A 54,046-nucleotide genomic window follows, 5' to 3' on the forward strand; every position below is an offset into this window, starting at 1 on the left:
ACCGTTATCTACCCGACCTATGTCGTCGGCTGCTTCTTTTGTTTATAAGACACCGCCGCCCCCACCCGGGGGGGCCCCCGGCTTTCACAGCCGGGGCCACCGCTAGTGGGCCGATCGGGCGGTTCAGACCACCGCGCCCGCCGGGAGCTCGACCTTCGCGCCCAGCTCCACGAGCTTCTCCATGAAGTTCTCGTAGCCTCGGTTGATCAGGCCGATCCCGTGCACCCGCGAGGTGCCCTGCGCTGCCAGCGCCGCGATCAGATACGAGAACCCGCCCCGCAGGTCCGGGATGACCAGATCCGCGCCCTGGAGCTTCGTGGGGCCGGACACCACCGCCGAGTGCAGGAAGTTGCGCTGGCCGAAGCGGCAGTCGGAGCCGCCCAGGCACTCCCGGTACAGCTGGATGTGCGCGCCCATCTGGTTCAACGCCGAGGTGAAGCCCAGCCGCGACTCGTACACCGTCTCGTGCACGATCGACAGGCCCGCCGCCTGCGTCAGCGCCACGACCAGCGGCTGCTGCCAGTCCGTCTGGAAGCCGGGGTGCACGTCCGTCTCCAGGGCGATCGCGTTGAGCGAGCCCCCGGGATGCCAGAAGCGGATGCCCTCGTCGTCGATCTCGAAGGCGCCACCCACCCTCCGGTAGGTGTTCAGGAAGGTCATCATCGAGCGCTGCTGCGCTCCGCGCACATAGATGTTGCCCTCGGTCGCCAGGGCCGCCGAGGCCCAGGACGCGGCCTCCAGGCGGTCCGGGAGCGCCCGGTGGGTGTAGCCGCCGAGCCGCTCGACGCCGGTGATCCGGATCGTACGGTCGGTGTCCACCGAGATCATCGCCCCCATCTTCTGCAGCACGCAGATGAGGTCCTCGATCTCCGGCTCCACGGCCGCGTTGGACAGCTCCGTGACACCCTCGGCGAGCACGGCGGTCAGCAGTACCTGCTCGGTCGAGCCGACCGACGGGTACGGCAGCCGGATCTTGCAGCCGCGCAGCCGCTGCGGAGCCTCCAGGTACTGCCCGTCCGCACGCTTCTCGATCTTCGCGCCGAACTGGCGCAGCACGTCGAAGTGGAAGTCGATCGGCCGACCGCCGATGTCACAGCCGCCGAGACCGGGGATGAAGGCATGGCCCAGGCGGTGCAGCAGCGGCCCGCAGAAGAGGATCGGGATCCGGGAGGAACCCGCGTGGGCGTCGATGTCGGCGACGTTCGCGCTCTCCACGTATGTCGGGTCGAGCACCAGCTCACCGGGCTCGTCACCCGGGCGCACCGTCACACCGTGCAGCTGGAGCAGTCCGCGCACCACCCGCACATCACGGATATCGGGCACATTGCGCAGCCGGCTCGGCTCGCTGCCGAGCAGCGCGGCGACCATGGCCTTCGGCACCAGGTTCTTGGCGCCGCGGACGCGGATCTCGCCCACCAGCGGGGTTCCGCCGTGGACAAGCAGTACATCGTCTGTGCCGGTCATGAAACTCGCGTTCCGGAGGGTCCCCCTCCATGGTGCGAGGGGGAGGTCGGGCAGGGGCCAGGGAAAAGGTTAAGGCCCTCCTACCCGTGTTCAGTAAGGCCAAGGGCACTACGTATGCGTAATGAATTCGGCACAATACGCTCTGTTCGGGCGCGCCTGCGGAGGGTTACCGTCCGTTTCGCCGTGGCCCCGGGGTGCGCGCGCCCCGGCAGCGTTTCGGCGCTGCCGCCGGCAGTGCGCCCTGAGCTGCGCCGGTTCACCCTCGGTGCATGCGCCGCCGCTCCGGTTCGCACTCCGACGTCCGCTCCCCACGGAGGGCGAAGATGCGAGATCATGTCTCGCATGACCGAGGTGTCCTCCCTCACAGGGCGGCTGCTCGTCGCCACACCGGCCCTCGCGGATCCGAACTTCGACCGCGCGGTGGTCCTCCTGCTGGACCACGACGACGAGGGCTCGCTCGGCGTGGTCCTGAACCGGCCCACCCCCGTCGTCGTCGGCGACATCCTGGAACCCTGGGCGACCCTGGCCGGCGACCCGGGAGTGGTGTTCCAGGGCGGCCCGGTCTCGCTGGACTCGGCCCTCGGTGTCGCCGTCATCCCGGGCGACGAGGGCCCGCTGGGCTGGCGCCGGGTGCACGGGGCGATCGGCCTGGTCGACCTGGAGGCTCCGCCCGAGCTGCTCGCGTCGGCCCTCGGCTCGCTGCGGATCTTCGCGGGCTACGCGGGCTGGGGTCCGGGCCAGCTGGAGGACGAGCTCACCGAGGGTGCCTGGTACGTCGTCGAGTCGGAGCCGGGCGACGTGTCGTCCCCGCGCCCGGAGAGCCTGTGGCGGGCGGTCCTGCGCCGCCAGCGCAACGAGCTGGCGATGGTCGCCACGTACCCGGACGACCCCTCACTCAACTGACGTTGCCGAGGTGCCCGCCGCCCTCACGCCGCGAAGCGGCCGTCCTTCAGTACCCTTGGCACCTATGAGCACTCTCGAGCCCGAGCGCGGGGCAGGTACGGGCACCCTCGTAGAGCCGGCACCGCAGGTGTCGCACGGCGACGGCGACCACGAGCGCTTCGCCCACTACGTCCAGAAGGACAAGATCATGGCGAGCGCCCTCGACGGCACTCCCGTGGTGGCACTGTGCGGAAAGGTCTGGGTGCCGGGGCGTGACCCCAAGAAGTACCCGGTCTGTCCCATGTGCAAGGAGATCTACGAGTCCATGGGCTCGGGTGGCGACAAGGGCAAGGACGGCGGCAAGGACAAGTAGGCGGTCCTTCCGTACCGGACGGCCTCCAGGGGTGCGCTGCGGGCGCTCCCCCGGAGGCCGTTCTGCGTCAGCTCGCGGTGGGGCTGGTGGCGGTGTTTCCCGGGCAGGCCCGGCGCCAGAGGGTGCTCGGACGCGCGATCGAGGGGGCGCCCCCAAACGTGTGAGCCCGGCAACAAGGGGGGTGCTCAACGGGCCGGTTCCTGAGACCGTGGGCGGCTACGGGAAAAGTCGTACAAGGGACGCGGAAGAGCGAGAACCCGCACGTGGCACCACCGTCGCGGCAAACCGGGCAGTCACCCATCCTTGGGATGTCCGGTGCGGAGGTGCCGCTCATCCGAGTCGCTGACCCTCGCGCCGGACTGCTCGGAAGATGTGCCAGAGTTGCCACCTCCGGGCGGTGAGCACGTACGGTACGGCAACACAGTCGGACAGCACGGACAGCCGGGGACACCGGGAAGGGGCAGCTGGGTTGACCACGCACGCATCGCAGGCGACGCAGCCCGTGACGCTGCCGGCTTCGCTCGACGAGGCCGTGGCGGCGCTCAGCGCCATGCCCGCTGCCGTGCCGGTCGCGGGCGGCACGGATCTGATGGCCGCCGTCAACAAGGGCCGACTGCGGCCCGCGGGTCTGGTCGGTCTCGGCCGTATCAACGAGATCCGAGGCTGGCAGTACCAGGACGGACACGCGCTGCTCGGCGCGGGACTCACCCACGCCCGGATGGGCAGGCCCGACTTCGCCGCGCTGATCCCGGCACTGGCCGCGTCCGCGCGCGCCGCGGGACCGCCGCAGATCCGCAACGCGGGCACCCTTGGCGGCAACATCGCCAGTGCGGCCCCCACCGGCGACACCCTGCCCGTGCTGGCGGCCCTGGAGGCTGAGCTGATCGTCGCGGGCCCCGGTGGTACGCGCCGTGAGCTCCCGGTCTCCCATCTGCTGGCCGGCCGGGACATGCTGCGCCCGGCCGAGCTGATCGGCTTCGTACGTGTGCCGCTGCTGCACGCCCCCCAGGTGTTCTTCAAGGTCACGGGGCGCACCGGCCCCGGCCGGGCGTCGGCGTCCGTCGCCGTCGTGCTCGACCCGGCCAGGCGCGGGGTTCGGTGCGCGGTCGGCGCGATCGCCCCTATGCCGCTGCGCCCGCTGGAAGCGGAGCAGTGGATCGCGTCACTGATCGACTGGGACGGTGAGCGCGGGCTGGCCCCTGAGGCGCTGACCGCCTTCGGGGAGTACGTGGCGGCCGCCTGCATCCCGGACCCGGAAGGGAGCGAGCAGCTGCCGCCCGCGATCCTGCACCTGCGGCGCACGGTCGCCGCGCTGGCCCGACGAGCACTGGGGAGGGCACTGTCGTGAGTACGGAAGAGAACGGCCCGCAGCGGCCGGAACAGCAGCGCCCTGCGCACGAGGCGCATGAGCGGCAGCACGGGGGCCGCTGGCAGCCCATCCCGCAGGGTGAGTACGACTCCGATATGACGGCCTTCGTCCAGCTGCCCCAGGACGGCAGCCTGGACGCCCCGCTCGCGGCGCCCGGCCACGGTTTCGTTCCGCCGCCCATGATCATGCCGCTGACGTCCACGGCGGACAACGCCCAGACCTGGCCGGAGCCGGAGCCACGCGACCCGCACGACCCGCATGCGACCGCGCAGTGGACGTTCCCCGACGTGGCGCACCCGACGCACGGCGGAGCGCCTGACGGTCCGGTGATGCACGGCGAGACGGCGCACGGCGAGACGCACGCCGAGACGAGCGAGTTGACCGGCCAGTGGACCATCCCGCTGGCCCAGGGGGACCTTCCGGAGGAGTCCGGCGAGTACTCGCCGGCGGCGCTGGAGTCCCAGTGGGCCGGCCACACGCCGCCCGCCACCCTTCCGGGCGGCGCGCCCGCGCCGTGGGCGGAGCCCACCGGAGCCTCGGAAGCGCCTGCCCACGAGTCCGCTCCCGAGCCCGGGGGCCCGGGGTCCTATCCGTCGACCCTGCCCGGTGGCGCCCCAGCACCCTGGGCGGCGGCGGTGGAGGCGGAGCCGGAAAGCACGGAGACGGAGGCGGCCGAGCCGGAAGGCGCCGGCGAACCCGCCGACCAGCCTGAAGCGGAGGTCGCGGAGGTCGCGGATGCCGACGCCCCGGCCTTCGACGACCATGACGCGGCCGCGGCGGCGCCCGCTCTGTCCACCCCGTCCAGCGACGAGCACCCGCACACCTCGTATGTCCTGCGGGTCAACGGCGCCGACCGCCCCGTCGCGGACGCCTGGGTGGGCGAATCCCTGCTCTACGTCCTGCGGGAGCGGCTCGGCCTCGCAGGCGCGAAGGACGGCTGCTCGCAGGGCGAGTGCGGTGCGTGCAACGTCCAGGTCGACGGCCGGCTGGTCGCCTCCTGCCTCGTCCCCGCGGCCACGGCGGCCGGCTCGGAGGTCCGCACGGTCGAGGGTCTGGCCGTGGACGGTGAGCCCTCCGACGTGCAGCGCGCCCTCGCGACCCGTGGCGCCGTCCAGTGCGGCTTCTGCATCCCCGGCATGGCCATGACCGTCCACGATCTGCTGGAGGGCAACCACGCCCCCACCGAGCTGGAGACCCGCCGGGCACTGTGCGGCAACCTCTGCCGCTGCTCCGGCTACCGCGGTGTCCTCGACGCCGTGCGCGAGGTCGTCGGGGAGCGCGAGGCGGCAGCCGCCGAGTCCGCGGGGTCCGCCGGCGAGGCCGTCGCCCGCATCCCGCACCAGGCGCCCCCAGGGGCGGGTAGTGTCCAGCCCCACCCGCATGACGGAGGCATGGCGTGAGCAACGACGCGGCCACCACTGCGGCCACCTCCACGGCCCCGGCGCCCCAGGCGGTCGACGGCTCTCCGCTGGAGGCGCCCGCCCACGGACTCGGTGCCTCGCTGCCGCAGACCGACGCCCGCGCCAAGACCGAGGGCACGTTCCCGTACGCCTCCGACCTGTGGGCGGAAGGTCTGCTGTGGGCCGCGCTCCTGCGCTCCCCGCACCCCCACGCCCGTATCACCGCCATCGACACCGCCGCCGCGGCCGCGATGCCCGGTGTACGAGCCGTCGTCACCCACACCGACGTCCCCGGCGACGCGGCATACGGCCGCAGTGTCGCCGACCGCCCGGTCTTCGCGTCCGACCTGGTACGGCACCACGGTGAGGCGATCGCCGCCGTCGCCGCCGACCATCCCGACACCGCCCGGCTCGCGGCGGCCGCGATCGCGGTCGAGTACGAGATCCTCGAACCGGTCACCGATCCCGAGCAGGCCTTCGCCGCAGAACCGCTGCACCCCGACGGCAACCTGATCCGGCATATCCCGCTCAGCTACGGCGACCCCGGGACGACCGGCGAGACCGTCGTCGAGGGCCTGTACCGGATCGGCCGCCAGGACCCGGCCCCCATCGGGGCCGAGGCGGGCCTCGCCGTGCCGCGCCCCGACGGCGGCGTCGAGATCTACACCGCCTCCACCGACCCGCACACCGACCGCGATCTGGCCGCCGCCTGCTTCGGTCTTCCACCCGAGCAGGTGAAGCTGGTCGTCACCGGGGTGCCCGGTGCGACCGGTGACCGCGAGGACCCCGGCTTCCAGATCCCGCTCGGCCTGCTGGCGCTCAGAACCGGCTGTCCGGTGAAGCTGGCCGCCACCCGCGAGGAGTCCTTCCTCGGCCACGCCCACCGGCACCCCACCCTGCTGCGGTACCGCCACCACGCCGACGCCCAGGGCCGTCTGGTGAAGGTGGAGGCACAGATCCTGCTCGACGCCGGGGCCTACGCCGACGCCTCGTCCGAGTCCCTGGCCGCCGCCGTGGCCTTCGCCTGCGGCCCCTACGTCGTGCCGCACGCCTTCATCGAGGGCTGGGCCGTACGCACCAACAACCCGCCGTCCGGCCACGTGCGGGGCGAGGGCGCGATGCAGGTGTGCGCCGCCTACGAGGCGCAGATGGACAAGCTGGCTGCGAAGCTGGGCCTCGACCCCCTCGAACTCCGGATGCGCAACGTCCTGGCGACCGGTGACCTCCTGCCCACCGGCCAGACGGTCACCTGCCCCGCCCCGGTCGCGGAACTGCTCCAGGCCGTACGCGACTTCCCGCTGCCGCCGCTGCCCCTGGACGCCCCCGAGGACGCCTGGCTCCTCCCCGGCGGCGCCGAGGGCGCGGGCGAACCGGGTGCGGTGCGCCGTGGCGTCGGCTACGCGCTGGGCATGGTCCACATGCTCGGCGCCGAGGGCAAGGACGAGGTCTCGACGGCGACGGTCAAGGTCCAGGACGGCATCGCCACCGTGATCTGCGCGGCCGTGGAGACCGGCCAGGGCTTCTCCACGCTGGCCCGGCAGATCGTCCAGGAGACCCTCGGGATCGACGAGGTCCATGTCGCCCCCGTCGACACCGACCAGCCCCCGGCGGGCCCCGCCACCCATGGCCGTCACACCTGGGTGTCGGGCGGCGCGGTCGAGCGCGCAGCGAAGATGGTCCGCACCCAGCTGCTCCAGCCGCTGGCGCACAAGTTCGGGATGTCCACCGAGCTGCTCCAGATCACCGACGGCAAGATCACCTCGTATGACGGTGTGCTGTCCACGACCGTCACCGAGGCCATGGACGGTAAGGAACTCTGGGCCACCGCCCAGTGCCGCCCCCACCCCACCGAGCCGCTCGACGGCCAGGGCCAGGGCGACGCCTTCGTCGGGCTCGCCTTCTGCGCCATCCGCGCGGTCGTGGACGTCGACATCGAGCTCGGCTCCGTGCGGGTCGTCGAGATGGCGGTCGCCCAGGACGTCGGCCGTGTCCTCAACCCGGCCCAGCTGGCCGCCCGGATCGAGGCCGGAGTCACCCAGGGCGTCGGCGCGGCCCTCACCGAGAATCTCCGCACCGCCCGCGGCCTGGTCCGCCACCCCGACCTCACGGGCTACGCGCTGCCCACGTCCCTGGACGCCCCCGACATCCACATCGTGCAACTCATCGAGGAACGCGACGTGGTGGCCCCCTTCGGCGCCAAGGCCGCCAGCGCGGTCCCGGTCGTCACCTCCCCGGCGGCCATCGCCTCCGCGGTCCGCGCCGCCACGGGCCGCCCGGTCAACCGCCTTCCGATCCGCCCCCAGGCGGCGGTAGCGGCGGCCGGTTCGTAGGGACGGCACGCGCAGCGACACGACACAGGAAGGGCGGCACCCCCAGTGGGTGCCGCCCTTCCTGTGCGCCCTTCGGCGCTTCGGAGACCGTGGCGGGATTCGAACCCGCGTAACTCGCTTTGCAGACGAGCCCCTGAGCCACTCGGGCACACGGTCATGTGTGGCGTAGGCATTCAGCCTTCGCGTGCGTCGACCGTAGGCGCGCCGTGCGGGGTCGCTCAAGCGTCGCGCCGGGGCTGGCATGCGACTGCAACGCGCCGTTCACGGTGCTTCACAGTGAGCCTCTGTTTCCCGTCCGGGGGCGGGGCGGTAGGCCTCCGGGCGTAGGGCCAAAGGACGACGCAGGTCCCGTCTCGCGACAGGGCCGAGTGTCGTACACGCCCCTTACCCTGAGCTCATGACTGCCCTCAGGCCACGTGAAGCCGACAGCGCCGTCGAGCTCGGGCAAGAGCTCGACGGCGGTGTTCTCGGCAGCCGGTACCGGGCCCTCAGTGCCGGGATCGTCTCCGTCGTGCTGCTGATCGCGTTCGAGGCGACCGCGGTCGGTACGGCCATGCCGGTCGCCGCGCGCGAGCTGCACGGGGTCGGGCTGTACGCGTTCGGGTTCTCGGCGCTGTTCACGACGAGCCTGTTCGGGATGGTCGTGGCGGGGCAGTGGGCGGACCGGCGCGGGCCGCTGGGGCCGCTCAGCGCGGGGATCTCGGCTTTCGCGGCCGGGCTGCTGCTGTGCGGCACCGCGGGCACGATGTGGCAGTTCATCGGGGGGCGGGCCGTCCAGGGTCTCGGCGGCGGGCTGGTGATCGTCGCGCTGTACGTCGTGGTCGGGCGGGCCTATCCGCAGCGCCTTCAGCCGGCCATCATGGCGGCCTTCGCCGCGAGCTGGGTGATCCCGTCGGTGATCGGCCCCCTCGTCGCCGGCACGGTCACCGAACAGCTCGGCTGGCGCTGGGTGTTCCTCGGCATACCGCCGCTGGTCCTGGTGCCGCTCGCGCTCGCGCTGCCCGCGACCCGGCGGATGGCCTCGGGGCCGGTCACCGCCGCGGATCGGGAGACGGCGCCTGCCGCCCGTTTCGACAGCCGCCGGATCAAGCTGGCGCTGGGCATCTCGCTCGGCACCGGGCTGCTGCAGTACGCGGCGCAGGACCTGCGGTGGCTGTCGCTCCTTCCGGCCGCGATGGGCGCGGCGCTGCTGGTGCCGGCCGTGCGCGGGCTGCTGCCGCGCGGTACGTACCGCGCGGCCCGCGGACTGCCGTCCGTGGTGCTGTTGCGCGGGGTCGCGGCCGGTGCCTTCATCTCCGCGGAGTCCTTCGTCCCGCTGATGCTGGTCACCCAGCGCGGTCTTTCCCCGACCCTCGCCGGTCTCTCGCTCGCCGTGGGCGGGGCGACCTGGGCGCTGGGGTCGTTCGTGCAGTCCCGGCCGCGCGTCGAGCCCTATCGCGAGCGCCTCGCGGTGGCCGGCATGGTGCTGGTCGCGGCGGCCATAGCCACCGTGCCCTCCGTGCTGATCCCGTCCGTGCCGGTGGCGGTCGTGGCCGTGGCCTGGGGGTGGGGCTGCTTCGGGATGGGGCTGGTGATCAGCTCCACGAGTGTGCTGCTGCTGAAGCTGTCACCGCCCGAGGAGTCCGGGGCGAACTCGGCGGCGCTCCAGATATCCGACGGACTGTCCAACGTGCTGCTGCTCGCCGTCGGAGGCGCCGCGTTCGCGGCCCTCGGCGGCGGTGCGGTGGGGGCTCATACGGCCACGGCCGCGCAGGGTTCGCATCCGCTGGCGTTCGCGGCGGTGTACGTACCGATGGCGGCGGTGGCGCTGGTGGGGGTCTGGGTGGCGACGAGGCTGGGTGGGCCGAAAAGCGGCTGACACCGCATGGTACCGCGCGGTACCGTGTAGGCATGGCTGGTCTCAACGTGAGGTTCACCGAGGAAGAGCTGGACGCCCTGCGCGAGCGCGCCGAGGCGGAGGGGCGGAGCATGCAGTCGTTTGCCCATGACGCTGTCATCCGGGCCATAAACGAACACTCGCGGCTGTTCAACGAAGCCGCGGAGCACGTCCTGAAGGTCAGTGGGGAGCTGAACCGGAGGCTTGCATGATGCAGTACCTCACTCTCCCCGAACTGCTCAACCTGGCCGAGCGGCTCGGCGCCACCGAGGTGCGCGACTACGGGCTGCTCGACTCAGCGCTTGCCCGCCCCCAGTCGAGCGTGTTCGGTCAGGACGCCTACCCGGACGTGTGGCAGAAGGCGGCCGCACTGATGGAGTCGCTCGCCCGTAACCACGCCCTCGTTGATGGCAACAAGCGCCTGTCCTGGTATGCCACCTGGGTTTTCCTGCACATGAACGGGCATCCGCTGGACGTGCAGTTCGATGTGGACGAGGCCGAGCAGTTCGTCCTGGACGTGTGTCAGGGCATGCTCGACGTCCCCAAGATCGCTGCACAGCTGCCGAGGTTCGCGCGCTGACTCATCCGCTGTGACGCTCACCGCACCTGCGGGGGACGCGCCCGCGTTCCGCCGGGTCGGGCACCGGGCCACCGGTAGGGTGGCCCGGTTGTCGTACGACCGCACGTAGAACCGAGCGCCCGAACCGGAGACCGTGACTACCACCGCCTCGCACTCCCACCACCTCTCACCCGCCTTCCCCGGCCGCGCCCCCTGGGGTACCGCCAGCAAGCTGCGTGCCTGGCAGCAGGGCGCCATGGACAAGTACATCCAGGAGCAGCCCCGTGACTTCCTGGCGGTGGCGACCCCCGGCGCCGGTAAGACGACCTTCGCGCTCACCCTCGCGTCCTGGTTGCTGCACCACCATGTGGTGCAGCAGATCACCGTCGTCGCGCCGACCGAGCATCTGAAGAAGCAGTGGGCGGCGGCGGCGGCGCGGATCGGTATCAAGCTGGACCCGGACTACAGCGCGGGCCCGTTGAGCAAGGAGTACGACGGCATCGCCATCACCTACGCAGGTGTCGGCGTCCGCCCGATGCTGCACCGAAACCGCAGCGAGCAGCGCAAGACCCTCGTCATCCTTGACGAGATCCACCACGCCGGTGACTCCAAGTCCTGGGGCGAGGCCTGTCTGGAGGCGTTCGAACCGGCGACCCGGCGGCTCGCGCTCACCGGTACGCCGTTCCGCTCCGACACGAACCCCATCCCGTTCGTCACCTACGAGGAGGGCAACGACGGGATCAGGCGGTCCGCCGCCGACTACACGTACGGCTACGGGAACGCGCTCGCCGACAATGTCGTGCGGCCCGTCATCTTCCTCTCCTACAGCGGCAACATGCGCTGGCGCACCAAGGCGGGCGACGAGATCGCCGCCCGGCTCGGCGAGCCGATGACCAAGGACGCGATCTCGCAGGCCTGGCGTACCGCCCTCGATCCGCGCGGTGAGTGGATGCCGAACGTGCTGCGCGCCGCCGACCAGCGGCTGGGCGAGGTCAGGAAGTCGATCCCGGACGCGGGTGGCCTGGTCATCGCCTCGGACCAGGATTCGGCGCGGGCGTACGCCAAGCTGATCCGGGAGATCACCGGCACGAAGGCGACCGTCGTGCTGTCCGACGACACGGGCGCCTCGAAACGGATCGACGAGTTCAGCGAGAACGACGACCGCTGGATGGTCGCCGTCAGGATGGTGTCGGAAGGCGTCGACGTGCCCCGACTCGCGGTGGGGGTCTATGCCACGACGATCTCCACTCCTCTCTTCTTCGCCCAGGCCGTGGGCCGTTTCGTACGGTCGCGGCGGCGCGGCGAGACCGCGTCCGTGTTCCTGCCGACCATCCCCATGCTCCTCGGCTTCGCCAACGAGATGGAGGTCGAGCGCGACCATGTGCTCGACCGCCCCAAGAAGGACGGCGAGGAGGACCCGTACGCCGAGTCGGAGAAGGAGATGGACGAGGCCAACAAGGAGCAGGACGAGGACACCGGCGAGCAGGACATGCTGCCTTTCGAGGCGCTGGAGTCCGATGCGGTCTTCGACCGGGTGATGTACAACGGCGCCGAGTTCGGCATGCAGGCGCATCCCGGTAGCGAGGAGGAGCAGGACTACCTCGGCATCCCGGGGCTGCTCGAACCGGACCAGGTGCAGATGCTGCTCCAGAAGCGCCAGGCGCGTCAGATCGCGCACAGCCGCAAGAAGCCGGACGCGGAGGCCGACCTCCTGGAGCTGCCCGCGGAGCGGCGGCCGGTGATCTCGCACAAGGAGCTGCTGGAGCTGCGCAAGCAGCTCAACACGATGGTCGGCGCCTATGTGCACCAGAGCGGGAAGCCGCACGGCGTGATCCACACCGAGCTGCGGAGGGTGTGCGGCGGACCGCCGAGCGCGGAGGCGACGGCGGGTCAGATCCGGGAGCGGATCAAGAAGGTGCAGGAGTGGGCGACCCGGATGCGGTGACCCCGTCCGCGTGCGGTCGCGATCGTCCGCGCACGCGGCGCGCGTGAGGGTTCGGGCCACCCTGAAACACCCGTGCGCCCCGTACGGCATCCACGCGCCTGTCCTACCCCCTTCCTCGTCTTGCCTCGGCTTTCCCCGGCCTGCCCGCCTGCCCCGGCGCCCGGATTCTGGACGAGGTCTTCCGCTCAGCGGAGCCTGTCGCTACATTCCCCGCATTGACAACGCCCCGTGGCAGCGCCGCCGCGGAGCGCAGCCGGTGTGCCAACCCGCCGGCGGCCTCTCCGTGCGTGCGGTTGCTCCATAGGGACCGGTCCCGCCGAACGGTCCGCGAGAGCGCTGCCGCCACTCACTCCGAACACCGAAGGAGAGGGCGTCGTGACCGCGGAGACTTCCCAGACGCTCGACCGGGGACTGCGTGTCCTCAAGCTGCTCGCCGACACCGACCACGGTCTGACCGTCACCGAGCTGTCCACCAGGCTCGGCGTCAACAGGACGGTCGTCTACCGGCTGCTCGCCACCCTGGAACAGCACGCCCTCGTCCGCCGCGACCTGGGCGGCCGTGCCCGGGTGGGGCTCGGTGTGCTGCGGCTGGGCCGCCAGGTGCATCCGCTGGTACGGGAGGCGGCGATGCCCGCGCTGCGTTCGCTCGCCGAGGACATCGGGGCCACCGCGCATCTGACCCTGGTCGACGGCGCGGAGGCGCTGGCGGTCGCGGTCGTCGAACCGACCTGGACGGACTACCACGTCGCGTACCGGGCGGGCTTCCGGCACCCGTTGGACCGCGGTGCGGCAGGCAGGGCGATCCTCTCCGCCCGCCAAGGGGGGCTCACCGAGCCCATGTGCACCCTCACCCACGGCGAACTGGAGGCCGGTGCGAGCGGCGCGGCAGCGCCGTTGATAGGGGTGACAGGCATCGAGGGCAGTGTCGGGGTCGTCATGCTCGCCGAGGCCGTACCGGAGCGGGTGGGGCCCCGCGTGGTGGAGGCGGCCCGTGAGGTGGCGGAAGCGCTGCGCTGAGGCGGGCGCCCCGGGGCCGGGCTCGTCGTCCGCTGCTGTGCCGCTAGATTGACACCGTGTTCCTCTCTCGACTCCCGCGCCCCTGGGCTCTCGCCGTCTGCGCCGTCCCCGTCGCCGCGCTGCTCGCGGTGGCCGGGCTCGCACCGTTGCCGTTCGCCTTGGCGCAGCCGGGCCAGACCACCAATGTGCTGGGGTCGGACCAGGGGAAGCCGGTGATCACGATCTCCGGCGCGCCCACCCGGCAGCCGGAGGGCGCACTGCGGATGACGACGATCATGGCCACCGGGCCGTCCGCCGACGTGGACTTCGGCGATGTGGTGGACGCGTGGTTCCGCAGCGACCGCGCGGTGCTGCCCCGTGACGCCGTCTACCCGCCCGGGCAGTCCGACAAGCAGATCCAGAAGCACAACGCCGCCGAGATGGCGCGGTCCCAGAACAGCGCGGTGCAGGCGGCCCTCGGCTATCTCGACGAGGACCCGGCGAAGGTGAAGGTCACCCTGAACCTCGCGGACGTCGGCGGCCCCAGCGCCGGACTGCTCTTCGCGCTCGGCATCGTCGACAAGATCGAGGGCAATGGCGCGGGTGGGGATCTGACCGGTGGCCGCGATATCGCGGGTACGGGCACGATCACCCCGGACGGTGAGGTCGGCGCCGTCGGCGGGGTGGCCCTCAAGACCCAGGCGGCGGCCCGGGACGGCGCGAAGGTGTTCCTCGTCCCCAAGGCCGAGTGCATGGACGCCCATGCCGAGGCGCCCAAGGACATGCGGCTGATCCCGGTGACGACGCTGAAGGACACCGTGGACGCACTGCGGCTCCTGGGCAAGGGCTCGGACAAGGTCCCGACCTGCTGAGTCGCCGCCGCTCAGGGGGAGCCTTCCGGTAGCTCCGCCCGACTCGCCGACTCGCCGACTCGCCGACTCGCCGACTCGCCGCGTCAACGGTCGAGGCGATGGCGGACCCACCCGGACCCTCCCGGGCTCAGCGGCGGGCGTCCGCCGCCGCCTGCTCCACCAGCGGGATGACGCGCAGCGGCACCGGGTTCTCCATGACGATCGCCGTCGACGCCCGCACGATCCCCTCGAATCCCACCACCCGGTCGATCACCCGCTGGAGGTCGGCGTTGGAGCGTGCGACGAGCCGGCAGAGCATGTCGCCGTGGCCCGTCGTCGTGTGCAGTTCCAGCACCTCGGGGACGGTCGCCAGATGGGCCCGTACATCCGTCCCCTCGCCCTGCTTGATCTCCAGGGTCGCGAACGCTGTGACCGGATAGCCGAGGGCTGCCGGGTCCACGTCCGGGCCGAAGCCCCGGATGACCCCGCTGGACTGGAGGCGGTCAAGGCGCGCCTGGACCGTGCCGCGGGCGACCCCCAGACGGCGGGAGGCCTCCAGCACGCCGATGCGGGGCTCACGTGCCAGAAGCACAATCAGTTTGCCGTCAAGCTGATCGATCGTCATCGGAAGCCCTCCGGATGGTCATCATGTACAGATCGCCCGAACATTTCGGACATCGACTGTGCAGGTTGACCAGCCGACAAACAAACTATTGCGCAGCTTGTGGATCGGCGGGAGTCTGCCGCCATGACTGAGATCCAGGAACAGACCCCTCACACCGCCCGGCAGGCCGACCCCTTCCCGGTGAAGGGAATGGACGCGGTCGTCTTCGCCGTGGGCAACGCCAAGCAGGCCGCGCACTACTACTCCACCGCCTTCGGCATGAAGCTCGTCGCCTACTCCGGACCGGAGACCGGCAGTCGCGAGACCGCCTCGTACGTCCTCTCGAACGGCGCCGCCCGCTTCGTCCTCACCTCCGTCATCAAGCCGTCCACCGACTGGGGCCGTTTCCTCGCCGACCATGTCGCCGAGCACGGCGACGGTGTCATCGACCTCGCCATCGAGGTGCCGGACGCCCGTGCGGCGTACGCGTACGCCGTCGAGCACGGCGCGCGCGGCATCGAGGAGCCCTACGAGGTCAAGGACGAGAACGGGACCGTGGTGCTCGCCGCCATCGCCACGTACGGCAAGACGCGCCACACCCTCGTGGACCGCTCCGGTTACGACGGTCCCTACCTGCCCGGCTTCGTCGCCGCCGAGCCGATCGTCGCGCCCCCGGCGAAGCGCACCTTCCAGGCCATCGACCACTGCGTGGGCAATGTCGAGCTCGGCCGGATGAACGAGTGGGTGGCCTTCTACAACAACGTCATGGGCTTCACCAACATGAAGGAGTTCGTCGGCGACGACATCGCGACCGAGTACTCGGCGCTGATGTCGAAGGTCGTCGCGGACGGCACCCTCAAGGTGAAGTTCCCGATCAACGAGCCCGCCATCGCCAAGAAGAAGTCGCAGATCGACGAGTATCTGGAGTTCTACGGCGGCGCGGGTGTGCAGCACATCGCGCTCGCCACGAACGACATCGTGGAGACGGTGCGCACGATGCGCGCGGCCGGAGTGCGGTTCCTGGACACCCCCGACTCGTACTACGACACCCTCGGCGAGTGGGTCGGCGACACCCGGGTCCCGATCGAGACCCTCCGCGAGCTGAAGATCCTCGCCGACCGCGACGAGGACGGCTATTTGCTCCAGATCTTCACCAAGCCGGTCCAGGACCGTCCGACCGTGTTCTTCGAACTCATCGAGCGCCATGGCTCGATGGGCTTCGGCAAGGGCAACTTCAAGGCCCTGTTCGAGGCGATCGAGCGCGAGCAGGACAAGCGCGGCAACCTGTAAAGCCTGTGAGGACAGGGGACGGGCGGGGAGGGATTCCCGCCCGTCCCCTGTCCGCTGTCACCGGTGTGCGAGGGGCCCCGTGACGCTGGGCTCCGGGACCGGCTGGGCGGGCGGGCGTTGGGACGGGCGCGGCTCAGCGGCTGCCCGGGCCGCCGTGGGCGGTGAGGGGGGCACCGGCTGCGACGGTGCCTGTGATGGCGGCAGCGGCTGAGACGGGGCGGGGGCGGGCGCGGATGCCGCGGGGGCCGGCGCCGAGGTCTGCGGGCTCGGGCTCGCCGGGGACGCCGTCTGACGCTCAGGGGTCGGGTTCACTGATGCGCCGGTGCCGGGCCTGGGGGCATCGGTGTCCGCCGGATTCGGGTGCTGTGCGTCGTGGCCCCCGCGCTCCCTGGTGTCACGGTCGTCCCGCTCGTCGTTCTCAGCCCCTTCTGTCTCCTCCTCACCGTCGAACCTCCCCGTGATGTCATCGGGCGGGTTGTCCACCGGTGCCTCGCCCAGCGCCGCAAGGGCTTTCTCCGCCCGACCCGCCAGCAGCGGCGAGAAGTACGGGTTGATCCGAAGGGCTTCGGCCAGATGGCGGCGGGCCGGACCGCCCTCACCCAGCGTGCGCTCGATCTCGCCCTGGTGGTACGAGAAGAGCGCGCTCCGGATCCCGACGGCTCTCGCCCGCTTCGCGTACTCCAGTCCCTCCTGGCCCCGGCCCGCCCGGTGCAGCGCCCACCCCAGAGCGTCCGCGACATACGCGTTGCGCGCCCCGCGGTCCCATTCCGCTTTCAGCCGGCGCACCGCGGACGCCGCCTCGCCGTGGTCGGCCTCGTAGCTCCCGAGCACCAGTTCCTCGTTCACGCCGTACTCCCGCGCCTCGGCCACGCGAGTGCGCAGCAGCGCGTAGTGGCTTTGTGCGTCCCCGTCAAGCCCCAGCGACTCGTACAGCTCACCCGCCTGAAGCGCGTACTCCGGCACCGCCGGTGCCCCCAGCGCCGCTTCGTAGTCCCTGACCGCCTCGTCGGAGCGTCCCAGTGCCGCCAGGGCGCGTGCCCGTCCCGCCAGCGAGGCGTGGCTCTCCGGGTCGGCCCGCAGCGCCGAGTCGTAGTAGCCGACGGCTTCCCCCGGCTCTCCCTCCTCCCAGGCGAGTTCACCGAGCCGGTGCAGGGCGAAGGCGCGTTCGGTCCTGCTGCCCACGCGGGTCATTGCCTCGTACGCCTTCCCCGCCGCGTCCTCGCTGCCCCCGTGGTCGCGGGACGACTGCGCGGACCGGCCCAGCGTCGGCGCGGTGCCCGGCCGCAGCTTCTCCAGCTGCTCCAGTGCCTTCGCGGCCGACTCGTAGTCGCCCAGGCCGCTGTACGCGTCGATCAGCACCGGATAGACCGCCCAGCGCTTGGGCATCCGGGTCCGTACGCCCTCGGCCCAGCGTTTCGCCGACACGTAGTCCCGCCGGGCGTTGGCCAGGGTCGCCATGCCCAGCTCCGCGTCGGCGTTCCCGATCCTGGCGGGCAGCAGCTCCAGCGAACGCTCCAGAGCCCGCTGCGCCTTCGGATAGTCCTCCCATCTGCCGAGCATCGCCGCCCGCTCCACATAGGCGGAGCCGAGCACCGCCCAGGCCGCCTCGTCACCCGGGCGGGAGCGCACCCATCGCTCCCGGTCCGAGATCAGTGCCGACAGATCGCCCAGCGACGCCGGTGCCCCGGCGTCCGCGGCGAGCATGGCCCGCGCGGCCGGTCCCGACGCGGGCGGCGGCGCACCCGTCCCAGGCCCGAAGACCAGGACCCCGGCAACCAGTCCCGCGGCGACCAACGTGCCGATCGCGGCATTCCTGATATTTGGTGCAAATCTTGTCGTCATGCGATCACTTTGAGGGAGCGGCCATCGGATACGAAGAGCACACCCGGTGCAGCGAACGGGATCGCGGACGGGTTCACACCGATGGCCCCCGGTGCAAGTCTGGGATCATGGATGATCTCCTCTCCCGGCTCGTGGCCGGGCTGCGTACGGGACTCCCCGCCGATGCCCTGATCACCGACCCGGACGTGACCGCCACATACGCCAACGACATGGCGAGCTTCTGCGAGGCGGGCATCCCCGCCGTCGTGGTGCTGCCGCGCAGCGTCGAACAGGTGCAGCACGTCATGCGTACCGCGACCGCGCTACGTGTCCCGGTCGTCCCCCAGGGCGCCCGTACGGGACTTTCGGGCGCCGCCAACGCCTCCGACGGCTGCATCGTGCTGTCGCTCGTCAAGATGGACCGGATCCTGGAGATCAACCCCGTCGAGCGGATCGCGGTGGTCGAGCCGGGCGTCGTCAACGCCGTGCTCAGCCGGGCCGCGGCCGAGCACGGGCTCACCTACCCGCCCGACCCGTCGAGCTGGGAGATGTGCACCATCGGCGGCAACATCGGCACCGCGTCCGGCGGGCTGTGCTGCGTCAAGTACGGGGTCACCGCCGAGTACGTGCTCGGGCTCGACGCCGTCCTCGCCGACGGCCGGCTGCTGAGCACCGGCCGTCGCACGGCCAAGGGCGTCGCCGGATACGACCTCACCCGGCTGTTGGTCGGCTCGGAAGGCAGCCTCGGCATCGTCGTCAAGGCGGTGCTCGCGCTCCGGCCCCAGCCGCCCCAGCAGCTCGTGCTCGCCGCCGAGTTCGCCTCGGCCGCCGCCGCCTGCGACGCGGTCTGCGCCATCATGGAACGCGGGCACACCCCCTCGCTCCTCGAGCTCATGGACCGTACGACCATCCACGCCGTCAACCGGATGGCGCAGATGGGCCTCCCCGACAGCACCGAGGCGCTGCTGCTCGCGGCCTTCGACACCCCGAACCCCACCGCCGACCTGGCCGCCGTCGGCGAGCTGTGCGAGGCGGCCGGAGCCACTCAGGTCGTGCCCGCCGAGGACGCCGCCGAGTCCGAGCTGCTCCTTCAGGCGCGCAGGCTCTCGCTCACCGCCCTGGAGGCCGTCAAGTCCGCGACGATGATCGACGACGTCTGCGTACCCCGGTCCCGGCTGGCCGCGATGCTCGACGGCACGGCCGCCATCGCCGAGAAGTACGACCTCACGATCGGTGTCTGCGCCCATGCGGGCGACGGCAACACCCACCCCGTGGTCTGCTTCGACCACACGGACCCCGACGAGTCCCGGCGCGCCCGCGAGTCCTTCGACGAGATCATGGCCCTCGGGCTCGAGCTGGGCGGCACCATCACCGGTGAGCACGGGGTGGGCGTGCTGAAGAAGGAGTGGCTGGCCCGGGAACTCGGGCCGGTCGGGATCGAGTTGCAGCGCGGCATCAAGCAGGTGTTCGATCCGCTGGGCATCCTCAACCCCGGGAAGGTGTTCTGAGGCCCGCGCCTGAAACGCGGCTGACGGCTGCGGCCGAACGCCTACACCTCGCCGTCCTGCGCGTCCTCCCGCTGAGGCGCCGCCGCCAGCAGCTCGGCGAGCACGTCGTCAATCCCGAACCGCTCCGCCTCCGTCCCAGGCGGCACCGCCCGCAGGGTCCGCTCCAGCCAGGCGGCGACCTGCGCGGCGGGGGCCTCCAGCAGGGCGTCCCCGTCCGGCGAGGTCAGCGCTATCAGGATGACGCTGCGTTCGTCCACCTTGGTGGGCCAGATCCGCACATCACCGTGCCCGCTCGGCCTGAACACCCCCTCGACCAGCAGCTCCCGGGCGAACGCCCAGTCCACCGGGTGCTCGGAGCCGATGTGGAAGGTGATGTGCACGGCGTACGGATCGGCCGTGCGATAGGTCAGTCTGGCCGGTACGGGCACGCTCTGCTCCGGCGACAGCACCAGTTTGAGCTCCAGCTCGCGTTCCACCACGGTGTGCATGAGAGTGCACTTCCTTTCCTGGCACGAGGCCCCGGAGCGGGCCACGCAGGGAGAGAGCGCCTTCCCCGCCGACTATTACGTGACTTCGGCCAACAACTTCTCAGTGACTTCGGACACGGCCACCAGACTGGCGCACAGCGTTACCGGAAAGTGGGCCTTATGGCTGGACAGGCCCAGTGCGGGTCGGCGGTCTGATAGATGTGGACCCTGAATCAATGCCTCCAGGCCCTCCAGGAGATACGGGACCACGGTGATGAGCGCCCCAACCCCGGCGACCGGCGACGGCAGCCCCGCAGCCGGCTTCTATCCAGATCCGTCCATCCCCGGCTATGTCCGGTACTGGAACGGTGTGGCGTGGGTGCCTGGCACGAGCCGGCCGGCCCCCAGCGACGGCGCACCCCTGCCCGCGCCTCCGTCCGCCGCGTCGGGGGCGGCAGCGCCGCAGACTCCGCCCGCCCCGTCGCTGGAGGAGACCGGGCCGGTCTTCCTGGACGAGGATCCGGAGCTCATGGCGGGCCGCGGGCCCGAGCCCGCCTCCGTCTGGCAGGCCGACGCCTCCCAGCAGTCGGGCTTCGGCGGCGACCGGGACCGCAGGGTCTCGTGGGGCACGGCGTCGCAGGACCCGCGCATGGGCCCCGCCGGCGGCCCCGGCGCCTCTCCGGAGAGCCCGTCGGCCCCCTCGCCCGCTGAGGCGTGGAGCCCCGCCGCCGCGCGGGAGGCCCGTGTGGCGGCGCCCGGTGCGGCCGCACCGGGGACTGCCGGGCCGTCCGCCGCCCGGTTCGACCGTGCGGCTGATCCGGCGGCCGAAGGGGCCGCGGCCGACCCTGGCCCGGATCCGTCCGGGGGAGCCCTGCCGGGGATGCGCAGCGTGGGCGGTGACACCGGCCGTGGTGAGGGGCGCGCATCCTTCTCCGACGGCAGCGCCGTGCTGCGCGCACAGCAGCCGACCGGCGACACCGCGCCCGCCGAGGGCACGATGACGATCCGTTCGCTGGCGCCCCAGCAGCCCGGGCAGCGTACCCAGCCGGGGGCCGAGCCCCGGCCTCCGCAGTCAGCGGCGCAGGCGACACAGGTGGCACAGGACCCGGGCGCCCCCGACCGTTCCCAGGCTCAGAGCCAGGCCCATCCTCAGGGCCAGGACCAGGCGCACGTCCCGCCGCAGCAGCAAGCGCCGATCAGCGCCGGAGACGGCGGCGGAGCCGCTTCCTGGGCGCAGCAGGTGCACCGGCTGGCCCAGGTCCAGGCTGAGGCCGAACAGCAGTCGGCCGCCCCGTGGAAGCCGCCGGTCAGCGACCCGTTCCTGCAAGCCGCACAGGCCCAGGCGGCGGCCAGGCCTGCCGGTCTCGGCAAGCGGGTCACGGCCCGGCTGATCGACACCGTTGTCCTGGGCGCGGTCGTCGGGGCGGTGGCCTACCCGCTGGTCTCCAGGGCCGTGACGCATATCGACGAGAAGATCGAGGCGGCGAAGCTGTCGGGCGAGACGGTCACCGTCTGGCTGATCGACGCGACCACGCTCCTGATGTTCGGGCTCACGCTGATCGCGCTGCTGCTGCTCGGCACGCTGTACGAGGCGCTGCCGACCGCCAAGTGGGGCCGCACGCTCGGCAAGAAGCTGATGGGCCTCGAAGTGCGGCACATCGAGAGCCATGAGTCGCCCGACTTCATGGCCGCACTGGTGCGCTGGCTGGTGCACGGAGTGCTGGGGGTGCTGCTGATCGGCGTCTTCAACGTGCTCTGGTGCGTGTTCGACCGGCCGTGGCGGCAGTGCTGGCACGACAAGATGGCGCACACCTTCGTCGCCGGTTCACCGGACTGACCGCTGCGGGCATCCCCCGTACGGAGTACACGGCGTTGCGGCGCCGCACCGGGCGGGGTGCACTGGCCCCCATGAGCACTGATCAGCCGCCGCCCGGCCAGCAGCCCGACGACGACCCCTTCCGCAAGAAGGACCAGGGGCCTACACCCCCGCCCGGTGGACCTCCGCCGGGAGGCACCCCGCCTCCCGGAGGGGGCGGCCCCTACGGCGCCCCGCCTCCCGGCTCCCCGTACGGCGGAGCCGGCGGTACGCCTCCGCCGCCGCCCCCGTACGACACGGGCGCCTACGGCGGTGACCCGTACGGGCAGCCCGATCCGCTGCACGGGATGCCCCCGCTCGCGGACTCCGCCAGACGCATCGTGGCCCGTCTGATCGACTGGCTGATCGTCGTGATCCCGCTGGCGTTCATCGCCATTCCGTTCGGGACCTATGACACGAGCCGGGTCGATGACTTCGGCGACTGGGTCAACCAGTACAACAGCGGCTCGTCGTGGATCTACCAGATCATCACCATCCTGGCGTTCGTCCTCTATGACGCCCTGATGGTCAAGCAGAGCGGTCAGACGCTCGGCAAGAAGCTGATGAAGATGCGGGTCGCGATGCTGAACGACGGCAGCACGCCCGACTTCGGATCCTCGCTGGTGCGCTCCGCGGTGCTCTGGCTGCCGGCGCTGCTGTGCTGTCCCTGCGTCTGGCTGCTGATCCTGCTGATCATGATCCTGGTCGACAAGCCCTACAAGCAGGGCCTGCACGACAAGGCCGCCAAGACGGTGGTGGTGTCAACGACGCAGTGAGTGCACGGGGGTGACGGGCTCGGCGGCGGCCCCGGTACCTCCGGGAACGGCGGCGCCACGATGCGGACGCATCGTGTGCGCCGCCTTCGCCTTGGCGGGCGAGGGCAGCGGCACCGTCATGGCGACGAGCAGACCCAGCGCGAGTGCGGCGATGCCGATGACGGCGATGCCGATGCCCGTGGTGGTGCGGGAGAGCAGCAGCATGGCGACGGTCGCGATGACGACGGTGGCCGAACCGTAGACGAGCTGTGCGGTGGTAGGACGCGGCATGGCGGTTTCCGCCCCTCGAAGCATCGGATCATGGGATTGTCACGGTGCGGCCTGCCCTGTCCCAGCGGGACGGCGGCCTCTTACGAGGGTGGATGCCCGAGCCGAACGGCTGGTAAGCGTGACCTAACCCACGGTGCCGGTGCACGGGGGGCGCATGGAGTCATCCGTTCCGAGGGCTGGACGGTCCGATGCGCCTTCTGCAGGCGGGGCCTTCCGCCCCATGGGGAGGGGCAATAGGGTTTTCCCTTGTCTTCCGCGCGCCTGGCCGTCCGGATACCGGAAGAGCGCTCCTACATAGTGCAGTTGGCTTGCACAAGTCAAGGGCTGTCTTTTCCCCGGCAACTCCGATCGAATGTCGTCACTTGTGACGCGCAACCGCCCGCGGACCCTCCCCACACTCCAGGTTCCGCGATGACGCGGGCGCAGGGGAGGACACCATCAAGTGACCAGCAGACGACGTGCCATCAGGGCTTCCGCGATATTCGTGGCGCTCGCGGCGACCGGCGCGACGGCTTCGGCCTTCACCACGGCCCAGGCTGACAGCGCCAACTCACCGGCAGGCATCGAGCGCCACGACCCGGCCCCGGGTACGGCCCCGAAGTCCGGCGAGAAGACCCATGTCGACCACGACCTCGAGGGTCCGTTCAGCAAGCAGCAGGAACAGGAGCGCCAGGCGGCGCTGGAGCGCGTCATCTCCGGTGACGCGACCGTGCAGAAGCGCGGCCAGTCGCAGGTCGTGAAGCTCGGCAAGAAGAAGTACGTCGAGCTCGGCCGCGAGAAGACCGACAAGATCTTCACGATCCTGGTGGAGTTCGGCGACAAGGTCGACGACACCACGATGTTCGACCCGGACGGCGACGGCCCGAAGCCGGCGGTCAAGAAGTACGGCGGCACCGTTGGTCCGCTGCACAACAAGATCGCCCAGCCGGACCGCAACGTGGACAACTCCACGGCCTGGCAGAAGGACTACAACCAGGCGCACTTCCAGGACCTGTACTTCGGCAAGGGCAAGGACAAGAAGGGCAACGCCAAGCACTCGCTGAAGACCTACTACGAGCGCACCTCCTCCGGCCGTTACTCGGTCGAGGGCACCGTCTCGGACTGGGTCAAGGTCGAGTACAACGAGGCCCGTTACGGCTCGAACTACTGCGGCCAGTCCAACTGCTCCAACGTCTGGGACGCGGTCAAGGACGGCGTCAACGCCTGGACCGCGGACCAGAAGGCCAAGGGCAAGTCCGACGCCGAGATCAAGAAGATGCTGTCCGACTACGACAAGTGGGACCGCTACGACTTCGACGGCGACGGCGAGTTCAACGAGCCCGACGGCTACATCGACCACTTCCAGATCGTCCACGCGGGCGAGGACGAGTCGGCCGGTGGCGGTGCCGAGGGCGAGAACGCCCTGTGGGCGCACCGCTGGTATGCCTACGGCACCAACGCGGGCAAGACCGGCCCGGACAACAACAGGGCCGGTGGCACCCAGATCGGCTCGTCCGGCGTGTGGGTCGGCGACTACACCATGCAGCCCGAGAACGGCGGCCTCGGTGTCTTCGCCCACGAGTACGGCCACGACCTGGGCCTGCCGGACCTGTACGACACCTCCGGTGGCGACAACTCCACGGGCTTCTGGTCCCTCATGTCGTCGGGCTCCTGGCTGGGCACCGGCAAGGACAGCATCGGCGACATGCCGGGCGACATGGATGCCTGGAGCAAGCTCCAGCTCGGCTGGCTGAACTACACCAAGGCCAAGGCGGGCAAGAACTCCAGCCACAAGCTGGGTGTGGCGGCGTACAACACCAAGAACCCGCAGGCGCTGGTCGTCGAGCTGCCCAAGAAGAAGCAGACCACCACCGTGGTGGCGCCCGCCGAGGGCTCCAAGCAGTGGTGGAGCGACATGGGTGACGACCTCAAGAACACCCTGACCCGCTCGGTCGACCTCACGGGCAAGTCCAAGGCTTCCCTGGAGCTCTCGGGCTGGTGGGACATCGAGGCCGACTACGACTACCTCTACACCGAGGTGTCGACGGACGGCGGCGCCACCTGGACCCCGATCGACGGCACGGCCGACGGCAAGGCGATCACCCGTGACGCCAGCGACGCCCCGGCGCTGACCGGCCAGTCGGGCGCGTACAAGAAGCTCGCCTACTCGCTGGACGCCTACGCCGGCAAGAAGGTCGACGTCCGCTTCCGTTACCAGACGGACGGCGGCGCGGGCGGCAAGGGCTTCGCTGCCGACGCGATCACCGTCAACGCCGATGGCGCCGCGCTGTTCTCGGACGGCGCCGAGGGCGACGACGCCGGCTGGACCGCGAAGGGCTTCTCCCGCATCGGCGAGTCCTTCACCCAGGAGTACGAGCAGTACTACCTGGCCGAGAACCGTCAGTACGTCTCGTACGACGGCACCCTCAAGGTCGGTCCGTACAACTTCGGCTTCAAGTCGCCGAAGGACGGTTGGGTCGAGCACTACCCGTACCAGAACGGTCTGCTGATCTGGAAGTGGGACCTGTCCCAGAAGGACAACAACACCAGCCAGCACCCGGGTGAGGGTCTGATCCTTCCGGTCGACGCCAACGCCACCCCGCTGAAGTGGGCGGACGGCACGCTGATGCGCAACCGCATCCAGGCGTTCGACTCGACCTTCAGCACCTACCGCTCGGACACCGTCACGCTGCACAAGGCCGACGTCGCGCGCCGCATCGGCTCGCACGCGGGCAACCCGGTGTTCGATGACGGCAAGGGCGTCTACTGGTACAAGGAGAACCCGACCGCTGGTGTGAACGTTACTGACACCAACACCCGGATCTCGATCGTCAAGGAGCCGAAGAGTGGCGAGACGATCTCCGTGAAGGTCGGTCCCTCGAAGAAGTAAATAGCAAAACCGCAGGTCAAAGCATGATCGGCCGTCGCCCCCTAGCGGGCGGCGGCCGATCGTGTTTAGGTGCCTCTGACCACTTCTTATTGACAGCGAACTCACGGGGGAGTGATAGGCATGCCCGGCGGAGGATTCAGCAAGCTGCCAGGCGGCAGCGTCGTGGTGGCCATCGGCCTGCCCGATCCGGCCGGCAGCGACCGCACGGTACGGGTCCTGGTGCACGCGGCGAACCGCGCCCGCGCCCTGACCCGGCTGCGGAACCTGGGGCTGCGGGCGGTCTATCTACGGGGGAACACGGAGCCGCCGACCCCGGACGAGATCACAGCCGTGCTGCACCATCCGGACGGGCTGCTCTGGCGCACCCACGCGGGCATCGCCGGACAACAGGAGCTGTGGCACCCGATACGGGCGCTGCTGAGGCCGGCGGGCAGCGCGTAGGACCCGCTCGGCGGGGTGCCTCGGGGCGGGCGGCGCCGCAGGACCCCGGGGAAGTGCGGGACCGGTGGACGAGGCCGGGAAACGGCGCCCTGGCGGGCCCCCGCCAGGGGCAGGGCCCCGGCCTCAGACCACCGGCTTCCCCGACAGCTCCACGCCCGCCTCGCGCATCGCCCGGAGCGCCCGGGCCACGGTCTCCTCCGCGACCCCCGCGGTCAGATCCAGCAGGACGTGCGCGCGGAAGCCCCCGCGCAGCGCGTCCAGGGCCGTCGCCCGCACGCAGTGGTCCGTCGCGATGCCGACCACGTCTATCTCGCTGACCTCGCGCGCCCGCAGCCATTCGGCCAGTGTCACGCCGTTCTCGTCGGAGCCCTCGAAACCGCTGTACGCGGCCTCATAGGCGCCTTTGTCGAACACCGCCTCGATGGAGCCGCTGGCGACGGCGGGGGCGAAGTTCGGGTGGAAGCCCGCGCCCTCCGTCCCCGCGACGCAGTGCGCCGGCCAGGAGTCGACGTAGTCCGGCTGCTCGGCGAAGTGCGCACCGGGTGCGATGTGGTGATCACGGGTGGCCACCACATGGCGGTAGCCCGCCGTGGACTCGCCGATCAGGTCGGTGATGGCGGCGGCGACATCGGCACCCCCCGCGACCGCGAGGCTGCCTCCCTCGCAGAAGTCGTTCTGTACGTCCACGACGACCAATGCGCGGTGCATGGCGGTTTCCTTCGCTGTGGGGGCCGGCGGCGGTGTGCGGCTGCTTTGCGAGCGGTTCGACGGTTCGAGGGTAGAGACTTCGGGCGCGGTACGGGAGACGGCGATCGTCCGATCATCCGCAGTACGTCATCCGGCGTACTCGGTGGGGATCACCGGCTCACCACGGGACAGCTGGACCGCCGAAACGGGCAGGGCCGCCCGGGCCGCGCCGTGCCGCTCGCGTGCCGCGTCCAGCGGCTCCCGGCCGATGACCTCCCCGCCCTTGACCAGCTCGACAAGGAGCTCCCTGCCCTCGAGCTCCTGCGGCAGCGGCCCGGTGCCCAGCACCTCGGCCTCGGCCACCCCCTGCGGGTCGCGTCGACGGGCCGCCCACTTGCGGCCCCCGACGGACTGCTTTCCCACGGTCGACTTCTTCGCGACCGGCACCAGCGGCGCCCCGGCGTCGGCGGAGGTGGCGCGGGCGACCAGCTTGTAGACCATGGAACAGGTCGGATGCCCGCTGCCGGTGACCAGTTGGGTGCCCACGCCGTACGCGTCCACGGGCGCGGCGGCCAGTGAGGCGATCGCGTACTCGTCCAGGTCCGAGGTCACGACGATCCGGGTGTCCCGGGCGCCCAGCTCGTCGAGCTGCTGCCGCACCCGGTGGGCGACCAGCAGCAGGTCTCCGGAGTCCACCCGCACGGCCCCGGGCCCGGTCCCGGTGATCTCCACGGCGGTACGGACGGCCTCGGTGACGTCATACGTGTCCACGAGCAGCGTCGTCCCGCGTCCGAACGAGTCCACCTGGGCGCGGAACGCGTCCCGTTCGGTGTCGTGCAGCAGGGTGAAGGCGTGGGCGCTGGTGCCGACCGTCGGGATCCCGTAGCGGAATCCCGCGGCGAGATCGGAGGTCGAGTCGAAGCCGCCGATGTACGCGGCGCGCGAGGCGGCGACGGCGGCGAGCTCATGGGTGCGCCGGGCACCCATCTCGATCAGGCGCCGCCCGGCGGCGGCGGTGGACATCCGGGAGGCCGCGGCGGCGATCGCGGAGTCGTGGTTGAGGATCGAGAGGATCACCGTCTCCAGCAGCACGCATTCGGCGAAGGAGCCTTCGACCCGCAGGATCGGCGAGCCGGGGAAGTACACCTCGCCTTCCGGGTATCCCCAGATGTCGCCGCTGAAGCGGTAGTCGGCGAGCCAGTGCAGGGTGGGTTCGTCGATGATGCCGTGGTCGCGGAGGAAGCCGAGCACATCGGGGTCGAACCGGAAGTTCTCCACGGCGTCCAGGACGCGCCCGGTTCCCGCGACCACGCCGTAGCGGCGCCCCGCGGGCAGCCGTCGGGTGAAGACCTCGAAGACCGAGCGCCGCTCGGCCGTGCCGGCCTTGAGCGCGGCCTGGAGCATCGTGAACTCGTACTGATCGGTGAAGAGCGCGGTCGACGGTACGTCGACACGCGGCCTCATATCCGCGGTGTCCATGGCACGATGCTAGCGCACATCTCGTCAAACTGACGAGATCTCTGTCCGGTGGTCTCGTCGCCGCTCTGGCCGGCGGTCCGTTCTGATGCAGTCGGCCGGATTGGCGGGGGTCGTTTGTGCGACGGGCATCCGCGGGTGGCAGCATGGGTGGAGTGACTGTGCCCACCGAGATCGAGCGTCCCCAGTCGGCCGAGGAGACCTTCGCCGTACCCGAACCAGACGTTCCCTGGGTGACGATCGTCCACAACGACCCGGTGAATCTGATGAGCTACGTCACTTATGTGTTCCAGGCGTACTTCGGCTACTCCAAGGACAAGGCCCACAAGCTGATGCTGGACGTCCACCACAAGGGCCGCGCCATCGTCTCCAGCGGCAGCCGCGAAGAGATGGAGCGCGATGTGCAGGCGATGCACGGATACGGACTGTGGGCAACGCTCTCCCAGGACCGCGCCTGATGGCCGGCCACTTCGAGGCGCTGCCCGGCGGCGGCGCGGCCGTCGCACTCGACGAGGTCGAGATCTCCATCCTGCGCTCGCTGGCCGTCCAGCTGCTCGAACTGATCGGACCGGGCGAAGAGCCGGCCAAGGGTGAGGACCCGCTGGCCGCGCTGTTCACCGAAGGCCCGAGCGAGCCGCCCGCGGATCCGGCGCTGGCCCGGCTCTTCCCCGACGCCTACGGCGAACCCGGCAGCGAGGACCCGGACGAGGAACTGCGCGAACACTGCGCCGAGTTCAGGCGCTACACGGAGAACGACCTGCGCACCCGCAAGCGTGATGACGCCCTGGCCGTGGTGCGCAGCCTCGACGCCCTCACCGCCGCGGGCGAGGGCGGCGCGGTGCTCAAGCTCACCGCCCAGGACTCCCTGCACTGGCTCGGCGCGCTCAATGATCTGCGGCTGACGATCGGCACCCGGCTCGAGGTCGCCGACGAGGACGAGAGCGGCGAGCTGTACCGGCTGCCGGACGCCGATCCCCGCAAGCCGATGGTGATGGCGTACCTCTGGCTCGGGGCGCTCCAGGAGACGCTCGTCGAGACCCTGATGCCGTGACGCCCGGCGCCGATGCCGTTCGCGGTCACCTGCCCATGCCGTCGCGGTCACGCGCCCCCGCCCTGTTTCCGGTGATCGCGCCGTGACCTGGGCGACTCCATAGCGTTACCGTTCGTTCGCTCAGCGGACGCTCAAATCCGGATAACGATCGCGTCACTCGATCACCCCTGTTTGGGGTTTTGCGTCACCCGTGTCCGGTTCTTCCTGTGGCGTGCGCCACAATTCCCCGGAGTGATCATCGCGCCCTGCGTGATAGATCTTCACGACCGCCCGGGCACGCCACCCATGTACCCGGGGGCGCTTCGACCGGCAGACCGCCGGCGGCACTCCAGTCACATCCGGGGGGATCAGGACCTGATCCGCAGTCACACCGAGCGGTGTCGCGGATCAGAATGGAGAAAGGCGCACCACCATGACCTCGTTGCAGGTCGACAAGCACGCCGGCACGGCCGGGGACGCTCCGCAGGAGGGCTACGAGCGCGGGCTCGGCAGCCGACAGGTCCAGATGATCGCCATCGGCGGTGCCATCGGCGTGGGCCTCTTCATGGGAGCCGGAGCCAACATCGAGAAGGCCGGCCCCAGCATCATCCTGATGTACGCCCTCGCCGGCGCCATCATCTTCTTCATCATGCGGGCGCTCGGCGAGCTGCTCCTGTACCGGCCGGTCTCCGGCTCCTTCGCGGAGTACGCCCGCGAGTTCCTCGGCCCGTTCTTCGGGTACGTCACCGGCTGGACCTACTGGCTGATGTGGGTCGTCACCGGCATGGCCGAGCTCACCGCAGCCGCCATCTATGTGCACTACTGGTTCCCGAGCATCCCCCAATGGGTCAGTGCCCTGGCCTTCCTCGTGGTGCTGTTCGGCGTCAACCTGATCTCGGTGAAGATCTTCGGCGAGGTCGAGTTCTGGTTCTCGATGGTCAAGGTCACCGCGATCATCGGCATGATCGTGATCGGCCTCGGCGTGCTCACCCTGGGCTTCTCCGACGCCGGCGACACCGCCGCCGTCTCCAACCTCTGGTCCCACGACGGCATCTTCCCGAACGGCATCGGCTCCAGCCTGATGACCCTTCAGGGCGTCATGTTCGCCTACCTCGCCGTCGAGCTCGTCGGCGTCACCGCGGGTGAGTCCGAGAACCCGGAGAAGACCCTGCCCAAGGCGATCAACACGCTGCCCTGGCGCATCATCATCTTCTACGTCGGCGCGCTGCTCGTGATCCTCTCCGTCGTGAAGTGGACCGAGTTCCACGCCGGTGAGAGTCCCTTCGTCCATGCCTTCGACAAGATCGGCATCCCGCTGGCCGGCGGCATCGTCAACTTCGTGGTGCTCACCGCCGCGCTGTCGTCCTGCAACTCCGGCATGTACTCCACCGGCCGGATGCTGCGTGACCTGGCGTCCAACGGCGAGGCCCCGAAGTCCTTCGGCAAGCTCAACGCCCGCAGGACCCCGGCCATCGGCATCACCATCTCCGTGGCCCTCATGGGTGTCGGCGTGGTCCTGAACTACCTCGTCCCGGAGAAGGCGTTCGGCTACGTCGTCTCGGTGGCCACCGCGGCCGGTATCTGGACCTGGATGATGATTCTCATCAGCCACATCCGTTACCGTCATGCGGTCAAGAACGGCAGCCTGCCCGCGTCCTCCTTCCCTGCCCCGGGTGGCTCGGTCGGAAGCTGGATCGCCCTGCTCTTCCTGCTCGGCGTCACCGTCATGATCGCGCTCGAAAGGGACGGCCTCATCTCCCTGATCGTGGGCGCCGTCTGGGGCGTCGGGCTGGCCATCGGCTGGGCGGTGCTCAAGGGCCGCAACCCGCAGCTCGGCGAGCCCAGCCGCCCCGAGTACGCGGACTCCGTCAAGTAGCTCGCTCCCCACAGCGAACATCGGGTCATGCCGGGCTCACCCCGCCCGGCATGACCCGATGTGCGTTCCCGCTCCGGCCGTACCGCGGTCAGGTCAGCCGTACGTCCTTGGCGCTGGCGTACAGCACCACCCCGTCGTCGGTGACCGCGACCCGGGTCGGGGCCAGCCCCACGGGCAGCTCCGGCACAGTGCGCTCGCGATCCTTGAACGCCTCGGTGATCCGGGGGCTCGACGGGTCGATCCGGCTGCCCGCGAAGGACGCCGCGACCGGCACCATGCTGATGGTCCGTCCGGACAGCCGCAGCTCGGCGTGGATGGTCAGCTGCAGCCCGAAGATCTGCCGGTCGATACGCAGCCGCCCGTCGTCCGCGGACAGCGAAGTGCCCTCGCCGAGACCGTCGCCCAGCGAGCTCAGCGGCACGGTGAACCGGGCGTCCGCGCTCGCGGCCGTATAGCCGTCGCCCTTCTCGCTGACCTCGTGCAGCTCCAGTGAGGCCTGTACGGGACGCCCTTCCCCTGTGACGGCGTCCGCCCGCACCGCCACCTCGGGGAATGTGCCCTCGGCGCTGCTCAGCAGGAAGGGGAAGGCGTCGATGCTCACCTCAGGGGTGCCGACCACGGATTTCTGCTGTCCGGCGATCTGGTCGGCGAGCCGCTCCTCGGCCGCCGATGCGGCGACCCGGTCGGCGACGGGCAGTGCGGCAAGCACCACGCTCAGCGTGGCCCCGGTCCACAGCAGCTTCCGGCGTTTGAACGGGCGGGGGACGCGCAGCGCGCTCAGCCGCTTCATGAAGTGCTCCCGTTGCTCGTGCTGCTCGCGAGGGCCGCGTCACCGGAGGTCTCGCCGGACGCGGGGGAGGCCTGGCCAGGGGCCCGGTGGCCCTCGTCCTCCTCATGGCCGTCGTCCTCGATGGCCATGTGCGGCAGCAGCCGGTCCAGCCAGCCCGGCAGCCACCAGTTGGCGCGGCCCAGCAGCACCATCGTGGAGGGGACGAGCACCCCGCGTACGACGGAGGCGTCCAGAGCCACGGCCGTGGCCAGACCGATGCCGAACATCTTCACCACAGGATCGTCCGAGAGCAGATAGCTGAGGAAGACACTGACCATGATCAGTGCGGCCGATGTGATGATCCGCCCCGTTCCGGCGAGGCCGGTGATCACGGCCCGCCGGGTGTCCCGTTGCCGGACATACGCCGCGCGCACCGCGCTGAGCAGGAACACCTCGTAGTCCATGGACAGACCGAACAGCACGGCGAACATCAGCAGCGGCACATATCCGGGAATCGGTACGGCACCTTCGAGCCCGATCAGATCCGCGCCCCAGCCCCACTGGAAGAGCGCGGTGAGCACGCCGTAGGAGGCGGCGACCGAGATCACGTTCATCAGCGCGGCCTTCACCGCGATGACCGGGGAGCGGAAGGCGAACAGCAACAGCAGCGCGGCGACGGCCAGGACGAACCCCACGATCAGCGGCATGCGCTTGCCCAGGCGTTCGTTCATGTCGTCCTGGATGGCCGTGGCACCGCCCACGTGGGTGACCTGCCCGGTGCCTTCGGTGGCCTCGGGCAGCGTCTCGTCCCGCAGCCGGTGCACCAGGTCGGCGGTGGCCGGATCACCGGGCGCGGTGGTGGGGGTGACCTGCCAGCGGGCATGCGTGGCGCCCTTGTCGAGCTGCGTCGGGCCGACGGAAGCGACACCTTCGGTGGCCCGCAGGGCGGCGGTCAGGTCCGTGACCCGGCTGTCGTCCGGGCCGGAGGCACGGCTGGGCAGCGTGGTCACGACCTGGAGGGGACCGGTGGCGCCGGGCCCGAAGGCGTCGGTCAGCCGGTCGTACGCGATCCGGCTGGGTGTCCCCGCCTTCTTGTCGCCCGCGTCGAGCTGACCGAACGACAACTGTGCGGCCGGTATGGCCAGCACCCCGGTCAGTACGAGACCGGCGAGCAGACAGCGCCACGGGCGGGCGGCCACGTACACGGCGATACGGCCCCAGCCCCGCGGGCGCTCGGCGTCCTGGAGCGGCTCCGCGTCGGTCGGTTCGGCGGCACCCGGCTCGGCGCCACCCGCGCCCGCCTTCGCGTCCTGGCGCCGTCTCTTCGGTGCCTTCGGTGTGAGCCGCCGCCCGAGCAGCGAAAGGACTGCGGGCAGCAGAGTGAGGGTCACCGCCATGGCCACGAGCACGGCGATGCCCGGGGCGAGCGCCAGCGCGTGCAGCAGCGGCATACCGCCCAGCGCCAGCCCGGCCAGCGCGGCGATCACCGCGCACCCGGCGAAGGCCACGGCCTTGCCGGAACCGGCCGTGGTGCGCGCCGCCGCGTCCTCGACACCGACTCCGGCCGCCCGCAGCTCACGGAACCGGGTCAGGCAGAAGAGCGTGTAGTCGATGCCCACGCCGAGACCGATCATCGCCGCGATGGTCGTGCCCGTGGACGGCATGTCCATCAGATGACCCGCCAGGCCGATCGCGCACAGCGAGATGGCCAGCCCGATCGCCCCGCTGAGCAGCGGGACCCCCGCCGCGACCAGGCTGCCGAAGCCCACCGCGAGGATGATGAAGGCCGCCGTGAGCCCGATGATCTCGCTGTGGCCGGCGTTGCCGCGGTCCGTCGCGGCGCCGAGATCGCCGCCCGCGGTCACCTCGATCCCGGCGTCGGTGGCGGGAGCCGCGGCGTCCGTGATGCTCCGGGTGGTCTCGGCGGTGATGTCCCGGCCGGTGACGTCGAGTTCGACGAAGAGCTGTCCGGTGTGCTTGTCGGCGCTCAGGGCGCCGCGGGCCTTCGGATCGAACGGCGTGGTGACGGCGACGACATGGTCCACGTCCGCGATGGCCCGGGCGGACTCCTCGATGGCCTTGCGCTGTGCGGTGGCGCTGAGGGCGGGGGAGCCGGGCGCCGTGTACAGCACCACGGGCTGGCGGCCTGACGCCGAGTCGGCGAAGGCCTCCGACATGTCGCGTGCGGCCTGGCTGTCGCTGCCCGGAATGGTCACGGCTTCGGAGGTGACCCGCCCGAACGCCCCCAGGGCGCCGGCCACGGCGATGATCAGCAGCAGCCAGGCGGCCACGGTCCGCTTGGGTCTGCGGGCGCACCAGCGCCCTACGGACAGGAGCATCAGGAAAGTCGTCCCTCTCGTGCGGCGGTGGACCCCGTACCGCGGAGACTCGTGCGGCGGTGGACGTACGGAACGGCCACCCGCGAACCCCCGGGCGAAGTCCTTGCACTCGGCGTGCAAGTCGTGTGCCATCAGCACGGTTGCATTGCGAGTGCAATAATGTCAACGCAGGGATGGGAGGACCGCGGTGGAACAGGCACTTCGACGGGCGTCGGACAGCGGACGTCAGGGCGATGGCCAGGGGCGTCAGGCATCTCGTGATCGCGCCCAGGACGGCCGTACCGAACGCGGGCGGCAGACCCGCGAGAAGATCGCCGACGCGATGCTCGCCCTGCTCGACGAGGGGCACACGCAGTTCCCCGCGGACCGCGTGGCCGAGCGCGCCGGGGTGTCCCGGCGCCTGGTGTTCCACCACTTCGCCGACATGGCCCAGCTCCAGGACACCGCCATCGGCCGCCGACTGGATCAGCTGGCGGCGCAGATCAAGCCGTTGCCGACCGAGGGTTCGCGTGCGGAGCGGGTGGCGGCCCTGGTCGAACAGCGTGCGCGCATCCTGGAGTGGATCACGCCGGCGCGACTGACGATGATGCGCATGGAACAGCTCTCCGAGCGTGTGGACGAGGTCACCCGGCAGATGACGGAGTTCGCCCGCAGACGGCTGACCGAGGTGTTCGCCACCGAGCTCGACGCCCTCCCCGAAGAGCGCCGGGAGGACGTGGTCAACGGGCTGGACGCGGTGACCGCGTGGGGCGCCTGGCACCACTGGCGCAGCGCCGGTCTCGAGCCGGATGCCGCCCGACGGGTGATGGAGACGACCGTGCACGCCCTGCTCGCCGCCGCGGACCGGTCGGATTCCGCTGACGGCCACGCATGATCTCACTCACTGGTCCCCGGATCTCAGATCCAGGGCGGCTGCGCCTATTCTCGTCACCATGCTGACCATCACCCAGGCGCTGTACGACCAGATCGTCGCCCACGCCCGCGCCGACCACCCCGACGAGGCCTGTGGTGTGGTCGCCGGACCCGCCGGCGAGGGGCGGCCCGAGCGCTTCATCCCGATGCTCAACGCCGCGCGCTCGCCCACCTTCTACGAGTTCGACTCGACGGATCTGCTCAAGCTGTACCGGGAGATGGACGACCGTGACGAGGAGCCGGTGATCATCTACCACTCCCACACGGCGACCGAGGCCTACCCGTCCCGGACCGACCTCTCGTACGCCAACGAGCCCGGTGCCCACTACGTCCTGGTCTCCACGGCGGACACGGACGGCGCAGGACCGTTCCAGTTCCGGTCCTTCCGTATCACCGACGGAGAGGTCACCGAGGAGGACGTCGAGGTCGTCGAGGCCTACTGACGACCGTTCGTACGGCTGTTCGTGCGAGCGCCTGTCCGTCAGTCGAACGGATCGCGTCCAGCATGCGGGATCACATGACAGAGGCCCGATCGGGAATCGTTACGATGACCGCATGGTTTCGAACGACGTGAGCGACAGGACGCCGGGCACGCCGCTGCTCGTGGCGCGGCTGCACGTCGACCTGTGCCGTCTCGCCAGCGCGATCTGTACCCGCTGCGCGGACCGCCGCATGGCCTGACCAGCGGTTTCAGCCCCGGCCCAAGCGCACAAGCTCAGCCTGCACCATCCCCTGCGCGGGGGCCGAGCCGCGCGCCACGTAACCGCAACGCCCTATGTCCCTCCTGACAGGAGCCCACTCCATGGCCATCGAGGTCCGCATCCCGACCATCCTCCGCACCTACACCGACGGCGCCAAGTCCGTCGAGGGCAGCGGGGCGACCCTTGCCGAGCTCTTCGCCGACCTCGACACCCGACACGGCGGAATCCGGGAGCGTGTCGTGGAAGGCGGCCAGCTGCGCCGCTTCGTGAACGTCTACCTCAACGACGAGGACGTGCGCTTCCTCGACGGCATCGACACCAAGCTGACCGACGGCGACAGCGTGACCATCCTGCCGGCCGTGGCCGGCGGCATGGCCTGATAGGTCCGGTTCCCGATGCGCTACGACTCCCCGCTCGCCGCCGTCGGCAACACCCCGCTGGTACGGCTGCCACGGCTGTCCCCGTCGGGTGACGTCCGCATCTGGGCCAAGCTGGAGGACCGCAATCCGACCGGCTCGGTCAAGGACCGCCCCGCGCTCCACATGATCGAGCAGGCGGAGAAGGACGGCCGGCTCACCCCCGGCTGCACGATCCTGGAGCCCACCAGCGGCAACACCGGGATCTCCCTCGCGATGGCGGCCAGGCTCAAGGGCTACCGCATCGTCTGCGTCATGCCGGAGAACACCAGCGAGGAGCGCCGTCAGCTGCTCGCCATGTGGGGCGCCGAGATCATCTCCAGCCCGGCCGCGGGCGGTTCCAACACGGCGGTCCGCGTCGCCAAGGAGCTGGCCGGGCAGAACCCGAGCTGGGTGATGCTCTACCAGTACGGAAACCCCGACAACGCGGGCGCACACTACGCCACCACGGGCCCCGAGATCCTCGCCGACCTGCCGTCCATCACCCACTTCGTGGCGGGGCTCGGCACCACCGGGACCCTCATGGGCGTGGGCCGTTATCTGCGCGAGCACAAGCCGGACATCAAGATCGTCGCCGCCGAACCACGCTACGACGACCTGGTCTACGGCCTGCGCAACCTGGACGAGGGCTTCGTACCCGAGCTCTACGACGCCTCCGTGCTCACCACCCGCTTCTCGGTCGGTTCGGCCGACGCCGTCACCCGCACCCGGGAGCTGCTCCAGCAGGAGGGCATCTTCGCGGGGGTCTCCACGGGCGCGGCGCTGCACGCCGCGATCGGCGTCGGGCGGAAGGCCGTGACGGCCGGGGAGACCGCGGACATCGTCTTCGTCGTCGCCGACGGAGGCTGGAAGTACCTCTCGACCGGTGTCTACACGGCCCCGAGCACCGAGGCCGCGATCGAGGCACTGCAAGGACAGCTCTGGGCCTGAAGCCCTGAGCCCGAACCCCGGCTGAGTGGTGGTGGTAGCGATGTCAGATCGACATCCGGCGGACCTGGTCCCATAGGAGCGGGTCCATCACCCCCACCTTCCGGCGGAAGTCGCGGACACGTACGTCCCGCACCTCGTCGGTCTCGAGGAAGCTCGGGCGCCCCTGGGCGTCGCCGACCGCCCCGGGCGGCAGCGGGATCACCCCCGGGCGGGTGTCGTGGTACTTGCTGGTGATCTTGGCGACCCGGGCCGCGCCACCGCGCACCTGGAGCACCAGACAGGGGCGGTCCTTGGACCCGGGGCCGTCCTCGTACGGCACGTCCGCCCACCAGATCTCGCCGGGCTGGGGCGTCCGCAGCGCCCCGGTCCCGGCCTCGCGACCGCCCGGCGCCCGGCGCCCGCCGGGTCCAACCGCCCTGCCCCGCCTGCCTGGTCTGCCCGGCCGTCCCGGCCTCGTCGGTCCGGCCCGTCCGCCGGGAGGCCTGAGCCGCCCACCGGGCCGCACCCTGGCCACCCCGGCCAACAGCGCGATCACCACCACCGCGCCGAGCGCGAGCCACCAGGACGTATCCATACGGGAGACGGTACCGGCGCGCACCCAGTGGCGCCCGCCCCCCGCGCACGCCCTGCGCTCCTCGCCCTATCCGGTGACAGCACAGGTGAGTTCCCCCACAACGGGTAGCCGCGAAGGAGCGCGGGGCTCTTTCGCGCCTTACGCTCGTCGCACCGCACGACGTCCCCGCGCCGCCCCCGCTGCCCGCAGGTCCCCACGGGCTGCCCACAAGTCCCTCGTCCCCCGCCCACGGACGCCCGCCCCGGAGGTTCCAGCTCCATGAAGCTCACCGTCGTCGGCTGCTCCGGGTCGTTCCCGTCCGCGGAATCGGCCTGCTCGAGCTACCTGGTCGAGGCCGACGGCTTCCGGCTGCTCCTCGACATGGGCAACGGAGCCCTCGGTGAGCTGCAGCGCCACATCGGCCTCTACGACCTCGACGCGATCTTCCTCAGTCATCTGCACGCGGACCACTGCATCGACATGTGCGGATACTTCGTGGCCCGCTACTACCGCCACGACGGAGGCCGCTGCGACCCCATCCCGGTGTACGCACCGGAGGGCGCCGAGCAGCGGCTGACCACGGCCTACGCGGACACCCCGTCGGACAAGTCCATGAGCGAGGTCTTCGACTTCCGCGTGCTCAAGCCGGGCGCCTTCGAGATCGGCCCCTTCTCGGTGCGCACGGAGAAGGTCGCCCACCCTGTCGAGACCTTCGGCATCAGGCTGGAGCACGGCGGCAGATCGCTCACCTATTCGGGTGACACCGGAGTCTGTGACCCCCTCGTGGACCTCGCCACCGGCACCGACCTCTTCCTCTGCGAGGCGGCCTTCACCCACGGCAAGGAGGACATCCCCGACCTCCACCTCAACGGACGTGAGGCCGGGGCCCACGCCGCCCGCGCCGGAGTGGGCAGGCTCGTGCTGACCCACATCCCGCCGTGGACCGACGCCGAGCGGAACCTCGCGGACGCCCGCGCCGTGTACGACGGCCCGGCGGAGCTGGCGGTCCCGGGCGCGGTCTACGAAGTCTGAGTCGCCATCCCTGAGCGAGCGGTATCGCGGAACGTCCGGATAAACTCACCCACAGTCCGCAAGGACTGAAATGACGGACATATCTGCCACATCGTCCTGCGAGGAGACATGGCCGATGACGTCGCGGACACCCGCCCGCCTCCACCCAGCTCGCACAGCAAGGACGCGCCGGGAGAGCTGAAGCACAACGCGATCGGATTCCTCGACGCGCTGGTCATCGGCATCAACTCCACATCCCCCGCGTACTCCCTGGCCGCCGTCATCGGCGCGGTCGTCGCCATCGTCGGCATCTACGCGCCCGGGGTCGTGCTGGCCTCCTTCGTACCGATGCTGCTCATCGCGTCGGCCTTCTTCTACCTCAACCGCGTCGACCAGGACTGCGGAACCACGTTCTCCTGGGTGACCCGTGCCATGGGCCCCTGGGTCGGCTGGTTCGGCGGCTGGGCGATCATGATGACCGGCGTGCTGGTCGTCGGATCACTCGCCGACGTGGCCGTCGGCTTCGGGCTGCTCACCGTGGGCCTCGACAGCTGGGCGCAGAACGAAGTCATCCGCCAGCTCCTCACCGTGCTGGTGATCCTCGTGATGACGGCCATCTGCGTGATCGGCACCGAGGCATCCGCCCACGTGCAGAACGTGCTGATCCTCGCGCAGGTCGTCTCGCTGCTCGCCTTCGCCGTCATCGCCATCTACCGGGTCTACTCCGGCTCCAGCCCCCTCGCCCCCATCGAACCCGACATCGGATGGCTCAACCCGTTCGGCGCGGGCGGCGGATCGCTGACCGCGGGACTGCTGCTGGGCGTGTTCATGTACTGGGGCTGGGAGTCGGCGGTCAACCTCACCGAAGAGGTCAAGGACTCCGCCAGCGCCCCAGGCCGCGCCGGGATCTGGTCCACGGTCATCCTGCTGGTGACCTACCTGTCCGTCACCATCGCGGTCGTCGCCTTCGCCGGGCCCGCCTATCTGGCGGAGAACGCGTCCGAGGAGGAGTTCATCTTCGCCCTGCTGGCCGGCAAGGTGCTCGGCGGCTGGGACTGGATCGTGCTGCTCGCCGTCTGCACGTCCGCACTGGCCTCCACCCAGACGACGATCATCCCCTCCTCACGCACCGGCCTCTCCATGGCCAGGCGAGGAGCCCTGCCGTCCGTCTTCGCGCGCATCCACCCCCGGTTCCGCACCCCCCACGTGAGCACCTGGGCCGTCGCCGTCGTCGCCATCGCCTGGTACCTCGTCCTCAGCCACATCAGCGAGAACGCCCTCTTCGACTCCCTCACCGCGCTCTCCCTGCTGATCGCCTTCTACTACGCGCTCACCGGCATCGCCTGCGCCGTCTACTACCGGCACCACCTCACCGAGAGCATCCGCAACCTCCTCCTCATCGGAGTGGGCCCGGTGATCGGCGCCGTGCTTCTCGGCTGGCTGCTCGTGGAGTCCGTCATCAACATGGCGAACCCCGCGAACTCCTACAGCGGTGCCTCGTGGTTCGGACTCGGACCGCCCCTCGTCATCGGTATCGGCATCGCGGCCGTCGGGCTGGTCATCATGGTCGTCTGCTGGCTGCGGGCCCCGCGGTTCTGGCATGAGCGCCGCAGCGTGGCCGACCCCGTCGCGGTGCGCGCGACGGAACACCAGCACCGCCATCACCGCGACGGCACACACGGGGAGCCCTGAGATGCCGGTCGTCCTGGGATACGACGAGTCTCCGGGTGCCGTACGCGCCCTGAGCGTCGCGATCGAGGTCTCCGCGGCCTTCCGCGAGCCCCTCGTACTGGTCTACGGTGCCGCGGCCCCCGGAGCCATGGGCGAGGAATACCAAGCCCACGCGGAAGCCCTGCGCCAGGTCGGCCGGGTCGCCCTCGCGCACGCTGTCGACGCGGCAGCGGCCGCAGGTGTCACGACCGCCGTCGAAATACTCGACGAGAGCCCCGCCCAGGCACTGCTGGACGCGGCCGAACGCCACGAAGCACGGGTCATCGTCGTCGGCAGCTACGGCGAAAGCCCCCTGCGCGGCGCCCTGCTCGGCGCGGTCCCGCACAAACTCCTGCACCTCTCGAAGATCCCGGTGCTGTGCGTACCCGCTGCCGACTGACGCGGACCCACGCCGACCGGCCTGCACGGACACCGACTGGCAAGGAGAAGCGCATGGCCACCAAGGCGGAGAAGATCGTCGCCGGACTCGGCGGACTCGACAACATCGAAGAGGTGGAGGGCTGCGTCACCCGCCTCCGCACCGAAGTCAGCGACCCCAGCCTGGTGGACGAGGCCATGCTGAAAGCCGCCGGAGCCCACGGCGTCGTCAAGATGGGCACCGCCGTCCAGGTCGTCATCGGTACCGAGGCCGATCCCATCGCCGCCGAAATCGAAGACATGATGTAAGCACTAGGCTCAGCAGCATGTCTCGTATCGACGGCCGCACCCCCGACCAGCTCCGACCCGTCACCATCGAACGCGGATGGAGCAAGCACGCCGAGGGCTCGGTGCTCATCTCCTTCGGTGACACCCGGGTCTTCTGCACCGCCTCAGTGACCGAAGGCGTGCCGCGCTGGCGCAAGGGCAGCGGCGAGGGCTGGGTCACCGCCGAGTACTCCATGCTGCCGCGCTCCACCAACACCCGCGGCGACCGAGAGTCCGTACGCGGCAAGATCGGCGGCCGGACCCATGAGATCTCCCGTCTCATCGGCCGCTCCCTGCGCGCCGTCATCGACTACAAGGCCCTCGGCGAGAACACCGTCGTCCTCGACTGCGACGTACTGCAGGCCGACGGCGGCACCCGCACCGCCGCCATCACCGGCGCCTACGTCGCCCTCGCCGACGCCGTCACCTGGGCCCAGGGCAAGAAGCTCGTGCGCCCCGGCAGGCAGCCCCTCACCGGCACCGTCGCCGCCGTCTCCGTCGGCATCGTGGACGGCACCCCCCTGCTCGACCTCTGCTACGAGGAAGACGTGCGCGCCGAGACCGACATGAACGTGGTCTGCACCGGTGACGGCCGCTTCGTCGAGGTCCAGGGCACCGCCGAGGCCGAGCCGTTCGACCGCAAGGAGCTCAACGCCCTCCTGGACCTGGCCACCGGCGGCTGCGCCGACCTCGCCGCACTCCAGACCGAGGCACTGGCCCGCACCCTCGAACGGTAAAGCGCAACCAAAGACGCCCCCGGCGGCGTCGTCAAGGACACGGGCGTACGGGCCGAACCGTACGCCCGTCCGTATCCAGGGGAGGACCACGTTCCATGCGCAGCCGCAGAATCGCACTCGCCGTCGTCACCGCCGTCGCGCTCACCGGAGCCGTCGGATGCAGTGCGGTCGACAAAGCGCTCGACTGTGTGAAGACCGCCGACGCGATAGCCACCAGCGTCGACAACCTCTCGCAGGCGGTGTCCAGCGCGAGCAACGACCCCACCCAGCTGAACGAGGCCCTCAACAACATCGACCAGGAACTGGGCAACCTCAAGGACACCACCGACAACGCGGACCTTGCCACGGCCGTCGACAACCTCAGCAAGGGCGTCGAGAACGTCCGCACCGCCGTCCAGAACGGCGACAACACCCCGGACATCCAGCCCATCACGGACGCCGCCGCCGAGATCGGCAAGGTCTGCACCCCCTGAACCCCGGCCATCCCCGCGGCTGCCTTGGAGATACTGGGCCCATGACCCGCCTGATCCTCGCGACCCGCAACGCCGGGAAGATCACCGAACTCCACGCGATCCTCGCCGACGCAGGTCTCACCCACGACCTCGTCGGCGCGGACGCCTATCCCGAGATCCCCGACGTCAAGGAAACCGGCGTCACCTTCGCCGAGAACGCCCTCCTCAAGGCCCACACCCTCGCCCGCGCCACCGGCCTCCCGGCCATCGCCGACGACTCCGGCCTCTGCGTCGACGTCCTCGGCGGCGCCCCCGGCATCCTCTCCGCCCGCTGGGCCGGCACCCACGGCAACGACACCGCCAACCTCAACCTGCTGCTGGCCCAGCTCTCCGACATCCCCGACGCCCACCGCGGCGCCCACTTCGCCTGCGCCGCGGCACTCGCCCTCCCGGACGGCACCGAACGCGTGGTCGAGGGGCGCCTGATGGGCGCACTGCGCCATGACCCGGTCGGCACCAACGGCTTCGGCTACGACCCGATCCTCCAGCCGAACGGCTACGACGTCACCTGCGCGCAGCTGTCCCCGGAGCAGAAGAACGCGATCAGCCACCGGGGGAAGGCGTTCAGGGCGCTGGTACCGGTGGTCAGGGAACTGCTGGGCTGAGGCGGACACACGACGAAGGCCCGGCACGCGGTAGGCGCGCCGGGCCTTCGGACTTGGTGCGCCCGGTCGGATTCGAACCGACAAACACGACCACCTAAAGATCGCCGCTCAGCCCTTGGCGTACGGACGCAGACAACGCACCTACTCTACTGGGCGAAGTCAATCCCGACAGCGAGTGGTCGGCGCTGTCAGTGTCGAGTGGTGCCGCGACACCAGGTACGGGTCGTCGCGTGACAGTTGGGGCACAGCAGCCGCAGGTTCTCCCGGCGGTCGTCGCGCCAGTCACCATTGATGTGGTCGATCTCCAAGGTCATTGGACGCCCGAACCACTCAGGGCCGGTCCCGCACTCGCCGCATTCATCAGCCACCCCCACCTCCTGAAGCGCGCGACGCAGGTGCGCCGTCCGTGTGCGGCGTTCCCTATCGTGCTTGACCAGCACGTCCTGCACTTGCCGGGCCGTGGGGCCCGGCTTGCCTCTCTGGTGTCCTTGTCCCAGGAAATGCGTGGTGTCCAGACCGTCATCGGCGATCCACGCCTTCAGTAGAGTCCGCTGGCTCGTGCTGTCCGGCCGACCGAGGCGACGAAGCGTGTCGGTGAGAGAGACGGCAGCCGCCACCGCCTGATGAAGTTCTCCAGTGGAAGGCCGGGGGCCGCCTCGCCGGTAGCGACGGTTACGGGGGAAGTGCGAGACGTCGATGCCGTAGTGGGCCAAACGCTCCATCAAGTACCGCTTCAAGTTCCCGTATGGGCGGGTGCCCAAGAAAGCGATGACCTCGTCCATGTCGTGGCAGGACCGAGCCGCCTCGGCCAGCAGTTCACGTGTGTAGCGATTGGATGGGCTCATCGAGCGCGGTCCTCGCTGGGGACGGTTCGCCCATCGGTTCCGGCCGCTTGCCTGCCTGCCTTGCCGCGCCCGCGGTAGGTGTCCGTAGTGGAATGGCAGTTGGGGCAGAGGAGCCGCAGGTTCTCGGCGCGGTTGTCGCGCCAGTCCCCATTGATGTGGTCCACCTCCAGGGGCAGCGGACGGCCTCGCCAGACTGGTGCCGTACCGCAGAGCGAGCAGCGCTCCGCAGTACCCATGGCCATCAGCGCCCGCTTGAGGCGATCGCCAGGGATCCGGCGTGCACGTGAGGGTTCCTGCTCGACCAGCAGTTCCTGCGGGCTCCGGCGGAGCCGCTGCCCAGCTCGGGGCGGTGGGGCGAAGTGCGACGTGGAGATGGCGTACCTCGCGATGCGTCGGCTGATGTGCGTGTGGTGACCGCCGACGACCTCGACGCCCAGGCGTCGCAGTACCTCAGTGACGCTTGTCGAGGCGGCAACCACAGGTTCGAGCACGTCCCTCGTCCACCGCGTCCCCTCGCGCTCGAAATGGGAGGTGTCCACGTCCAGCCGCTTCATTCGGTCATGTATGTAGCGTCGCGACGCGCCCTTCGGATCGACCCCCAGCCTCGTCAGCGCCTCGGACAGCGTCCTCGACGACCGTGCCGCCTCCGCCAGGCGCTCGCGCGTGTACGGACTGACCGGCATCGCCCCTCCGTTCCGGCTGCGTGTTCGTGGCCTCGCACGGAGTAACGAACCGGTTGTCGGATGGTCACGCCCCCGCGGGGCGTGACCATCCCCGGGAGGACTTCAGATGCCCAGATCCTTGATGATCTTGGCGACATGCCCCGTGGCCTTGACGTTGTACAGCGCCCGTTCCACCTTGCCGTCCTCGTCCACGACGATCGTCGAGCGGATCACCCCGGTCACCGTCTTGCCGTAGAGCTTCTTCTCGCCGAAGGCGCCGTAGGCCTCCATGACGGACTTCGACGGGTCCCCGACCAGCGTGACCTTCAGGCTCTCCTTCTCGCGGAACTTGGCGAGCTTCTCCGGCTTGTCCGGGGAGACGCCGATGACGTCGTAGCCGGCGCCCGCGAGGAGGTCCAGGTTGTCGGTGAATTCGCAGGCCTGCTTGGTGCAGCCCGGGGTCAGGGCGGCGGGGTAGAAGTAGACGATGACCTTGCGGCCCTTGTGGGCGGCGAGCGAGACCTCGTTGCCGTCCGCGTCGGGCAGGGTGAAGTCCGGGGCGGTGTCGCCGGGCTGGAGTCGCTCGCTCATTCTCGGTTCTCCTCAGAGGGGACAGGCGTACGGCACCGAGCGTAATAGGGGTGCCATGGGGTGTGGCGTGCGTCGAGCTGACAGACTGTCGATGACGTAGCACTTGACGAAGACATACGGATACGACCACGGAGGCGGCGCAGTGTCGGATTCCAGGACCCCTGCGCAGATCGAGGCGGATATCGTCCGCCGCCGAGACCTGCTGGCCGAGACACTTGATGAGATCGGTGTACGGGTGCACCCGAAGACGATCATCGGGGATGCGAAGGCCAGGGTCGCCGCGACCGTCGACCACACGGCCGGGCGGGCGTTCGTCGCCGCGAACCGGCTGCTCACGGATGTGAGGGCGCGCTTTGTGCATCACGACGGCGCGCCCCGGCTCGAGCGGGTGGTGCCGGTGGCCCTCGCCGTCGTGGGGGTCGTCGGTCTGCTGGCGCTGTCCACCAGGAAGCGGAAGGTGTGACCGGCTGTGACCCCGGCGAGGTGCGGGGCGGGCCTGGGCAGGTAGGTTCGTGCTTGTGAGCGAGAACACGCACGACAAGCTGCCGATCAAGATGCTGCACGACCGGGTGCTGGTCCGGTCCGACGCCCCGGAGGGGGAGCGGCGTTCCGGGGGCGGCATTCTCATTCCGGCCACCGCCGCCGTCGGCCGTCGGCTGTCCTGGGCCGAGGTGGTCGCGGTCGGGCAGAACGTCCGCACGGTGGAGCCGGGTGACCGGGTGCTGTACGACCCGGAGGACCGGGCCGAGGTGGAGGTGCGCGGGGTCGCGTACATCCTCATGCGTGAGCGTGATCTGCACGCGGTGGCGGCCGACCGGTTCGAGGGCGGCGTGGACTCGACGGGGCTGTATCTGTAGCGCCGGCATCTCCGGCGACGATATGCCCGGGAGGGCCCGGTGACCATGGTCACCGGGCCCTCCTCGGCGTTGCTACGGTGGTCCGTACCCGACGAGACGCGCCGTACCGGGCTGGCAAAGACGACGCACCCCGTTTCCGCTTCGTCTCGGAGGTGCCCGTCATGGCCTGGGTCCTGCTGCTGCTCGCCGGTCTGCTCGAGGTCGGCTGGTCGATCGGTATGAAGTACACCGATGGATTCACCCGGCTGTGGCCCAGTGTCCTCACCGCTGCCGGGATCGTCGCGAGCATGCTCCTCCTGTCCTGTGCCGCGAGAACGCTGCCGATCGGTACGGCGTACGGCGTCTGGGTCGGCATCGGTGCGGCCGGTGCGGCGGTGTTCGGCATGGTCGTGCTGGGGGAGCCGGCGACCGCCGCCCGGATCTTCTTCGTCGTGCTGCTTCTGGTGGCCGTGGTGGGTCTGAAGGCGACCTCGGGGCATTAGGCCGTGGTGTCAGACCCGTGGTGTCAGACCCGTGGTGTCAGGACGTGGTGGAGAAATCCGGCCTGGCTCGCGGGCGACGGCGCTGTTTGTGAGGTACGGATTGCCCCCGTCACCGTCCGGGGGGCAGCGCGGGGAGGCCCGTCCAGGGGCCGTCGGTGCGCCCCTGTGCCGGGAGGCCTCGGCTCGGAGCCGTATGCCCCGGGGCGGGCCGGCGCGGTGCGCGGCCCGTTTCCGCGGATGGGTGGTTCGTGGCGCGGCCCGGGGCCGGTGGTGCCATCGGGACGATGTCGTCTTCGGTGTCGTCTTCGTCCCGGCTGTCGCCTTCGCGCCGGTCTCCCTCGTCGAACCGCTCACGTCCGGAAGGCTCGTCGTCGAGAGACCAGGGCCCCTCCGGTGTCAGTTCCTCCTCCGCTTCCTCGTCGAGCAGCAGGTCGAAGTCGGTGACCCGCCTACCCTTCAGCGCGTCCGCCGTGTACTGCGCCCAGATCCGGGCCGGGGGCCCGCCGCCGCTGATCCTGGCGTACCCCAGAGCCCCGTACAGCGGCTTGTGCACCCCGGTGTCCGGGTCCTGGCCCATCACGGCGACGACCGTCGCCAGCTCGGGTGTGTAGCCGGCGAACCACGCCGCCTTGTCGTCCTCCGCCGTGCCCGTCTTCCCGGCGGAGGGCCGCCCCGCCTGCTGCGCCGCGGCGCCCGTGCCCTCCTCCACCACGCTCCGGAGCATCAGCGTGGTCGTGTCGGCGGCCTCCCGGCTGATGGCCTGTTCGGTCTCCCTGTCCGGCAGCTCGATTTCCTCGCCGCTCCTGGAGATGCTCTCGACCAGTGAGTACGTGCCGTGCCTCCCGTGGTTGGCGAGGGTCGCGTACGCCTCCGCCAGCTCGAGGACGCTCGGGGTCGCCACGCCGAGCGCGATGGACGGATATGCCGTCAGGTCGGGGGTGCCGGGCGGGACGCCGAGGGCGATCGCCGTCCGTCTGACCCGGGCGGGGCCGACGTCCTGCGCGAGCTGGGCGTACACCGAGTTCACCGATGAGTCCGTGGCGGCGCTGACCGTCATGGGGCCGTACGAGCGGTTGTCCTCGTTCTCCGGGGCGTAGCCGATGGGCCCGTCGGGGCCCTGCACCTCGCGCTGATCGGTGCCGTCGTACAGCGTCTCGGGGGTGATCCGGCGGCCGTCTTCGGTGCGGGAGCCGTGTTCGACGGCGGCCGTGAAGACAAACGGCTTGAAGGTGGAGCCGACCTGGTAGTCCCGGCGTGTCGCGTTGTTGACGAACTGTCGGGTGTAGTCGACCCCCCCGTACATCGCGACCACCTTTCCGGTGGCCGGATCGATCGAGGCGCCGCCGACGCGGACGTTGCGGTCGGCGGCCCGTCCGGCCTTCCGGTGGGTCATCACATGGTCGTCGACGGCTCTGACGAGAGCGTCCTGCTTCGGTTTCTGCAGGGTGGTGACGATCCGGTAGCCGCCGTGCGCGAGGGTGTTGTCGTCGATGATCCCGTGGCCGACGAGGTAGTCCTCGACGGCCTGGACGACGTAGCCGCGCTGTCCCGACAGCCCGGTCGCGGGGCGTGCGGGTCCCGGCGTGGGGAAGGTCATGGCCGCGCGTTCGGCCGGGTCGAGCCAGTGCTCCTTCATCATGCCGTCGAGTACGTAGTTCCAGCGGGCGAGTGCGGCGGGCTTGTTCTCGGGGCGGGTCGTCACGTCGAACGCGCTGGGAGCGTTGAGCAGGGAGGCGAGGTAGGCGCCCTCCGCGGTGTCCAGCTCGGACACGTCCTTGCCGTAGTACGCCATGGCCGCGGCCTGGATGCCGTACGCGTTCCGCCCGAAGTAGCTGGTGTTGAGGTAGCCCTTCAGGATGTGGCTCTTGCTCTCCTCGCGGTCCAGCTTGATCGCGATGAAGAACTCCTTCACCTTCCGGGTGATGGTCTGTTCCTGGCCCAGGTAGTAGTTCTTGACGTACTGCTGGGTGATGGTGGAGCCGGACTGTCTGCCCTTGCCGGTGAGGGTGTTCCAGCCGGCGCGGATCATCGCCTGGGGGTCGACGGCCCGTTCGGTGTGGAAGTCCCGGTCCTCGGCGGCGAGCACGGCGTGCTGGACTGTTCGCGGCACCTGCGCCAGCTCGACGTTCTCCCGGTTGATCTCGCCGTCCCGGACGATCTGGGTGGTGCCGTCCGCGTAGAAGTAGACGTTGGACTGGGCGACGGCCAGGGCGTTGGCCGGTGGGATGTGGACCAGCAGGTATCCGGCGATGAAGCCGCCGAAGAGGAGCAGCCCGCCGACCAGGAACGCGCCGCACAGCATCCGCCAGGTGGGAACGAGACGGCGCAGTCCGGTGCGGGGCGGGCGGGGTCTGCCGCTTCTGCTTCCCGTGCCCGCCGTACCCCCCGTTCCCTGAGCGTGGTCCGGGGGGTCCGTGACTCGCTGCCTCGCCTGCTCGTCGCTCATGTCGGTGGGGACTCCTCGGCCCGTTGGTCGCGGACGCTGCTCTACTGGGTCATTTCGGGCTATTGGCCCGTTGTGCCCATACTGCCCCGCTTGTCCTTCTCGCGCCGATAACCCCCGTACCACCGATCCGAATACGGTCGCGTGGCAGATCCCTTTGGGCTAGGGTCGGGCGCTTTGGCTCCCCATGACCTGAGGAGGCTTGTATGCGGCTCTACGGGGTCGTGGCCGCAGGCGGGTTCCGGCGCTACGCGACCTACCGAGTGGCCACCGCCGCGGGAGTGTTCACCAACACGGTCTTCGGCTTCATCGTGGCGTACACCTATATCGCCCTGTGGGGTGAACGCCCGAACCTCGGCGGGTACGACCTTCCTGAAGCCCTCACTTACGTGTGGCTGGGCCAGGCCCTCCTGATGACCTGCGCGATGCTCGGAGGCGGCTTCGAGGACGAGCTCATGGAGCGCATCCGCACGGGTGACATCGCTATCGACCTCTACCGCCCTGTCGACCTCCAACTGTGGTGGCTGGCCGGGGACCTGGGTCGCGCCGCGTTCCATCTGCTGGGCCGGGGTGTCATCCCGATGGTGGCGGGTGGGCTCGCCTTCGATCTGGCGCTGCCCGGCTCACTGCTGGTCTGGCCCGCGTTTCTGCTCTCCGTCGTGCTCGGCGTCGTCGTGAGCTTCGCGGTCCGCTATCTGGTGGCACTGTGCGCCTTCTGGCTGATGGACGGCACGGGCGTGCTGAACATCGTGTGGCTCGCCGGGATGTTCTTCTCCGGGATGCTGCTGCCCCTCACCCTCTTCCCCGGCGCGCTGGGAGAGGTGGCGCAGGTCCTGCCCTGGTCCGCGCTGCTCCAGGTGCCGGCCGACATCTTCCTCGGCAAGCACACCGGCTGGGCGCTGGCCGGGGCGTACGCCTTCCAGGCCGGCTGGGCGGTGGCGCTGCTCGCGGCCGGGCGGCTGGTGCAGTCGGCCGCGACCCGGAAGGTGGTGGTCCAGGGTGGCTGACGCGCTGCGGGCCTATGTGCTGATCGCCGTGATGTGGATCCGCTCGACCATGACGTACCGGGCGTCATTCGTCATGACGGCGTTCGGGAACTTCGCGGCGACCGGCTTCGACTTCGCCGTGATCCTGCTGATGTTCGCGCACGTGGACGAGCTCGGCGGGTACACGCTGCCCGAGATCGCTTTCCTGTACGGGGCCGCGGGGACGGCCTTCGGCCTCACCGATCTGCTGATGGGGGCACTGGACCGGCTCGGCCGCCGGGTGCGCGACGGCACGCTGGACACCTTCCTCGTGCGGCCCGCGCCGGTGCTCGCCCAGGTGGCCGCCGACCGTTTCGCACTGCGCCGTCTCGGCCGCATCCTCCAAGGGCTGCTGGTCCTGGGCTACGCCCTCCTCACCCTGGACATCGCCTGGACTCCGCTGAAGGCCGCCATGGTGCCGCTGATGGTGCTGAGCGGTACGGCGATCTTCTCGTCGGTCTTCGTCGCGGGCGCGGCCTTCCAGTTCGTCGCGCAGGACGCCGCCGAGGTGCAGAACTCGTTCACGTACGGCGGAAACACCCTGCTCCAGTACCCGCCGACGCTGTTCGCGAAGGACCTCGTGCGGGGCGTGACCTTCGTCGTGCCCCTGGCCTTCGTCAATTGGCTGCCGGGACTCCATGTCCTGGGACGGCCCTATCCGCTGGACCTGCCGGGCTGGCTGGCGTTCACCCCGCCGCTCGTCGCGGTGGGGTGCTGTGCGCTCGCCGGGGTGGCCTGGCGGGCGGGTCTTCGTTCCTACCGCAGTACCGGGAGCTGATGCGCTGTGGAATCCATGAAGCCCACGGAGACTCTCATCGAACTGGAGGACGTCGAAAAGGTCTTCGACGTCCGCCGTAAAGCCGGCCGGCTGCGCAGGGAGAAGACACAGGTGCGGGCCGTCGACGGTATCTCCTTCCGGGTGCCGCGCGGCGAGATGGTCGGCTACATCGGCCCCAACGGCGCCGGGAAGTCCACCACCATCAAGATGCTGACGGGCATTCTGACGCCCAGCGGCGGCCGGCTGCGGGTCGCCGGGATCGACCCCGCACGCGAACGGACCCGGCTCGCCCGGCGGATCGGGGTGGTATTCGGGCAGCGCACCACCCTCTGGTGGGACCTGCCGCTGATCGACTCGTACCGCCTCGTCCACCGGATGTACCGCATCCCCGACACCCGCTACCGCGAGAACCTCGACCGCTGTGTGGAGCTGCTGGACCTCGGCGAGCTGCTGAACGTGCCCGTACGGCAGCTCTCGCTCGGGCAGCGGATGCGCGGTGACATCGCGGCGGCGCTGCTGCACGACCCCGAGGTGCTGTACCTCGACGAGCCGACCATCGGCCTCGATGTCATGTCGAAGGCGAAGGTGAGGGAGTTCTTGCGGGAGCTCAATGCCGAGCGGGGCACGACGGTGCTGCTCACCACGCACGATCTGACCGACATCGAGCAGTTGTGCAGGCGGGTGATGGTCATCGACCACGGCCGGCTGGTGTACGACGGTGATCTGGCCGGACTGCACGAGGTGGGCGCGAGCGAGCGCACGCTGGTGGTGGACCTGGAGCGGGAGCTGCCGGCGATCGAGGTGCCCGGGGCCCGTACGGCACGGGTGGAGGGCCCCCGGCAGTGGCTGGCGTTCCCGGCGTCGGAGTCGGCGGCTCCGATCGTGGCCGCGATCGCGTCGGACTATCCGCTGAAGGACCTGTCCGTACGGGAACCGGACATCGAGACCGTGATCGCGAAGATGGTGTACCAGACAGGAGCCGACGGGGCGGCGCAGCAGCGTGTTCGAGCCCCCACCCCTTGATTACGCTTCTCGTATGACAAGCGATCTTCCGGAGAGACGCGAGACGCGTGAGACAGTCCAGACGGGTGAGACGGCCCAGACGGGTGAGATGCGTGAGATGCGTGCCTCCGACGCCGAGCGGGAGCGTGTCGCCGAGCGTCTGCGCGAGGCGGTCGCCGAGGGTCGGCTCGACATGGAGGAGTTCGGGGAGCGCCTGGACGCCGCGTTCAAGGCGCGCACCCACGGGGAACTGGAGCCCCTGGTACGGGACCTCCCGGCACCGGTGCCGAGCCGGCCCTCCTCCCCGGTGGTGGCGCCGGTGGGCGGCGACGCGCCGTGGTCGCAGCGCATCGGCAGGCCCGCGAGCTCCCGCGGGGCGTTCGCCTTCTGGGGCGGTTTCGGGCGCAAGGGGACCTGGACCATCGGCCGCCTCTTCACCGCCGTCGTCGTGCAGGCCGGCGGGGAGATCGACCTGCGCGAAGCGAGCTTCGAGGACCGGGAGACCGTGATCCGCTGCATAGCGATCATGGGAGGTGTCGAGATCACCGTGCCCCCGGACCTGCACGTGGACGTCCATGGCTTCGGCCTCATGGGCGGATTCGCCGAGAACCACCGCTCCGTCGCCCCCGAGATCGCTCCGGACGCCCCACGGGTGACGATCACCGGCTTCGCCCTGCTGGGCGGTGTCGGCGTCGAGCGCAAGCTCCGCAAGGCCGACAAGCTCCGGTTGAAGGAGGCCCGCCGCCGCGCCCGCCTGGAGAGGCGTGAGCGGCGCCGGTCGCGGGGCCGCCTGGAATAGCCCCTAGGTGACCGTTCAGGGTTACTCAGGGCCCGCCGCGGGAACTCGACATGCGCCCCGGGAGTAGGTCAGGTAGGGAAGGGACGATACATACGCGGACGGGTGGAGCGGATGAAACGTACTGAAGGCGCCCAGCCGGACACCCCAGCGGGCACCCGCGCCGCTGCGGGGACCAGGGTCGCGCCGCTCGCCTCGTTCGCGTACACCGCCGCCGACGAGGAGAAGCGCCGCGGGGTGCGACGGATGAAGCTGACCGCGACCGGGCTGCTCCTCTTCGTCGCGGTGATCTTCGTCCTCGCCACGTGGGCGAAGAACTCCGGGATCGAGGGCTGGCCCGGCTATGTGGCGGCGGCGGCCGAGGCGGGCATGGTCGGTGCGCTGGCCGACTGGTTCGCGGTCACCGCGCTGTTCAGACACCCTCTCGGCATTCCCATCCCGCACACCGCGATCATTCCCAACAAGAAGGATCAGCTCGGTGCCTCGCTCGGCTCATTCGTCGGCGAGAACTTCCTTTCGGCCGATGTCGTACGGGCCCGGCTGCGGTCCCTCCAACTAGGTGGCCGGGTCGGTGCGTGGCTTGCCGAGCCCGCCCACGCGGACCGGGTGACATCGGAGCTCTCCACGGCGCTGCGCGGCGCACTCACGGTGCTCCGCGACTCCGATGTCCAGGCGGTCGTCGGTGAGGCGATCACGCGTCGCGCGGAGGCGGCTGAGATCGCCCCGGGCATCGGCAAGACGCTGGACAAGATCGTCGCCGACGGCGCCCACCACCGCGGTGTCGACCTGATCTGCGCCCGCGCCCATGACTGGCTGGTGTTCCACGCCGACTCGGTGATGGACGCGGTCCAGGGGGGAGCGCCCGGCTGGACCCCGCGATTCGTCGACCGGAAGGTCGGCGAGCGGGTCTACAAGGAGCTGCTGCGCTTCGTCACTGAGATGCGTGACTCTCCCGGCCATCCCGCGCGCGGTGCGATCGACCGCTTCCTCACCGACTTCGCCGCCGATCTCCAGGCCGACACGGACACCCGTGTGCGGGTGGAGCGTATGAAGTCGGACTTCCTCGCGCGTTCCGAAGTGCAGGACATCATCGCCTCCGCCTGGGCCTCCGTGCGTACGATGATCATCTCTGCCGCGGACGACGAACGCAGCGAGCTGCGGCTGCGCGCCCGTACCTCCCTCATGGCCTTCGGCGCCCGGCTGGCCACGGATGGACGGTTGCAGCGGAAGCTGGAGGGGTGGGTCGAGGAGGCCGTGGTGTACGTCGTCACCACGTACCGCACCGAGATCACATCCCTGATCAGCGACACGGTCGCGAGCTGGGACGCCGAGCACACCTCACGCAAGATCGAGGCCCATATCGGCCGCGACCTCCAGTTCATCCGGATCAACGGCACGGTGGTCGGTGCGCTGGCGGGCCTGGCGATCTACACGGTCGCACATGCGCTGGGCGCGTGACCCGACCGGCAAGGTCGGGGTCACGCGCCCAGCTCCAAGGGGGAGTTGCCTAGGAATACGCAGCGGAACACCCCTGTGTTCAAAGCGAGTTCAGAGCGAATTGGAGCGAGTCACTGCCCAGGAGGCGAGAGCCATTCCACCGGCCACGGTGAACACGGCAGGCCACGCGCCCAGCTTCTTCGCCAGCGGATG

55 protein-coding genes, 2 tRNA genes and 1 riboswitch (1 of these 58 cut by a window edge) are annotated in these 54,046 nt (G+C 70.3%); of the genes, 40 read left to right on the forward strand and 17 right to left on the reverse strand.

The window, feature by feature from the left end:
* Positions 1-123 precede the first annotated feature (123 nt).
* Complete coding sequence (murA, locus tag ACFV6V_RS14975) at positions 124-1,464, reverse strand: UDP-N-acetylglucosamine 1-carboxyvinyltransferase (RefSeq protein WP_385564272.1); 1,341 nt, start codon at positions 1,462-1,464, stop codon at positions 124-126.
* A 342-nt stretch (positions 1,465-1,806) separates the two neighbouring features.
* Here murA and ACFV6V_RS14980 point away from each other — a divergent pair, with 342 nt between their 5' ends.
* The 5 genes from ACFV6V_RS14980 (at position 1,807) to ACFV6V_RS15000 (ending at position 7,818) form a co-directional block, all read left to right on the forward strand.
* Entirely contained in the window at positions 1,807-2,367 is a 561-nt protein-coding gene (locus ACFV6V_RS14980) for a YqgE/AlgH family protein (protein WP_361290512.1), read from the forward strand.
* Positions 2,368-2,431: 64 nt separating this feature from the next.
* Positions 2,432-2,719 (forward strand): DUF3039 domain-containing protein, encoded by a 288-nt coding sequence (locus ACFV6V_RS14985; RefSeq protein WP_385564275.1) that lies wholly within the window; start codon positions 2,432-2,434, stop codon positions 2,717-2,719.
* A gap of 469 nt (positions 2,720-3,188) precedes the next feature.
* Positions 3,189-4,067 carry an FAD binding domain-containing protein gene (locus ACFV6V_RS14990; protein WP_385564278.1) on the forward strand — a complete coding sequence of 293 codons (879 nt, stop codon included), beginning with the start codon at positions 3,189-3,191 and terminating at the stop codon, positions 4,065-4,067.
* Positions 4,064-5,488, forward strand: coding sequence for a 2Fe-2S iron-sulfur cluster-binding protein (locus ACFV6V_RS14995; protein ID WP_385564281.1), 1,425 nt, complete (start codon positions 4,064-4,066; stop codon positions 5,486-5,488). The genes ACFV6V_RS14990 and ACFV6V_RS14995 overlap by 4 nt, the downstream gene beginning before the upstream one ends.
* Positions 5,485-7,818, forward strand: a complete 2,334-nt coding sequence (locus tag ACFV6V_RS15000; protein WP_385564283.1) for a molybdopterin cofactor-binding domain-containing protein — start codon at positions 5,485-5,487, stop codon at positions 7,816-7,818. The genes ACFV6V_RS14995 and ACFV6V_RS15000 overlap by 4 nt, the downstream gene beginning before the upstream one ends.
* 84 nt (positions 7,819-7,902) lie before the next feature.
* Here the strand turns inward: ACFV6V_RS15000 and ACFV6V_RS15005 are convergent.
* Positions 7,903-7,974 (reverse strand) — tRNA-Cys (locus ACFV6V_RS15005).
* 241 nt (positions 7,975-8,215) lie between these two features.
* Here ACFV6V_RS15005 and ACFV6V_RS15010 point away from each other — a divergent pair.
* The 6 genes from ACFV6V_RS15010 (at position 8,216) to ACFV6V_RS15035 (ending at position 14,066) form a co-directional block, all read left to right on the forward strand.
* Complete coding sequence (locus tag ACFV6V_RS15010) at positions 8,216-9,676, forward strand: MFS transporter (RefSeq protein WP_385564286.1); 1,461 nt, start codon at positions 8,216-8,218, stop codon at positions 9,674-9,676.
* A gap of 32 nt (positions 9,677-9,708) precedes the next feature.
* Complete coding sequence (locus ACFV6V_RS15015) at positions 9,709-9,906, forward strand: Arc family DNA-binding protein (protein ID WP_351810035.1); 198 nt, start codon at positions 9,709-9,711, stop codon at positions 9,904-9,906.
* The gene (locus tag ACFV6V_RS15020; RefSeq protein WP_385564541.1) at positions 9,906-10,274 is read left to right on the forward strand and encodes a type II toxin-antitoxin system death-on-curing family toxin; all 369 of its coding nucleotides are present in this window, start codon (positions 9,906-9,908) and stop codon (positions 10,272-10,274) included. The genes ACFV6V_RS15015 and ACFV6V_RS15020 overlap by 1 nt, the downstream gene beginning before the upstream one ends.
* 133 nt (positions 10,275-10,407) lie before the next feature.
* Positions 10,408-12,198 (forward strand): DEAD/DEAH box helicase, encoded by a 1,791-nt coding sequence (locus tag ACFV6V_RS15025; RefSeq protein WP_385564289.1) that lies wholly within the window; start codon positions 10,408-10,410, stop codon positions 12,196-12,198.
* Between the two features lie 375 nt (positions 12,199-12,573).
* On the forward strand, positions 12,574-13,215 hold the full coding sequence (locus tag ACFV6V_RS15030; protein WP_385564292.1) for an IclR family transcriptional regulator: 642 nt from the start codon (positions 12,574-12,576) through the stop codon (positions 13,213-13,215).
* 56 nt (positions 13,216-13,271) lie between these two features.
* Positions 13,272-14,066, forward strand: a complete 795-nt coding sequence (locus ACFV6V_RS15035; RefSeq protein WP_385564294.1) for a S16 family serine protease — start codon at positions 13,272-13,274, stop codon at positions 14,064-14,066.
* A gap of 127 nt (positions 14,067-14,193) precedes the next feature.
* Here ACFV6V_RS15035 and ACFV6V_RS15040 read toward each other — a convergent pair whose 3' ends face one another.
* Entirely contained in the window at positions 14,194-14,670 is a 477-nt protein-coding gene (locus ACFV6V_RS15040) for an Lrp/AsnC family transcriptional regulator (protein ID WP_385564297.1), read from the reverse strand.
* Positions 14,671-14,793: 123 nt separating this feature from the next.
* On the opposite strand from ACFV6V_RS15040, the gene hppD reads away from it, so the two are divergent.
* Positions 14,794-15,939, forward strand: a complete 1,146-nt coding sequence (hppD, locus tag ACFV6V_RS15045) for a 4-hydroxyphenylpyruvate dioxygenase (RefSeq protein WP_385564300.1) — start codon at positions 14,794-14,796, stop codon at positions 15,937-15,939.
* 57 nt (positions 15,940-15,996) lie between these two features.
* Here hppD and ACFV6V_RS15050 read toward each other — a convergent pair whose 3' ends face one another.
* Positions 15,997-17,781 carry a hypothetical protein gene (locus ACFV6V_RS15050; protein ID WP_385564303.1) on the reverse strand — a complete coding sequence of 595 codons (1,785 nt, stop codon included), beginning with the start codon at positions 17,779-17,781 and terminating at the stop codon, positions 15,997-15,999.
* 107 nt (positions 17,782-17,888) lie between these two features.
* Here ACFV6V_RS15050 and ACFV6V_RS15055 point away from each other — a divergent pair, with 107 nt between their 5' ends.
* A complete protein-coding gene (locus ACFV6V_RS15055; protein ID WP_385564306.1) occupies positions 17,889-19,268 on the forward strand; it encodes an FAD-binding oxidoreductase in 1,380 nt (459 codons plus the stop codon).
* A 41-nt stretch (positions 19,269-19,309) separates the two neighbouring features.
* On the opposite strand, the gene ACFV6V_RS15060 is transcribed toward ACFV6V_RS15055, so the two are convergent.
* A complete protein-coding gene (locus ACFV6V_RS15060; protein WP_385564309.1) occupies positions 19,310-19,756 on the reverse strand; it encodes an SsgA family sporulation/cell division regulator in 447 nt (148 codons plus the stop codon).
* A gap of 253 nt (positions 19,757-20,009) precedes the next feature.
* Between ACFV6V_RS15060 and ACFV6V_RS15065 the strand changes: the two genes are divergently transcribed.
* Both ACFV6V_RS15065 and ACFV6V_RS15070 read left to right on the forward strand, forming a co-directional pair.
* Positions 20,010-21,572, forward strand: coding sequence for an RDD family protein (locus tag ACFV6V_RS15065; RefSeq protein ID WP_385564312.1), 1,563 nt, complete (start codon positions 20,010-20,012; stop codon positions 21,570-21,572).
* A 71-nt stretch (positions 21,573-21,643) separates the two neighbouring features.
* Positions 21,644-22,366 carry an RDD family protein gene (locus tag ACFV6V_RS15070; RefSeq protein ID WP_385564315.1) on the forward strand — a complete coding sequence of 241 codons (723 nt, stop codon included), beginning with the start codon at positions 21,644-21,646 and terminating at the stop codon, positions 22,364-22,366.
* Here ACFV6V_RS15070 and ACFV6V_RS15075 read toward each other — a convergent pair.
* Positions 22,352-22,636: a hypothetical protein gene (locus ACFV6V_RS15075; RefSeq protein WP_361290563.1), complete on the reverse strand. Its 285-nt coding sequence runs from the start codon at positions 22,634-22,636 to the stop codon at positions 22,352-22,354. The two genes, ACFV6V_RS15070 and ACFV6V_RS15075, sit on opposite strands and share 15 nt — an antisense overlap.
* 442 nt (positions 22,637-23,078) lie before the next feature.
* Between ACFV6V_RS15075 and ACFV6V_RS15080 the strand changes: the two genes are divergently transcribed.
* Both ACFV6V_RS15080 and ACFV6V_RS15085 read left to right on the forward strand, forming a co-directional pair.
* Entirely contained in the window at positions 23,079-25,505 is a 2,427-nt protein-coding gene (locus tag ACFV6V_RS15080) for an immune inhibitor A domain-containing protein (protein WP_385564319.1), read from the forward strand.
* A 120-nt stretch (positions 25,506-25,625) separates the two neighbouring features.
* Positions 25,626-25,946 carry a hypothetical protein gene (locus ACFV6V_RS15085; protein ID WP_385564322.1) on the forward strand — a complete coding sequence of 107 codons (321 nt, stop codon included), beginning with the start codon at positions 25,626-25,628 and terminating at the stop codon, positions 25,944-25,946.
* A 123-nt stretch (positions 25,947-26,069) separates the two neighbouring features.
* On the opposite strand, the gene ACFV6V_RS15090 is transcribed toward ACFV6V_RS15085, so the two are convergent.
* Positions 26,070-26,654 carry an isochorismatase family protein gene (locus tag ACFV6V_RS15090; RefSeq protein ID WP_385564325.1) on the reverse strand — a complete coding sequence of 195 codons (585 nt, stop codon included), beginning with the start codon at positions 26,652-26,654 and terminating at the stop codon, positions 26,070-26,072.
* 126 nt (positions 26,655-26,780) lie between these two features.
* The gene (locus ACFV6V_RS15095) at positions 26,781-28,112 is read right to left on the reverse strand and encodes a nicotinate phosphoribosyltransferase (RefSeq protein WP_385564328.1); all 1,332 of its coding nucleotides are present in this window, start codon (positions 28,110-28,112) and stop codon (positions 26,781-26,783) included.
* A 143-nt stretch (positions 28,113-28,255) separates the two neighbouring features.
* Here ACFV6V_RS15095 and clpS point away from each other — a divergent pair, with 143 nt between their 5' ends.
* From clpS to ACFV6V_RS15110, 3 genes are all read left to right on the forward strand, one after another.
* Positions 28,256-28,567, forward strand: coding sequence for an ATP-dependent Clp protease adapter ClpS (gene clpS / locus ACFV6V_RS15100; protein ID WP_385564331.1), 312 nt, complete (start codon positions 28,256-28,258; stop codon positions 28,565-28,567).
* The gene (locus ACFV6V_RS15105; protein WP_385564334.1) at positions 28,567-29,160 is read left to right on the forward strand and encodes a DUF2017 domain-containing protein; all 594 of its coding nucleotides are present in this window, start codon (positions 28,567-28,569) and stop codon (positions 29,158-29,160) included. The genes clpS and ACFV6V_RS15105 overlap by 1 nt, the downstream gene beginning before the upstream one ends.
* A 412-nt stretch (positions 29,161-29,572) precedes the next feature.
* Complete coding sequence (locus ACFV6V_RS15110; RefSeq protein WP_385564337.1) at positions 29,573-31,015, forward strand: amino acid permease; 1,443 nt, start codon at positions 29,573-29,575, stop codon at positions 31,013-31,015.
* 88 nt (positions 31,016-31,103) lie between these two features.
* Here ACFV6V_RS15110 and ACFV6V_RS15115 read toward each other — a convergent pair whose 3' ends face one another.
* Both ACFV6V_RS15115 and ACFV6V_RS15120 read right to left on the reverse strand, forming a co-directional pair.
* Positions 31,104-31,805 (reverse strand): DUF2993 domain-containing protein, encoded by a 702-nt coding sequence (locus ACFV6V_RS15115; RefSeq protein ID WP_385564340.1) that lies wholly within the window; start codon positions 31,803-31,805, stop codon positions 31,104-31,106.
* Positions 31,802-34,123 (reverse strand): MMPL family transporter, encoded by a 2,322-nt coding sequence (locus tag ACFV6V_RS15120; protein WP_385564343.1) that lies wholly within the window; start codon positions 34,121-34,123, stop codon positions 31,802-31,804. The genes ACFV6V_RS15115 and ACFV6V_RS15120 overlap by 4 nt, the downstream gene beginning before the upstream one ends.
* A 187-nt stretch (positions 34,124-34,310) precedes the next feature.
* Between ACFV6V_RS15120 and ACFV6V_RS15125 the strand changes: the two genes are divergently transcribed.
* From ACFV6V_RS15125 to ACFV6V_RS15145, 5 genes are all read left to right on the forward strand, one after another.
* The gene (locus ACFV6V_RS15125) at positions 34,311-34,997 is read left to right on the forward strand and encodes a TetR/AcrR family transcriptional regulator (RefSeq protein ID WP_385564346.1); all 687 of its coding nucleotides are present in this window, start codon (positions 34,311-34,313) and stop codon (positions 34,995-34,997) included.
* A gap of 58 nt (positions 34,998-35,055) precedes the next feature.
* Complete coding sequence (locus ACFV6V_RS15130) at positions 35,056-35,478, forward strand: Mov34/MPN/PAD-1 family protein (RefSeq protein WP_385564348.1); 423 nt, start codon at positions 35,056-35,058, stop codon at positions 35,476-35,478.
* 112 nt (positions 35,479-35,590) lie between these two features.
* Positions 35,591-35,716 carry a putative leader peptide gene (locus ACFV6V_RS15135; RefSeq protein WP_385564351.1) on the forward strand — a complete coding sequence of 42 codons (126 nt, stop codon included), beginning with the start codon at positions 35,591-35,593 and terminating at the stop codon, positions 35,714-35,716.
* Between the two features lie 121 nt (positions 35,717-35,837).
* Positions 35,838-36,116 (forward strand): MoaD/ThiS family protein, encoded by a 279-nt coding sequence (locus ACFV6V_RS15140; protein WP_385564354.1) that lies wholly within the window; start codon positions 35,838-35,840, stop codon positions 36,114-36,116.
* Between the two features lie 15 nt (positions 36,117-36,131).
* Positions 36,132-37,082 (forward strand): PLP-dependent cysteine synthase family protein, encoded by a 951-nt coding sequence (locus tag ACFV6V_RS15145; RefSeq protein WP_385564357.1) that lies wholly within the window; start codon positions 36,132-36,134, stop codon positions 37,080-37,082.
* 43 nt (positions 37,083-37,125) lie between these two features.
* Here ACFV6V_RS15145 and ACFV6V_RS15150 read toward each other — a convergent pair whose 3' ends face one another.
* Entirely contained in the window at positions 37,126-37,656 is a 531-nt protein-coding gene (locus tag ACFV6V_RS15150) for a type II toxin-antitoxin system PemK/MazF family toxin (protein WP_385564360.1), read from the reverse strand.
* A gap of 258 nt (positions 37,657-37,914) precedes the next feature.
* Here ACFV6V_RS15150 and ACFV6V_RS15155 point away from each other — a divergent pair, with 258 nt between their 5' ends.
* From ACFV6V_RS15155 to rdgB, 7 genes are all read left to right on the forward strand, one after another.
* Positions 37,915-38,667, forward strand: a complete 753-nt coding sequence (locus ACFV6V_RS15155) for an MBL fold metallo-hydrolase (protein WP_385564362.1) — start codon at positions 37,915-37,917, stop codon at positions 38,665-38,667.
* Positions 38,668-38,775: 108 nt separating this feature from the next.
* The gene (locus ACFV6V_RS15160) at positions 38,776-40,338 is read left to right on the forward strand and encodes an APC family permease (protein ID WP_385564365.1); all 1,563 of its coding nucleotides are present in this window, start codon (positions 38,776-38,778) and stop codon (positions 40,336-40,338) included.
* 1 nt (position 40,339) lies between these two features.
* Positions 40,340-40,756 carry a universal stress protein gene (locus tag ACFV6V_RS15165; RefSeq protein ID WP_385564368.1) on the forward strand — a complete coding sequence of 139 codons (417 nt, stop codon included), beginning with the start codon at positions 40,340-40,342 and terminating at the stop codon, positions 40,754-40,756.
* Positions 40,753-41,043, forward strand: a complete 291-nt coding sequence (locus tag ACFV6V_RS15170) for a glucose PTS transporter subunit EIIB (RefSeq protein WP_385564544.1) — start codon at positions 40,753-40,755, stop codon at positions 41,041-41,043. The genes ACFV6V_RS15165 and ACFV6V_RS15170 overlap by 4 nt, the downstream gene beginning before the upstream one ends.
* A gap of 17 nt (positions 41,044-41,060) precedes the next feature.
* Positions 41,061-41,798 (forward strand): ribonuclease PH, encoded by a 738-nt coding sequence (gene rph, locus ACFV6V_RS15175; RefSeq protein ID WP_361286455.1) that lies wholly within the window; start codon positions 41,061-41,063, stop codon positions 41,796-41,798.
* A 95-nt stretch (positions 41,799-41,893) separates the two neighbouring features.
* The gene (locus ACFV6V_RS15180; RefSeq protein WP_385564371.1) at positions 41,894-42,271 is read left to right on the forward strand and encodes a hypothetical protein; all 378 of its coding nucleotides are present in this window, start codon (positions 41,894-41,896) and stop codon (positions 42,269-42,271) included.
* Between the two features lie 41 nt (positions 42,272-42,312).
* Positions 42,313-42,915 carry an RdgB/HAM1 family non-canonical purine NTP pyrophosphatase gene (gene rdgB, locus ACFV6V_RS15185; RefSeq protein ID WP_385564374.1) on the forward strand — a complete coding sequence of 201 codons (603 nt, stop codon included), beginning with the start codon at positions 42,313-42,315 and terminating at the stop codon, positions 42,913-42,915.
* 54 nt (positions 42,916-42,969) lie between these two features.
* On the opposite strand, the gene ACFV6V_RS15190 is transcribed toward rdgB, so the two are convergent.
* The 4 genes from ACFV6V_RS15190 to bcp form a co-directional block, all read right to left on the reverse strand.
* Positions 42,970-43,045, reverse strand: a tRNA-Leu gene (locus tag ACFV6V_RS15190).
* Between the two features lie 58 nt (positions 43,046-43,103).
* Positions 43,104-43,760, reverse strand: coding sequence for an HNH endonuclease (locus tag ACFV6V_RS15195; RefSeq protein WP_385564377.1), 657 nt, complete (start codon positions 43,758-43,760; stop codon positions 43,104-43,106).
* Entirely contained in the window at positions 43,757-44,443 is a 687-nt protein-coding gene (locus ACFV6V_RS15200; RefSeq protein ID WP_385564380.1) for an HNH endonuclease signature motif containing protein, read from the reverse strand. Before ACFV6V_RS15200 ends, ACFV6V_RS15195 begins: the two co-directional genes overlap by 4 nt.
* Positions 44,444-44,545: 102 nt before the next feature.
* Positions 44,546-45,013, reverse strand: a complete 468-nt coding sequence (gene bcp, locus ACFV6V_RS15205; protein ID WP_385564383.1) for a thioredoxin-dependent thiol peroxidase — start codon at positions 45,011-45,013, stop codon at positions 44,546-44,548.
* A gap of 142 nt (positions 45,014-45,155) precedes the next feature.
* On the opposite strand from bcp, the gene ACFV6V_RS15210 reads away from it, so the two are divergent.
* The 3 genes from ACFV6V_RS15210 (at position 45,156) to ACFV6V_RS15220 (ending at position 46,352) form a co-directional block, all read left to right on the forward strand.
* Entirely contained in the window at positions 45,156-45,476 is a 321-nt protein-coding gene (locus ACFV6V_RS15210) for a DUF3618 domain-containing protein (protein ID WP_385564386.1), read from the forward strand.
* Positions 45,477-45,531: 55 nt separating this feature from the next.
* On the forward strand, positions 45,532-45,870 hold the full coding sequence (locus tag ACFV6V_RS15215; RefSeq protein ID WP_338676976.1) for a co-chaperone GroES: 339 nt from the start codon (positions 45,532-45,534) through the stop codon (positions 45,868-45,870).
* A gap of 68 nt (positions 45,871-45,938) precedes the next feature.
* Positions 45,939-46,000, forward strand: a riboswitch (guanidine-III (ykkC-III) riboswitch).
* 31 nt (positions 46,001-46,031) lie between these two features.
* Positions 46,032-46,352 carry a DMT family transporter gene (locus tag ACFV6V_RS15220; RefSeq protein ID WP_385564389.1) on the forward strand — a complete coding sequence of 107 codons (321 nt, stop codon included), beginning with the start codon at positions 46,032-46,034 and terminating at the stop codon, positions 46,350-46,352.
* A 109-nt stretch (positions 46,353-46,461) separates the two neighbouring features.
* Here the strand turns inward: ACFV6V_RS15220 and ACFV6V_RS15225 are convergent, their stop codons facing one another.
* Complete coding sequence (locus tag ACFV6V_RS15225; RefSeq protein WP_385564392.1) at positions 46,462-48,798, reverse strand: transglycosylase domain-containing protein; 2,337 nt, start codon at positions 48,796-48,798, stop codon at positions 46,462-46,464.
* A gap of 203 nt (positions 48,799-49,001) precedes the next feature.
* On the opposite strand from ACFV6V_RS15225, the gene ACFV6V_RS15230 reads away from it, so the two are divergent.
* The 5 genes from ACFV6V_RS15230 (at position 49,002) to ACFV6V_RS15250 (ending at position 53,854) form a co-directional block, all read left to right on the forward strand.
* The gene (locus ACFV6V_RS15230; protein WP_385564395.1) at positions 49,002-49,802 is read left to right on the forward strand and encodes an ABC transporter permease; all 801 of its coding nucleotides are present in this window, start codon (positions 49,002-49,004) and stop codon (positions 49,800-49,802) included.
* On the forward strand, positions 49,795-50,598 hold the full coding sequence (locus ACFV6V_RS15235) for an ABC transporter permease (RefSeq protein WP_361286483.1): 804 nt from the start codon (positions 49,795-49,797) through the stop codon (positions 50,596-50,598). Before ACFV6V_RS15230 ends, ACFV6V_RS15235 begins: the two co-directional genes overlap by 8 nt.
* Positions 50,599-50,613: 15 nt before the next feature.
* Positions 50,614-51,621: an ATP-binding cassette domain-containing protein gene (locus tag ACFV6V_RS15240; protein WP_385564397.1), complete on the forward strand. Its 1,008-nt coding sequence runs from the start codon at positions 50,614-50,616 to the stop codon at positions 51,619-51,621.
* A gap of 97 nt (positions 51,622-51,718) precedes the next feature.
* Entirely contained in the window at positions 51,719-52,399 is a 681-nt protein-coding gene (locus tag ACFV6V_RS15245; RefSeq protein WP_385564547.1) for a DUF1707 domain-containing protein, read from the forward strand.
* A 111-nt stretch (positions 52,400-52,510) separates the two neighbouring features.
* The gene (locus ACFV6V_RS15250) at positions 52,511-53,854 is read left to right on the forward strand and encodes a DUF445 domain-containing protein (protein ID WP_385564399.1); all 1,344 of its coding nucleotides are present in this window, start codon (positions 52,511-52,513) and stop codon (positions 53,852-53,854) included.
* A gap of 90 nt (positions 53,855-53,944) precedes the next feature.
* Here the strand turns inward: ACFV6V_RS15250 and ACFV6V_RS15255 are convergent, their stop codons facing one another.
* Positions 53,945-54,046: the 3' end of a hypothetical protein gene (locus ACFV6V_RS15255; RefSeq protein WP_385564402.1), read on the reverse strand. Its footprint extends 204 nt past the window's final position; only the last 102 of its 306 coding nucleotides appear in the window; the start codon falls outside the window, past its right edge — the gene reads right to left on this strand; its stop codon occupies positions 53,945-53,947.

The sequence above is a fragment of the Streptomyces sp. NPDC059828 genome, assembly GCF_042731955.1.
In the GTDB taxonomy this organism is placed as follows: Bacteria; Actinomycetota; Actinomycetes; order Streptomycetales; family Streptomycetaceae; genus Streptomyces.

What these genes read in the sequence shown, in the direction of transcription:
- murA (WP_385564272.1), bottom strand. Translation starts at nt 1,464, where the DNA reads ATGACCGGCACAGACGATGTACTGCTTGTCCACGGCGGAACCCCGCTG.
- ACFV6V_RS14980 (WP_361290512.1), top strand. Translation starts at nt 1,807, where the DNA reads ATGACCGAGGTGTCCTCCCTCACAGGGCGGCTGCTCGTCGCCACACCG.
- ACFV6V_RS14985 (WP_385564275.1), top strand. Translation starts at nt 2,432, where the DNA reads ATGAGCACTCTCGAGCCCGAGCGCGGGGCAGGTACGGGCACCCTCGTA.
- ACFV6V_RS15010 (WP_385564286.1), top strand. Translation starts at nt 8,216, where the DNA reads ATGACTGCCCTCAGGCCACGTGAAGCCGACAGCGCCGTCGAGCTCGGG.
- ACFV6V_RS15015 (WP_351810035.1), top strand. Translation starts at nt 9,709, where the DNA reads ATGGCTGGTCTCAACGTGAGGTTCACCGAGGAAGAGCTGGACGCCCTG.
- ACFV6V_RS15020 (WP_385564541.1), top strand. Translation starts at nt 9,906, where the DNA reads ATGCAGTACCTCACTCTCCCCGAACTGCTCAACCTGGCCGAGCGGCTC.
- ACFV6V_RS15040 (WP_385564297.1), bottom strand. Translation starts at nt 14,670, where the DNA reads ATGACGATCGATCAGCTTGACGGCAAACTGATTGTGCTTCTGGCACGT.
- hppD (WP_385564300.1), top strand. Translation starts at nt 14,794, where the DNA reads ATGACTGAGATCCAGGAACAGACCCCTCACACCGCCCGGCAGGCCGAC.
- ACFV6V_RS15050 (WP_385564303.1), bottom strand. Translation starts at nt 17,781, where the DNA reads ATGACGACAAGATTTGCACCAAATATCAGGAATGCCGCGATCGGCACG.
- ACFV6V_RS15055 (WP_385564306.1), top strand. Translation starts at nt 17,889, where the DNA reads ATGGATGATCTCCTCTCCCGGCTCGTGGCCGGGCTGCGTACGGGACTC.
- ACFV6V_RS15060 (WP_385564309.1), bottom strand. Translation starts at nt 19,756, where the DNA reads ATGCACACCGTGGTGGAACGCGAGCTGGAGCTCAAACTGGTGCTGTCG.
- ACFV6V_RS15065 (WP_385564312.1), top strand. Translation starts at nt 20,010, where the DNA reads ATGAGCGCCCCAACCCCGGCGACCGGCGACGGCAGCCCCGCAGCCGGC.
- ACFV6V_RS15070 (WP_385564315.1), top strand. Translation starts at nt 21,644, where the DNA reads ATGAGCACTGATCAGCCGCCGCCCGGCCAGCAGCCCGACGACGACCCC.
- ACFV6V_RS15075 (WP_361290563.1), bottom strand. Translation starts at nt 22,636, where the DNA reads ATGCCGCGTCCTACCACCGCACAGCTCGTCTACGGTTCGGCCACCGTC.
- ACFV6V_RS15085 (WP_385564322.1), top strand. Translation starts at nt 25,626, where the DNA reads ATGCCCGGCGGAGGATTCAGCAAGCTGCCAGGCGGCAGCGTCGTGGTG.
- ACFV6V_RS15090 (WP_385564325.1), bottom strand. Translation starts at nt 26,654, where the DNA reads ATGCACCGCGCATTGGTCGTCGTGGACGTACAGAACGACTTCTGCGAG.
- ACFV6V_RS15095 (WP_385564328.1), bottom strand. Translation starts at nt 28,112, where the DNA reads ATGGACACCGCGGATATGAGGCCGCGTGTCGACGTACCGTCGACCGCG.
- clpS (WP_385564331.1), top strand. Translation starts at nt 28,256, where the DNA reads ATGGGTGGAGTGACTGTGCCCACCGAGATCGAGCGTCCCCAGTCGGCC.
- ACFV6V_RS15105 (WP_385564334.1), top strand. Translation starts at nt 28,567, where the DNA reads ATGGCCGGCCACTTCGAGGCGCTGCCCGGCGGCGGCGCGGCCGTCGCA.
- ACFV6V_RS15110 (WP_385564337.1), top strand. Translation starts at nt 29,573, where the DNA reads ATGACCTCGTTGCAGGTCGACAAGCACGCCGGCACGGCCGGGGACGCT.
- ACFV6V_RS15115 (WP_385564340.1), bottom strand. Translation starts at nt 31,805, where the DNA reads ATGAAGCGGCTGAGCGCGCTGCGCGTCCCCCGCCCGTTCAAACGCCGG.
- ACFV6V_RS15120 (WP_385564343.1), bottom strand. Translation starts at nt 34,123, where the DNA reads ATGCTCCTGTCCGTAGGGCGCTGGTGCGCCCGCAGACCCAAGCGGACC.
- ACFV6V_RS15130 (WP_385564348.1), top strand. Translation starts at nt 35,056, where the DNA reads ATGCTGACCATCACCCAGGCGCTGTACGACCAGATCGTCGCCCACGCC.
- ACFV6V_RS15135 (WP_385564351.1), top strand. Translation starts at nt 35,591, where the DNA reads ATGGTTTCGAACGACGTGAGCGACAGGACGCCGGGCACGCCGCTGCTC.
- ACFV6V_RS15140 (WP_385564354.1), top strand. Translation starts at nt 35,838, where the DNA reads ATGGCCATCGAGGTCCGCATCCCGACCATCCTCCGCACCTACACCGAC.
- ACFV6V_RS15145 (WP_385564357.1), top strand. Translation starts at nt 36,132, where the DNA reads ATGCGCTACGACTCCCCGCTCGCCGCCGTCGGCAACACCCCGCTGGTA.
- ACFV6V_RS15150 (WP_385564360.1), bottom strand. Translation starts at nt 37,656, where the DNA reads ATGGATACGTCCTGGTGGCTCGCGCTCGGCGCGGTGGTGGTGATCGCG.
- ACFV6V_RS15155 (WP_385564362.1), top strand. Translation starts at nt 37,915, where the DNA reads ATGAAGCTCACCGTCGTCGGCTGCTCCGGGTCGTTCCCGTCCGCGGAA.
- ACFV6V_RS15160 (WP_385564365.1), top strand. Translation starts at nt 38,776, where the DNA reads ATGGCCGATGACGTCGCGGACACCCGCCCGCCTCCACCCAGCTCGCAC.
- ACFV6V_RS15165 (WP_385564368.1), top strand. Translation starts at nt 40,340, where the DNA reads ATGCCGGTCGTCCTGGGATACGACGAGTCTCCGGGTGCCGTACGCGCC.
- rph (WP_361286455.1), top strand. Translation starts at nt 41,061, where the DNA reads ATGTCTCGTATCGACGGCCGCACCCCCGACCAGCTCCGACCCGTCACC.
- ACFV6V_RS15180 (WP_385564371.1), top strand. Translation starts at nt 41,894, where the DNA reads ATGCGCAGCCGCAGAATCGCACTCGCCGTCGTCACCGCCGTCGCGCTC.
- rdgB (WP_385564374.1), top strand. Translation starts at nt 42,313, where the DNA reads ATGACCCGCCTGATCCTCGCGACCCGCAACGCCGGGAAGATCACCGAA.
- ACFV6V_RS15195 (WP_385564377.1), bottom strand. Translation starts at nt 43,760, where the DNA reads ATGAGCCCATCCAATCGCTACACACGTGAACTGCTGGCCGAGGCGGCT.
- ACFV6V_RS15200 (WP_385564380.1), bottom strand. Translation starts at nt 44,443, where the DNA reads ATGCCGGTCAGTCCGTACACGCGCGAGCGCCTGGCGGAGGCGGCACGG.
- bcp (WP_385564383.1), bottom strand. Translation starts at nt 45,013, where the DNA reads ATGAGCGAGCGACTCCAGCCCGGCGACACCGCCCCGGACTTCACCCTG.
- ACFV6V_RS15220 (WP_385564389.1), top strand. Translation starts at nt 46,032, where the DNA reads ATGGCCTGGGTCCTGCTGCTGCTCGCCGGTCTGCTCGAGGTCGGCTGG.
- ACFV6V_RS15225 (WP_385564392.1), bottom strand. Translation starts at nt 48,798, where the DNA reads ATGAGCGACGAGCAGGCGAGGCAGCGAGTCACGGACCCCCCGGACCAC.
- ACFV6V_RS15230 (WP_385564395.1), top strand. Translation starts at nt 49,002, where the DNA reads ATGCGGCTCTACGGGGTCGTGGCCGCAGGCGGGTTCCGGCGCTACGCG.
- ACFV6V_RS15240 (WP_385564397.1), top strand. Translation starts at nt 50,614, where the DNA reads ATGAAGCCCACGGAGACTCTCATCGAACTGGAGGACGTCGAAAAGGTC.
- ACFV6V_RS15245 (WP_385564547.1), top strand. Translation starts at nt 51,719, where the DNA reads ATGCGTGCCTCCGACGCCGAGCGGGAGCGTGTCGCCGAGCGTCTGCGC.
- ACFV6V_RS15250 (WP_385564399.1), top strand. Translation starts at nt 52,511, where the DNA reads ATGAAACGTACTGAAGGCGCCCAGCCGGACACCCCAGCGGGCACCCGC.